The sequence below is a fragment of the Candidatus Accumulibacter necessarius genome, from assembly GCF_036625085.1.
The window spans coordinates 568,958-625,560 of record NZ_JAZKUM010000001.1; the positions used below are offsets into that span (position 1 = coordinate 568,958).

Below are 56,603 nucleotides of genomic sequence, written 5' to 3' on the forward strand. Positions count from 1 at the left end.
TCACCGCCCGGCGGGGCGAAGTGCAGGATATCGGCCGCCCAGGCATCGAGCAGGCGGCGGTCGATCTGGTCCCAGGGCCGGCCCTCCCAGGCGCCGAAATCGATCTCCAGCAGCCGGCGGTCGCATCGCGCCTGCGGCTGCAAGGCCTCGGCCAGGCCGCGTGCGCGTTGCAGGGGGCTGGCAATCACCGGCGTGTCGGCGGGCAACAGCGGCCTCAGACGCTCGGCGATCGGCTGTGGATCTTCGGCTTCGACGTCGAGCTGGCCATAGCAGATACCGGCGGCCAGCAGCGGGCGCGGGTGGCGGATCAGGAAAAGTTGCACAGCAGTCCGCAGTAGAACGCCACTTCGGAGAGCTGCTGCGTGGCGCCGAGGCAATCGCCGGTATAGCCGCCGATCTGCTGCCGGAACAGACGCGCCAGCCAGAGTGTGGCCAGTGCGGCAAACAGGCTGCCGAGCAGCGCCGCGAGCGGCGGCAGCAGCAGCAGCGGCAGCAGGGCGGTCAACCCGGCAAAGCCGAGTTCGCCCCAACTGATGCGCGTCGCCAGCGGCTTCGCCTTGCCTTCGTCGCGCACATAGTCCAGGCCGCGCAATAGCGTCGTCGCCGCGAAGCGGGAGAGCGTGTGACCGGCCAGCAGGGCCAGCGGAATCGCCAGCCGGTCGAGCTCGATCAGTGCGCAGAAGCGGGCGAGCAGCAGCATGACCAGCGCGACGGCGCCGAAGCTGCCGATGCGCGAGTCCTTCATGATCGTCAGGATCTGCGCCTTGTCCCAGCCACCGCCGAAACCGTCGACCATGTCGCTCCAGCCGTCTTCGTGAAATGCACCGGTCAGATAGAGCGAGCTGGCCATTGCCGCCAGCACTGCCAGCGTCGTCGGCCAGACGCAGGAAGCGAGGACGAAGACCAGCGCGGCGATGGCGCCGATCAGCAGTCCGACGGCGGGAAAGTAGCGCGTCGCCCGATCGAGCGCCTCGCTGCTGTGACCCACCCAGGCCGGGACCGGCAGCCGCGTGAAAAAGCGCAGCGCGCCGAAGAAGTATTCGAGTTCGCGTTTAAGCATCGGCTGGCCGCTGGCAGGAAAAGCCCAGGCCCAACACGCTTGGCCGGCCTAGCGGTGGCCGGGGCAGGCGGTGCCGCCGAAAAGCGGACTGACCTGTCGCAGCTGTGGCGAAAGTCGCTCCGGCTGGTGGCGGGCAGGACCTGAATGGCGACTGGCGGCGGCTTGCGCTGGCGGTGGGCATCTCTCGGCGTATGTCTGGAATTGAGTGCGATGGTATCCCGATATGCCGCCTGCCGGCCATAGCCGCTTGTTTGGCACTGCCCACCGGCGCGGTTGACGTTATCATCCGGCGTGGCGGCGGGCGGGAAACGCTCCGTCCGTCGCCCCGTGCAGCAGCCACTTCCTTTGCCCTGAAGATTGAAAACAATGATCCAGCATTTTCCCGAGGCCGGCGCCGCCCTGCTCCGACGCGTCGGTGGGCAAAAATTCCACACCGTCCTCGTGGATCCGCCGTGGCAGTTCCAGAACCGCACTGGCAAGATGGCGCCCGAGCACAAGCGCCTGAATCGCTACGCGACGATGACGCTGGACGACATCCTGGCGCTGCCGGTGGCACAGGTTGTCGAAGATCCGGCACACCTCTACCTGTGGGTGCCGAACGCGCTGCTGCCGGAAGGGCTGCGGGTCCTCGCCGCTTGGGGTTTCGAATACAAGAGCAACATCGTCTGGCACAAGATCCGCAAGGACGGCGGGCCGGACGGGCGCGGGGTCGGCTTCTATTTCCGCAACACGACCGAACTGGTCCTTTTCGGTGTCCGGGGAAAGAACGCCCGCACGCTCGCTCCCGGCCGCCGCCAGGTCAATATCATCAAGAGCCGCAAACGCGAGCATTCTCGCAAGCCCGACGATGCCTACGATTTGATCGAGTCGTGCTCGTCCGGCCCTTTTCTCGAGATGTTCGCCCGCGGCTCGCGTGCTGGCTGGATGAGCTGGGGCCACCAGGCCGACGACTACTCGCCCGACTGGCCAACCTATGCCCACCACTCGCAGGCTGAAACCGACGATGCTCCGACCACGGGGTGAGGCGGCGGCCGCCGGCCCGGTAGCCTGGCCTGGCTCGATTGCCCTCACCATTCGGTACGGACATCCAGGCCTGGTCTCGCTCGGCAATCTGCGTGTGTGAGTGGCGCTTGCCGGGCGTCAAAAGCGAGATCTTGGCAAAACCATTCGACTCCGGCGCTTCCGGTTGCTATTCTGATCGACGCAACGCCTTTCACATCCTTACACTGGAGCACTCAAATTGGGCAAGAAGCTTTACATTGGCAACCTCGCTTACACCGTCGGCAAGAGCGAGCTCGAACAGATGTTCGCCGCGCACGGTACCGTCGTCTCCGCGCAAGTGATCACCGACCGCGAAACCGGACGCTCGAAGGGCTTCGGTTTTGTCGAAATGGGCTCCGATCAGGAGGCGCAAGCGGCCATTGGCGCACTTGCCGGCAAGAGCCTGGATGGCCGCAGCCTGACCGTGAACGAAGCCCGGCCGCAGGAAGGCCGAAGTGGTGGTGGTGGTGGTGGCGGCTTTGGCGGTCCCCGTCGTAGTGGCCCTGGTGGCGGTGGCGGTGGTGGTGGTGGCGGTCGCGGCCGCTATTGATGTGAGCGGTGGCCGGCATCCCGCGACGCTTGCCTGAATGATGCGACCCCTGCGAACCCCCAACCGGTTTGGCCGCTGCTGCGGCAATGAGAGGACATAACTTGGTAAAACCAAACTATCAGTTCGAAAAGCGTCAGCGAGAGCTTGAGAAAAAAAGGAAGCAGGAGGAGAAGCGCCTGCGCGACCTCGCGGCGAAGAATGCGCCGGACAGTGGTTCGGCAGACTCGGTTGGCGGCCCGGAGTTACCTGAAGCGGAAAACCCGGGCACGAACAGCTGAGTGAGACGACAGATCGGGCGTCGTGCCGGTGGGTACGACGCCCGAGATGTAAGGTCATCGACTTCCTGCAACAAAAAGCCCCCTTGCGGGGGCTTTTTCAGTTCTCCAGGTGACGCGCCTGCCTACATGCGGGCGATCATTGCGTCGCCGAACTCGGAGCAGGACACCTCGGTCGCGCCTTCCATCAGACGCGCGAAGTCGTAGGTCACGACCTTGTCACCGATCGCCGCTTCCATGGACGAGACGATCAGGTCGGCGGCTTCGATCCAGCCCAGGTGACGCAGCATCATCTCGGCCGAGAGGATCAGCGAACCGGGATTGACCTTGTCGAGGCCGGCGTACTTCGGTGCGGTTCCGTGGGTCGCTTCGAAGCAGGCGTAGAGGTCCGAGATGTTGGCGCCGGGCGCGATCCCGATACCACCGACCTGTGCTGCCAGCGCGTCGGAGATGTAGTCGCCGTTGAGGTTGGTCGTGCAGATCACGTCGTATTCCGCGGGACGCAGCAGGATCTGCTGCAGGAAGGCGTCGGCGATCGAGTCCTTGATGACGATGCCGTTCGGCAGCTTGAGCCACGGTCCGCCGTCGATCTCGACGCCACCAAATTCGTTCTTGGCCAGCGCGTAGGACCAGTCACGGAAGGCACCCTCGGTGAACTTCATGATGTTGCCCTTGTGCACGATGGTCACCGAGCGGCGCTTGTTGGCGATTGCGTACTTGATCGCGGCCCGCACCAGGCGCTCGGTGCCGTCCTTCGAAATCGGCTTGATGCCGATGCCGGAGGTGGCCGGGAAACGAATCTTCTTGACCCCCATTTCGTCCTGCAGGAACTTGATGACCTTGTTGCAACCGTCGGAACCAGCTTCCCACTCGATGCCGGCGTAGATGTCCTCGGTGTTCTCGCGGAAGATCACCATGTTGGTTTTTGACGGGTCCTTGAGCGGCGAGGGTACGCCACGGAAGTACTGGATCGGACGGACGCACTGGTAGAGATCGAGTTCCTGACGCAGGGCGACATTCAACGAACGGATGCCACCACCGACCGGCGTCGTCATTGGCCCTTTGATCGAAACCGAGTATTCCTTCAGCGTGTCGAGCGTTTCGGCCGACAGCCACACGTCTGAACCGTACATCTGCGTGGATTTTTCGCCGGCATAGACTTCCATCCAGTGAATCTTCCTGGCGCCTCCGTAGGCCTTGGCAACCGCGGCGTCGACGACCTTGATCATCACCGGTGTAATGTCGATACCGATACCGTCACCTTCGATGAACGGGATGATCGGGTTATCCGGGATGGTTTGCCCCGGAACGATTTTCTGGCCGCCTTGCGGGACTTTGATCAGACTTGCGCTCATGCCAACTCCATATAGTGTGGTTTGGTGGTATCCGATTCGGGTGCCAGCACCGGTGCCTTGCCGCTCACGGCGGTCGCTCGGAAGCTGCAGATCGGACGATGCTGCATTCGTGGGCACGAGGGATCTGTCTGAAGCAAATTCGCCTGCGGCACCACGCGTAATTATGTCGCAAATACAGGCGGGCTGCCAGCACATTCAGTACCGCGCAAGGGTCTCGAATGGCTGCCTGGAAAAGGCCGCTGTGGCTTGCTGCGGTGCGGCAGGCCGAATGCTACAATCCTGCCACCCCAGACCATCAGGCTTGCTCCATGGATATTTCGACTGTTGCAAACGTGCTTGCCCAACGCATTGCCGAGGCGATGATCGATGGCTTCAATCGGCACTATCGACTGATTCGGTCCTATGGCCAGCAAGCGAAGCTGCTGTTCGAGGCGGCTGACTGGAGGGGTGTCCATGACGCCGTGCGTGAGCGCATCCGTTCCTACGACGAAAGGGTCAGCGAAACCGCCGAGCTGTTGTGCGCCAACTTCGCTGCCGCTTCGCTCGACGATGCGACCTGGCAGCAGCTCAAGCTGTTCTACATCGGGCAACTGATCAACCACAAGCAGCCTGAACTCGCCGAGACCTTTTTCAACTCGGTTTGCTCGAAGATCCTGCACCGGACGTACTTCAACAACGACTATATCTTTGCCCGTCCAGCCGTATCGACCGCCTACATCCAGTCTTACCCGCCGACCTACCGCAGCTACTACCCAGCGCAGCGCGGCCTGCGCAACACGATCCGGCAGATCGTCGTCGATTTCGACTGGCAACGCCGCTTCGAGGATCTCGACCGGGACGTGGATTACGTCATGCGCACGGCGGAAAGGCGGGTTGGCAAGTGGCCAGCAGCCGAGGCCAACGCCCAGATCCAGGTTCTGCACTCGGCTTTCTACCGCAACAAGGGGGCCTACGTTTTTGGCAAGGCGATCAACGGCCACGACGAAGTTCCCTTTGCCATCGCCGTGCTGCACACGCCGGAAGGCAAGCTGGTGCTCGACACGATCCTGCTCGACCGCTGGCTGATCAGCGTGCTGTTCTCGCTGTCGCGTGCCTACTTCATGGTCGATATGGAAGTGCCTTCGGGCTACGTCGACTTCCTGCGCAGCATCATGCCGAACAAGCCGACATCAGAGCTGTACACCATGCTGGGTCTTGGCAAGCAGGGCAAGACGCTGTTCTTCCGTGACCTCAAGCAGCACCTTCGCCATTCCGAGGATCAGTTCATCATTGCCCCGGGGATCGCCGGTCTGGTCATGCTGGTATTCACGCTGCCATCCTATCCCTACGTTTTCAAGCTGATCAAGGATGTCTTCGGTGCTTCGAAGGAAATGGACCGGGCAACGGTCAAGCGGAAATACCTGCTGGTGAAGCAGGTCGACCGGGTCGGCCGCATGGCGGACACGCTTGAGTTCTCGCAGGTGGCGCTGCCCCGCAAGCGCTTCTCGGCTGAACTCCTTGAAGCGCTGCATACCCTGGCGCCATCGCTGCTTGAGGAAGAGGGGGACGATCTGGTGATCAAGCACCTCTACATCGAACGTCGCCTGACGCCACTCAACCTCTATCTCGACTCGGCGACGCCGGAGCAGATCGACCACGCCGTGCTCGAATACGGCAACGCCATCAAGGAACTGGCCTGCGCCAACATTTTTCCGGGCGACATGCTGTGGAAGAACTTCGGCGTCACCCGCTACAACCGGGTCGTGTTCTATGACTACGACGAAATCGAGTACATGACGGACACCCACTTTCGCGTCATCCCGGAAGCGCCGTACCCGGAAATGGAGATGTCGGGCGAGCCCTGGTATTCGGTGGGCCGGCACGATGTCTTTCCGGAGGAGTTTGCCAGCTTCCTGCTGGGCTCGCCGAAGGTGCGCTCGGCCTTCCTCAAGTACCATCGGGCGCTGCTCAACGTGAAGTTCTGGCAGACCGCGCAGGACAATATCCGCGCCGGACACGTCGAGGATTTCTTTCCCTACCCCGAAGATCTGCGTTTCTGCAGGGCGTTTGCCGGCAGCTGAGGTGGCGGCCTTGCCAGGGCTCTTTCTTCAGCTCACCAGAATGGTGTGGAAGTCATTGACGTTGGTCAGCGTCGGTCCGGTGACCAGCAGGCTGTCGATCGCCGAGAAGAAACCGTAGGCGTCGTTGTCGAGCAGTGCGGCGCGCGCATTCAGCCCCAGCGCGGCCGCCCGCGGCAGCGTCTGCGGACCGATCACGGCGCCGGCGTTGTCTTCCGAGCCGTCGATGCCGCCGATGCCTTGCCAGCGCCGACGACCAGCATCCGCCCGGTGCGCTCGCCGGGCAGGTGAGGCGGACGGTAACGGGCCGGGCAGCAGCGGCCGTCGCGGCCGCGCACAGGCTCTTCAGGAAGCGGACTTCCGCGTCGTCAGGCGAGGACCCTCTCCTTCGCGTTGCGAATTGTTGATCGATATCAAAACGTCACGCTGCCGTCTGCGTACGCTTGAGTGTCCAAGATAACCAGTTCCTGAGGACAGCTCATGAGTGCAGCAGATCTGATCCAGTGGTCCGATGAGTTCAGCGTCAACATCCAGGAAATCGACGAGCAGCACAAGGTGCTCGTCGGCCTGCTCAACGAGTTGCACCAGGCGATTCGCGAGCACCACGGCAAGGCGACCTCAAGGGAAATCCTCAACCGTCTGGCGGAATATACACGGACGCACTTTCTGCTCGAAGAGAGCCTGATGCGTCTGACGCACTACCCAGGTCTCGAGATCCACAAGCAACAGCATCAGGACTTGATGCACCAGGTCGAGGCGCTGCAGCACAAGCTCACCAAGGAAGACGTTGCGATCAGTTTTGAGTTGCTGCATTTCCTTCGCAACTGGCTCATCCAGCACATCAACGACAGCGACAAGCGTTTTGGCGCGCACTTCGACAAGGTGGGCCTGGCCGCGTACGCGCACTGGAGCAAGGACGTTGAACGTACGATGAAGAAGAAAAAATGGTGGTGGAAGTTCTGGTAAGCCCGGGCTCAGCGGGCCGTTCCTGGCCGGCTGCTTAGCGCTTCAGCCAGTCCCTCGCCCAGCCCAGGCCGCTCTCGGTATCGGCCAGCGACGGTCGGTACTCACACCCCAGCCAGCCATGGTAACCCAGACGGGCGAGCAGGGCGAACAGGAAGGGGTAGTTGATCTCGCCTGTTCCCGGTTCATGCCGTCCCGGATTGTCGGCCAGCTGGAAGTGCGCAATGCGGGCGATGTGGGTCTCGATGGTGCGCGCCAGATCGCCTTCCATGATCTGCGCATGGTAGATGTCGTACTGCAGCCAGAGGTTGGTCTCGGCCATCTCGGCCAGCAGGGACAGGGCCTTCGCCGGCGTATCCAGCCAGAAGCCGGGGACGTCGACCCGGCTGTTGATCGGCTCGATCAGCAGCCGGATGCCGTTGGCTGCCAGGCGCTGAGCCGCATGCCGGAGGTTGGCCTTGAAGGTCGCCCGGATTTCGCCCTCCGGGACGCCCGCAGGGCGTACGCCGGCAAGGCAGTTCAGTTGCCTGCAGCCGAGCGTGCGGGCGTAGTCGATGGCCTGTTCGACGCCCTCGCGGAACTCGGCCTCTCGCCCGGGCAGGCAGGCGATGCCGCGCTCGCCACCTTCCCAGTCGCCTGCCGGCAGGTTATGCAGAACCTGCACCAAACGGTTCTCACGCAGCAGCCGGACCAGATCGTCGCGGTCGCAGGCGTAGGGAAACATGCACTCGACGCCGCGGAAACCCGCGCCGGCCGCGCGCGCGAAGCGATCCGGAAAGGCGACGTCGGTGAACAGGAAGCTCAGGTTGGCGCTCAGATTCAGAGGCGGGGCGGGCATGCGCAATCCTTCAGCTGGGCCGTCTTCGTGTTCTTCAGTCGCAGCATGTAATCCCTTCAGCGGGCAACCGTCTGCTCGGTCAGTGCTATCAGGCAGTCCCGCGCATCCAGGACCATGATACATCCAGAACGTCGAACCGGTCCTTCATCCCCGCCTTAATGTGTGCGCTTGATGGCAGGAATCCGGGGTACGAGTTGGTTCAGCGGGTCACGTTAGCTTGCGGGGTCGAACCGCCAAAATATTGCGCGACCCCTACCCGCCGCTTCCCAACCCGCATCTTCTTTCATCATCCGGGGCGGCCGCCACTGCAATGACCGTTAGCACCGATCAGAAACAGGGAGTTCGCTCCCTTGAGAGCGAACGGACGCGCACTGAGGCTCAGGCTTTGCTATTTCAGGGGCAATCCACTACGTCCTGCAATCAGCCAGGCTGCATATTCCTTTGGCAATGCTCCGAGTTTTTTCTCAAACAGTTCCAGGTCTTCTTGCTTGAACAAGCCTCTCCACTCCCCGATTCGACCTTTGTAAAACAGCCTCTCGGCTTCCCCCCGGAACAGTTTGGCGGTCCGTGGAATCAATGCCATGCCCTCTTCGCGCATTTTCTCAAAGCTGGCGCTATCAGCCAGTTTCGCAAGAATTGCACGGTCAACCAACACCTCCATGAAATCGGCTATTCTGGCCATTTCCTCAATGAGGTTCTGCTTTAGGTCAGCATAATGAATAAACAGCAAGTTATCCCGGTGCGAAGCTGACGCATAAGTTTTTTCGAAAGCAAAATATGAGAGAAAAGGGGAACCGTCTTCCTGGCCATCAATAGCACCACGCGTAAGCCAGTTATGGAAGAACTCGGCTGGATCCTTCGGAATCTCAGGATAAGGGCGTTGCAGCGTCAAGTCCTGAGCGCCGACTCTGTTCATCGCATCGAGTGACCGATCTGTGTGCGCCAAACAATGGTTATGGTAGGAGAGGCAGACATCCCTGCCATCCCTTGCGACATGGATGTACTTTACCTCGTCAAAAATCGGCAACCCATCTAGTGGCAGATGTGTCTTGATAGATCGCCGATGGGACTGGCGGGCGATCTCGATAGCCAAGGACTCCACTGAGGGACCTGTCCGGCACTCCCACCATGGGAAAACCCCGTCAAGCTCAATCGGCCGTGACGACTGGAATATCAGCAGGCTAACTATGCGCTGAAGCCATGTGGTACCGCTTTTTGGGTAGGTGGCAACTATGACGTCCCCTTTCTTCGGGACATAGCCTGCCCAGCGTCGGCTATCGACAAGCCAAGTTCTATATTCTTTGTTGAGGAGGGAAGGATTTGACATCACGTTGTACACCATACACTTCGGCCAGGATAATAAATCATTACATGCACATGCATGGCGAATTTCTGGCCATGTGGGCGTCAATCAAAACGGCAAAGCACTTTGCAATTGTCTTGGGTAACCAGATCGGGGGTTTTCAGGTGTTCGGCCAATTCGGAAAGACCGCTAATCACTTTGGTAACAATCTCGTCTATTGGCAAGCGGCCATTTTCATATAGCGCGGCGAGTCGCTCATATATACCCCCCAAGTGCCCCCGAGAACCCATTATGGAAATGTTACTTGAAATAATGTGGTCGACACTGTCGACAACCAATGCACGCCCGCTACGCGCGAGCAAGCAGACCCTCCCGTTATGCCGAAGGCGTGTAATCGAGGCTGAAACGAGATCAAGGTCGCCAGATGTATCGATTAGGACATCAAAGACACCATGATCGCTTTTGAACTGATCCGGTGTCAGGCTCTCATCCGCCCATTTCCGGGCAAGATTCTTGCGGTATTCAGACGGCTCAACCACACACACGAAGGACGCCCCAAAGGCCAGTCTGCACAGCATGACCGTGAGCAAACCAATGGGCCCGGCACCAAGAATGGCGACACGATCAGACGCAGAAACTGCTGCGTTAGCACAGGCCAGGAATGCAACGCCTGCGGGTTCCAGGCAGGCAGCGGCCTGGAGCGATCGATCAGAATTCCCAAACCGCGAAACATCGAATGCCAATATCGCAGGGATATCCACAACCGTACCAAAAATCCCGTTTACCTCCATCCCGATCAGTTTGGAATTGAGGCACTGATTAAATTGGCCCTGGCGACACGCTTCACAAGCGTGACAAGATTGGATCGACTCGAACGCGACGAATTGGCAAACTGTCAATCCGGTAACATCGCTGGCGACTTCCAATATCTTCCCCACCCCCTCGTGACCAATTAATCTCCCCTCATCGGGAAGATAAGCTGGTGCCGAAGACTGGACATAACCCGTGATCAGGTCCGGGTTAACGAGATGAATGTCCGTCCCGCATATGCCCGCATAGATCATCTGGACGCGTATATGCCCCGGGAAGATTGGGCCAAGCTGCCGGGATCTGATGTCCAGTTGCGGGTTGCGGTAAAGTTGATGCGGCTGCGGATTTGCGATCCCGGGAAAGGGGCTGCGCTCAGCTTGCAAATACAGGGCAGACTGTTGGTATTCGTTCAGCATCTTTGTCAAAACATCTACCTCGCCATTGGTGCTGGCTTACTGCCCTGAGTCAGCAATGCCTTAAGCCTGGAACGTTGGTTTTTGCCAGTCTCGGTATGGGCGATCGAGACTACGTGGAGAATACGCACAGCGGCGGTCACTGGAGCGAAATGCTCAACGCCCTTCTGGTGAAGTTCATCAAGGACGCAAGCAAAACTAACTTGAACGATACGAGTTGCACGCCTTGCTCCCCGGCTGACACCGGCGCATTCAGTTCACTCAAACCCGCATGAATCGTGGTGCGCGACAGCCCAGTCGCTTTGGCGACCAAGCTGACGCCACCACGCCCCAGGCTCCGTGCCTCTGTCGCCGCCCAAAGGCGAAGCGCGGCCTCATCCAGCCTCCCACACAGCGCTTGATACCTGGCTTCTAAGGCTAACTGTTGCTCCATGCCGAAACCATAGGCCAGTCACCCTAAATGTTCAAGTCTCTTATGGCTCAGATCTTTACATTTTCTGAGATTCCGGAGGAGCTGTGGTCGCAAGCGACCGAGCTCGCCGAGCGCCTGCTCCGTCACCAGAAGGAAAGTGGCCCACGGCCGAACTCCACAAGATCGAGCCGTTTCACTACCTCGTTTCCCTGCTGCGCCACTCGGCCAAGGTGGCGCTGGATCCGGCGGCCGGGATGCCCTGGAACTACACCGCAGCCCCCGCGCAGCCAGTGCTCACTTTTACCGCCAGCACCCAGCGATCTGGCTGCCCCAGTGGCGAAAGCGCGGGCTTCCGGCAAACTGGTCCGATTCGGTACGGTCATGCGTCAGGGCTGCGAGCCCAGGTGCCAGATTGACGCTGTTTGGCCGGGGCTCATATACTCGGTGTGGCGGTGTTGGAATCTCTCTCCGTCAAATCCTTCAAAGAACCGCACTTGCGCCATCATACTTGCGCCAGTTTCTGGGCAAGTTCTTGCCAAATTCTTGTTTTCACCTTTTCTAGGAGATCAACCGTGGCTGACCAGAAGTGCCGACCGATTGCATCCCTGCTGCTGATGTTCACCTTGGCTGCCTCGACAAGCGCCATCGCCCAGGAGCGGGTGTTGCGCGTCATCTCTGACCGCACCGACCAGGGCGTCGTACGCCCCATTCTGGAAGCCTTCGAGGCCCGCAGCGGCGCCAAGGTGGAAGGCGTGTTCATGGACCAGGGGCTGGTGAACAGGCTGGAATCCAGACCCACCGAGGCCGACGTGGTGATCACCAAGGACGCCGAATTGCTTGACATTGCGGCACAGCGAGGCCTGCTTGATCCGCTCAAGTCGGCCAAGATTCGTGCCGCCGTGCCGTCGGAGTTCATGGACCCAGCCGACCGGTACTTCGTCGATGCCTACCGGGCGCGAATCATTTTCTACTCGAAGGCGCGGGTCAAACCCAGCGATCTGTCAACTTACGAAGATCTGGCAAGCCCCAAGTGGAAAGGCCGCATTTGCCTGCGCTCGGGTAGCCACGACTACAACCTGGCGCTGTTTGGGCAGTTCTTTGCCTCGTTCGGCGAGGCCAAGGCCAAGGCCGTGATCTCGGGCATTGGCAGCAATCTGGCCCGCGCACCCAAGGGCAATGACCGCGAGCAGGCCAGGGCGATCTACGAGGGCAAGTGCGACATCGCCCTGATGAACACCTACTATCACCCAATGATGGCCGCCGAGCCCACCCAGAAGGCCTGGGCCGATGCCGTTGGCGTGTACTTCCCCAGTCAGGCCGGCAAGGGGACTTTCATCATGCGATCCGCGGCCGGCGTCACCAAGGCCACTGCCAACCGCGACCTGGCGCTCGCCTTGCTGGAGTTCATCGTCTCCAAGGAAGGCCAGCAGTTGATCGTCGACCGTACCAAGCAGTACTCGGTGCGGCCCGACGTCGCGGTGCACCCGCTCATGGTCAAGCTGGGCGCCGAGCAAGGGCTGGTGGACGGTCGGTTCAAGATCGACTTTGTGCCGCTCGACTTGATGGCCGGCAAGCGGGAAGAGGTCATCAGGTTCGTCAACGAGATCCGCTTTGACGCCGAACGCTAACGCGACCTGCCTGCCGATGCCCGGGAGGTTGAGCAGGCTGTGGGCCGACATCAGCGCTGCCGGCCTGGCACGGCTGGTCTTTACGCTGGTGCTGGCTGGCTGTGCGCTGCTGCCGGCGGGCTACCTGCTGTTGGCGGCGCTGCCCGTACTCTTCGATGGCGGGTGGCTGGCCCACTTTGCCAGCACGACACTGCCCCACCAGGCGCGCACCAGCCTGTGGGTGGGGCTGGAGGCCGCTGTGGTGGCTTTTGCCGTTGGCGCGCTGCCGGCGGTGGCGGTGTCGCGCTTCGATTTTCGCGGCCGCCGGCTGGTCACCGTGCTGGCCTTGTTGCCGCTGCTGTTTGCGCCCTACGTGACCGCCGGAACGTGGACCGTGATGTTCTCGTCGGCGTTCTTTGAAGGACGGCATGCGCTCGCCATTCAGCACGGGCTAGCCTGTTCGCCCTACCTGTTCATCATCTTTCGAGTCGCTGCAGCACGCATCCCCAGCGCTTTTTCCGAACTGGCGGCAGCGCTGGGTCTCGGCCCATGGCAGCGGCTGCTGCGCGTGCACGTGCCGACCCATGCGGTGCCGGTTGCGGCCGGGCTGATGATCGTTCTTGCCCAGACCATCGGTGACTATGCGGCGGCCGAGCGCCTGGGCATCGACACCTTGAGCGTCGGCGTGCATAACCTCTGGCTGGCCAGTCAGAGTTCCTCGGTGGCAGCGATCGTCTCGGTCGTGATGATCGTGCCGGCGCTGTTCGCGGTGGCTGTGGCGGCCTGGGCAGCCACTTCGATCATCAGCCAGAATCCCATTCCGCCGGCCGCCGCCGCCGCATGTCGCAAGCCGCTCGCCCGGCCTTTGGCCTGGGGGTTGGTGGGCTTCAGCCTGCTGTGCTCGCTGCCTGCCTTCTGGATCCCCGAGGCCCTCACCGTGCGCTGGGCCTGGATCAAGTGGGACCGTACCCGCTTTGCCGCCATTCCGGGCGACATGCTCAACGCGGCCGGCACGTCGCTGAGTACCGCGCTGGTGGTGGCGGCAGTCTGCGCCCTCACCGCCCTGCTGCTGCGCTCGGGTGGCCGCTCACGCCTGGCCGAGCGTGTGCCCTGGCTGTTCCTGAGCAACTACTTTCTGCCTTCACTGGTGTTGGCGTTGGCTTTCGTGATGATGAGTGCGGACGGATCGCTGGGCGCGCAGTGGCTCGGTTCGTGGCGCGACAGCCGCCTTCTGGTCGTCGTCTCGGAGGCGTTGCGCTTCATGCCGTTCGCCATGCTGCCGGTGCTCGACGCTCTGAGGCGCACACCGCAGGCTACCATCGAGGTCGCACGCACGTTTGGTGCCGGGCCGGTGCGTGCGCGAATGGTGGCCTTTGCCGGGCATCTGTGGCCGGCTCTCCTGCTGGGCTGCGCGCTGGTGTTCATGGAGTCGCTCAAGGAACTGGACATGAGCCTGATGCTGCAGCCTTTCGGCTATACGTCGCCAGCGCTGAAGATCTACGCCTTCTCACGGAACCAGAATATGGACCGCGCGGCGGTCTGGGTATTGATCACCCAGGTTCTCATGCTGCTGCCACTGCTTCTTCTGTGCTGGCGCATGGACCGGCTCGGGGCTCCCGGGCGTGCCGGCAGCGGGCAGTCAGCCGGGGCGTGATGGCTTTGGCACGGTTGTATCGAACTTTTTGCGGAGCACTCGCGACATGCTTTCAGTCAGATCTCTATCGCGGGTGATCGCCGCTCGGGCGGTGGTGTCGGAGGTGTCCTTCAATATGGCGCCAGGGGAGATTCTCGCCATCCTGGGTCCGTCGGGCAGCGGCAAGACGTCCCTGCTGCGCATGATCGCCGGCTTCGATGCGCCCACCCGTGGCAGCGTGCGCCTGCATGGCCAGGAGGTTTCAACCGCCGGCAAAGTGCGCGTGGCGCCCGAGCACCGGGAGGTGGCACTCGCGTTCCAGGATGCCACCCTGTTTTCACACCTCGATGCGGTGGGCAATGCCGCTTTTGCCATCCGGGCGGTCGACAAGGCGACGCGGCAGGCACGGGCCCGCGAGGTGTTGCGCGACATGGGATTGACGGCGATGGACGGCCGCGATGTAGCCACCCTGTCCGGCGGCGAGGCGCAGCGTGTTTCGCTGGCCCGGGCGCTCGCCGCAGATGCCAGGCTGCTGCTGCTCGACGAGCCCTTCGGCAATGTCGATCGCCTCACCCGCGCTGATCTGCTGGTACGTCTGAAGGCCCGCCTGGCCACCGGCCTGGGGGCGATCATCATCACCCACGATCCGGCAGATGCCGTCGAACTGGGTGCCCGCGTGCTGCTGATGCGTGATGGAGCGGTGACGGCAGACGGCTCGCACGAGGCCATCGCCACCGGCCAGATGGGCGAATGGGAGCGGTCATTCCTGCTGGCGGGCAGCAACTGATCACGCGTGTTTCGAGCAGACAGCAAGCCAGGAAAGAAATTGCCAACAGCCCGGCTGGTTAGCCAAAGAGGCTCTGTTTCTACCGGACCCTCTTCCCGGCGGTTAATGCTGTGCCGCAACAATTCCCCGCCAGGGAGTTTTGCCGGACGCTCAGCTATAATCCTGTTTTTTTGATCAGGAATTGCGGCATGGGCAATCGTCTCTCGAAAATCGTGACCCGCACCGGCGACGCCGGTACCACCGGCCTGGGTGACGGCACCAGGGTCGCCAAGGACAGCTTGCGGGTCGAGACGATGGGGCAGGTTGACGAGCTGAACTCGACGATCGGGCTGTTGCTGACTGAAGACATGCCGGATCAGATCCGGCAGGCACTTATCGGCGTTCAGCACGACCTCTTTGACCTCGGCGGTGAGTTGTGCATTCCGGGAATGAGCATGATCAACGAGGCGCAGGTCAACCGGCTCGAAGACCTGGTCGAGCAGTTCAATGCTGATCTCTCGCCGCTCAAGGACTTCATCCTGCCCGGCGGTACCCGTGCCGCCGCCGTCGCGCACCTCGCCCGGACCGTCTGCCGCCGGGCCGAGCGCTGCATCGTGCACCTGGCGAGTACCGAAACGGTTTCCGATTTTGCCCGCAAGTATCTGAATCGCCTGTCTGATCTGTTGTTTGTTCTGGGCCGTGCGCTGAATCAGGCGGCCGGCTGCGGCGACGTGCTGTGGGTGCAAGGGAAGAATCGTGGCAGCGCGTGACTGCGCATTTGCAGAGAGCAATCACCCTCTTTGATGGAGTGTCACCATGGCGACCAGCATTACAGTCATTACCACTGCCAACCGCGCGCGGCGTTTTGCGCAGAGCGACGACGCCAGCATGGATCAGATAGTCGACAGCCTCAAGCGCAGCGGCCAGCTTTTCTCGGGCAAGCCGCTGATCATTGGGTCGGCAGCTCAGACGGAGGTGTTCTCGGCGTCGGCGATTGCCTGCGTGGAAATCGAAACCGATCGCGATCTGAGTGACTACGTACCCAGCCCGCTGAACCTGACGCTGACCGCCCTGACCCCCGAGCAGCGGACCGAGCCCTTCGCAGGCGGCCTCGAAGGAGACAACTTCAAGGTGCGGATAGAGTTCTTCTTCGTCGGCGGCTATTCCCTGTACACCACCGCCGAGGGTGTCCGTAAGGCCGCCCTGGCTGAGCGGCTGATGAACCTGACCGGTCTCTTTGAACGCCCGGTGATCAACTATCGGCTTGCACAAGGCGGGATCGGCCTGATGAATCCGCATGCCATGACCCGTTTTGTCATCAATCCGGGGGTACCCGACCTGCCGCGAGATGCCTGGCTGGCAGAATCAGCCTGAGCCCCGGCGGCTGCACTCTTCTGGCTCGGCGGTCCTACAGATTGCGTGCCGCCCACGCTGCCAGCTGCATCAGGATGAGCAGCATCGCGGCCCACAAGACGGTCGCCAGAGTCGCCTTGACGCGGCCGCAGCCGAAACTGTTGCGAAAGGCTCCCCAGGCGACGATGGTCCAGACGACAGCAGAACCCCACACCAGACAGGCGAAAACGAAGAGCGCCGCGGCCGGGCCATGCAGGGCATTCTCGAGCAGGGTCCGCGCCTCGGCCATTCTTTGTGCCAAGGGTGCGCCGGTACGAACAATCGCCAGGTAATCCGTGAACACCTGTGGCGCCACCAGTTGCACGCCGGTCGCTGCGAGCAAGGCGCCGGCGCAAAAGCCGATCCAGCTTCCCGAATAGATGTAGGCGAAAATCAGCGTCACCTGGCGAAACTCGATGCGCGTGCCGACCAGTCGCCAGGCGAGCGTCAGCAGGGCGGTGAGCAGTGTCAGGGTGAGGACGCCGAGGATCACCCCGACAGCGATCCATTCAGCCAGTGAAGTGACGCCGATGCCGAGCAGGAAAGCGAGGTTTCCCAGAACCAGTACCGACAGCAGAAACATGAAGGCGCGCACGTGGTCAAGCGCGTGCCCGGTCTGCTGTCTGGCGATCAGGCGCGTCGGGTGGGCCGTCAGCTCGAGCAGATCGAGCGCCAGCCTGGCAAAGAAGTTGATCCGGCCATCGCTGGCGCCGCTGGAGCCGGGAATCGCCTGTTCTGATTCGATTGCAAAACGTGCCTGCAACGTGGCAATCAAACGGTCGACGTCATAGTTCCAGCGTGTTTCCGACAGTTCCATCGCCTGACAGCGGGTGAACCGGGCGAGCGTTGGCGGCAGCGCCGCCGCCGTGGGCATCACGGCGCCCTCGACCAGCACCGGGATGACCGGCACGCCACCGAGCAAGGCCGATTCGATCTCCAGTCTGACGAAGTCCGCCTCGTCGTCCAGGCGGCGTTTGCCGTTCACGTCGCAAGCGGTCAGCCAGTCCGGTCCGACGATGGCGAGCAGGACGACCGAGGTGCCGACAGCACGTCGGATCGCTTCAGCGAAATCGTCGCCGGCGGCAATCGACTCGTGGTCGAGAAACACTCGGGCGGGTCCGAAGTGCGCCGCCAGGCGATCGCTGAGCCGCCCCGTGGCACTCTGGCTATCGTGCCGGCGGTAGGAAAGAAAGATGTCGGCCATGCCTTGCCTCGCGTCAGATGTGCGGCAACCGGGTCGTTGCGCCGGGAAAGCGCGATATCGGTTGCCGGCCGAACGGTTGGCCAACTGGCCAGACCGTGGCCGGTTGACGAGAGCGAAGATTAACCGGAAAGTCTCGCGCAGGCGACAGAAGCCATGTCGGGAGCTAGGCAGGCCTTGTCAACGGGGCCAGAGTAAGATAGTTTTACTAAAGTTCACACGGATGAGGCGGCAAAACCGTGTTCGCGCAAGGCCATGCCGAACGGCCAGCCTGGTAAGCTGGCGCGGCGAGACGTCTTGCGCTTGATCGACGAGGACGCTGTTTTCCGGCCGGTCCTCGTCACCAGAAGGGGGGAAAGAAATGCTGATTCGGCGGAATGGCACTGTAGCCAGACCAGTCACCCTGCTGCTCGCCGTGCTACTGGCGTCGGGGTTTGCCAGTGCCGTCCGGGCTGACGCTGCGGCAGAGACCGCTGGCGTCGCCGCCGAGGCGCCCGCCTGGCCGGAATCCACGCTCAGCGGCGACTGGGGCGGCGCCCGTCAGCGCCTCTTCGACGCCGGTGTCCAGGTGGACCTGGCGTACACCGCCGACTACCTGCGCAACCACAGCGGCGGGTTGCAGCGCGGCGGGGCCTACATGGGCAACCTCAACCTCGCCGTGCAGCTCGATGGCGAGAAGCTGATCGGCTGGCAGGGCGGTTCGGCGTATCTCGCGCTGATCAGCAACAGCGGCGGCAGATTCAACCTGAACAAGGTCGGCAGCTTCATGGGCGTCGACAACCTGGAGGCGCCGGTTAACCGCAGCGGCGTCTTCGAGGCCTGGCTGCAGCAATCGTTCCTGGATGACCGGGCGTCGCTGCGTGCCGGTCTCTACCCGATCGACAGCGAGTTCTACGTCACCGATTCGTCGGCTGTCTTTGTCCATCCGTCGTTCGGGATGGCGGCCGAAGCCGCCGACTTCGGCAGTCTCGCCGGCCCATCGATCTATGCGACCAGCAGCTATGGCGCACGTCTGCGCCTCGATCCCGATCCCGCCTGGTATGCGATGCTGGCGGTCACGCGTGGCATCGCGAGCGAGCGCATCGACACGGCCGGCCCGAACATGAGTTGGCAGCGCGGCGTTGGCAGCATGCTGATTGGCGAAGTCGGCTTCAGTCCGCTCAAGTCCGGACTGCTCGTCGACCCGCCCGGCGGCGCTGACGACGATGGCGACTATTCGCCGATCAGCAAGCTGGCCGTCGGGCTCTGGCGTTTCTCGCCACGTTTCCCGCAACTGTCAGTCGTCGATGCTGCCGGCGAACCCCTCTCCTCGACCCATTGGGGTGCCTATCTGCTGGCGGAACAGACGGTCTATCGCGTGCCGGAAACGCAACGCGACCTGACAGTCTTCGCCCGCTACGGATTCACCGACGGCCGGACCAGCACACTCGGCTATTCGGTCAGCGCCGGTCTCAGCTTCCGCGGGCCCTTCGCCGGCCGCGAGAACGACACTTTTGGTCTCGCCGCGACACGCGCCCATGCCGACCCTCAAGGGCGGCTGCAGCTGTCGAGCGACGCCGGTGTTCCGCTGTCGTCGAACAACGAAACGGTCGTCGAGCTGACCTACCAGGCGCAGGTTCTGCCCGGCGTGGCGGTGCAGCCGCTCATCCAGCGCATCTTCAACCCGGGTTTTTACCTGCCGGATTCGACCGTCGCAGGCGTCCGCCTGCAACTGACCCTGTGAGTATCGGCGAGCCAAGTTCGCCGGGGCGTGCAAGCTCGCAAGCGCTCGAGGGCGGCAAGAAACCGCTGCAGATTCGTTCCGCTACGACCATACCACCAATGTATCAAGGGAGGCTTGTCTCATGCATATGGCAGACGCGCTGATTTCTCCGCTCGTCGGTGGCGCGATGTGGGCGGCCACTGCCGGTCTCACGGCCTATGGCGCCAGGAAGCTCAAGGAGAAAGCGGACGACAGCATGGTGCCGCTCATGGGGGTCCTCGGGGCATTCATCTTTGCCGTACAGATGATCAACTTCACGATTCCCGGTACCGGTTCGAGTGGTCACCTCGGCGGCGGCATGATCCTCAGCATCTTGCTGGGTCCCTACGCTGCCTTCCTCACCATGGCGTCCGTCCTCACGGTCCAGGCGCTGTTTTTTGCCGATGGCGGTCTGCTGGCGCTGGGCTGCAACATCTTCAATCTCGCGTTCTTTCCCTGTTTCATCGCTTACCCGTTCATCTACAGAAAGATTGCCGGCGAGCGCCCGACCCGGCGGCGGCTCGCGGTGGGGGCGGTCGCATCGTCGATTCTGGCTCTGCAGATGGGAGCCTTGGGCGTCGTTCTCCAGACCCTGTTCTCGGGTATCTCGGAACTCCCCTTCAGCACTTTCCTGTTCTTGATGCTGTCCATCCACCTCGCCATCGGGGTCGTTGAGGGACTGGTCACCGCCGCCGTTGTGACTTTCGTTTGCAAGGCGCGTCCCGAGATCCTGGAGATGGCTGCCGTACCCCGGCCGCCAGCGCGCCCTGCGATGAACAATGTTCTTGCCGGGTTGCTTGTGGTGACCGTCGTGACCGGTGGCGCACTGTCCTGGTTTGCGTCAGCCAACCCGGATGGCCTCGAGTGGTCGATGTTCCACACAAGCGGCAAGGAGGCGCTGGAAGCCGCCGACCAGGGTCCCTACGCGCTGGCTGCCAGGCTACAGGAAAAGACCGCCTTCCTGCCGGATTACGGTTTCAGGCCGGTGGAGCAAGAAACCGCGACGTCAGGCGAGGGAGGGGCGGCGGCCGAAGCCGGCAAGGGCAAGGCGGAGGAATGGCCTGATGTCAGCGCCGGGAAATCCCTTTCGGGTCTGCTCGGCGCAGCGATGACCATGCTCCTGGCCGGGCTGATCGGCCTCGGGCTGAGAAAGTCCCAGCAGAAGCGATAAGCCGGCAACTCATGGAGAAAACCGGGTCGTCCCTGCTTGACGTCACTTACCTGGACACCCTTTCGTATCAGGATACGCCTGTCCATCGGCTCGACCCACGGGTCAAAGTGCTCACCACGCTGCTCTTCATCGTCTGCGTCGTCTCGTTCAACAAGTACGAGCTGTCGGCGCTGCTTCCCTTTGTCATCTACCCTGTTGTTCTGGTGGCTCTCGGCAACCTGCCGCTCGGCTACCTCGTGAAAAAGGTCCTGCTGGCCGCTCCGTTCGCCCTCCTGATCGGCATCTTCAACCCGCTTCTCGATCGTGCCGTTCTCATCCATCTCGGTTCTGTCGAGATCTCCGGCGGCTGGGTTTCCTTTGCTTCGATCATGCTCCGTTTCGTCCTGACGGTCAGCGCCGCCCTCATTCTCGTCGCCAGCACCGGCTTCAACGCAGTCTGCGTGGCCCTGGAAAAACTGGGAGCGCCAATCGCCTTCACCGTGCAACTGCTCTTCCTGTACCGCTACATTTTCGTTCTGGCCGATGAGGCCTGGCGCATGGTCAGGGCTCGGTCGCTTCGATCCTTTGGCGGGCGTGGGACGGAGCTGAAGGTGTCCTCGCTCATGATCGGACAGTTGCTGTTGCGCACGCTGGATCGTGCGCAACGCATCCACCTCGCGATGCGCTGTCGAGGCTTCGACGGGGAAATCCGGATCGCGCGCCGGCTCAGGCTCGGCTACCGAGACCTCCTCTTCCTCGTCGGCTGCTCGGCACTCTTTCTCTTCATGCGGCTGCATGATGTACCTCGATGGCTGGGCGATACGACGATGGTGTTGATGCGGTGAGCCAACCCGTCGTCGAAGTCAGGGATCTGCAGTACGCCTATCCCGACGGCCACCCGGCTCTGCGCGGTCTTTCGTTCAGCATCGCTGACGGGGAGACCGTGGCCATTGTCGGCGCCAACGGAGCGGGGAAATCGACGATTCTCCTGCATCTCAATGGCTGCCTGATGCCGCAGGCCGGCACAGTGCGGATTCGTGATCTCCCCGTGAGCAAGAGGACCCTGCCGGATGTGCGACGAACTGTCGGGATGGTCTTCCAGGATCCGGACGATCAGCTGTTCATGCCGACGGTGTATGAGGATGTCGCCTTTGGCCCTCTGAACCTGGGGCTGCCGGCCGAGGAAGTGGATCGCCGGGTCATGCATGCGTTGTCCATCGTCGGCGCAGTTCATCTGAAGGATCGCCCGCCGTACAGGCTCTCCGGCGGAGAGAAGCGGGCGGTGGCCATCGCCTCGGTTCTCTCGATGTCGCCGACGATCCTGGTCATGGATGAACCGACGTCCAATCTGGATCCCCAGGCCCGGCGGCGACTCATCGAGCTGCTGAAGACCTTCGAACAGACGATCATCGTTGCCACGCACGATCTCGACATGGCCTTCGATCTCTGTGCCCGGACGATTGTCGTCAAGGAAGGGGGAATCCTCGCTGATGGCCCCAGTCGGGAAATCCTGCAGGATGCGGCGCTGCTTGCTGCCGGCCAGCTGGAAAGGCCGTTGGGCTTGCAGGGCTGTCCGGTGTGCAGCCCGCCGGGCTAGCCGGCGCCGGGCGCAACGCCGTCGCGTCAGGTCTTCGGCCGGCTGTGGACGTGCGCTTGGCGCATGTCGCCGGTGGTTGCCGAATGCGGGTGGTGGCCGTGCTCGATGTCTGCCGGTATCAGATTGAGCATGCCGTGGCGCACGCCTCGCTCGGCCAGCAGCAAGTTGGCGAAGTCGCGTACGGCAGGAGTCGGGCCACGCAGGAATACCGTTTCGATGCAATCGTCGTGGTCAAGATGCGCGTGCATGGTCGACAGCGTGAGGTCGTGATGCCGGTGCTGTAGCGTCGTCAGGCGCTCCGCCAGTTCGCGTTCATGATGGTTGTAGATATACGAGAGGGCGGCAATGCAGTTTGGCGCCTCGTCGCGCTGCAGTTGATGCTCGCCCAGCTGCTGCCGCAGCAGGTCGCGTACCGCCTCCGAACGATTGCGATAGCCCTTGGTGCGGGTCAGCTCATCGAAGGCTGCGGCGAGCTGGGTGTCGAGCGAGATGGTGAAACGTTCCATGCGTGGTGACCTCCAGGCTGGCGCCAAAACGAACGGGCGGGGGAGCCCGCCGCATTCGCATGCCGTACGTCGTAGCTGCCATTGTCCTTCTTTTTGCCGCTTGGCCGCCAGACGCGGCGCTTGCTGCCCGATGCTGCGGGCAGGTCGCAGCGGTCAGCGGGTGGCGCTCGGAGGGGCCATCTTTCTCACTGCGAGGTCCGACGAGGTGGACCGAATCGTCGGTCTGGAACTCGGTGCCGACGATTACGTCGGCAAAGCCTTGCCAGACCAGCGTCAGGACTGGACAGAGCTGCTCGCAGAAGGCACCGGCACTCACGGATTGGTGATCGCGAAAACCATGTCGCCGACGAAGCGCTTGAACGACTCGTTCTCGACGAACTGCTTGTAGAACTGGGTGAAGTCCTTGACCGAACCCTGCGCGGCCTTGCCGAGAGCCTGATCGTGGGCCAGGCGGGCGGTATGCGGGGTATTTGCCTTCGCGTTCTGAAAGGCGCCATCGGCCGCGACCTTGGGGGCGATGTCGTCGCGGATGTGTTTGAAGATGCGGTCCGAGTCCACGAAGGTCGTGCCGAACTGTTCATTGAAGGTCTTGAGGATGTTGCTGAGCCGATCCATCTCGGGTTCCGGCTTGTGGCCGCGCGCAGCGGTCGGCACCGGCTCGATCTCGGCGTCCGTGTCCGCGAGGGCGATGTGCATGGCCGCCTTCTTCTCGACGCGGTAGCTGTCCATGTCGATCGCTTCGAGGATGCCCCGAGCAAGGTCTTCCTCCTGCGGCGCCGGCAGCTTGGGCGTCAACAGGTCGAGGAAGATCGAGAGCTTCTCCCACGCCGCGTTGGTGTACGGAATCACCGACGAGAGGAAGGCGTAGGTGCGGCAGAACACCCGCGCCTTGCCCTTGAAGTCGACCTGGCCATCCTCGTCGAGCGCGTCCACATAAACGGCGACGCAGGCATCGAGGATCGGGTCCAGCTGGTCGCGGTCGGCGCCATCGAGAAACATCGCCACCACCTTCTCGACCTGCTCCGGTGAGTAAACCTGCGCCGCGTCCAGCGCCGCCTTCAGGTCGTGCAGCTTGTTCGGGTCGGTCTCGTCGGCCAGCAGCGTCGTGCGGTAGTAGTCCTGGAAGGCGTAAGTGATCGCCTCGCTGTTGTTCTGGAAATCGAGCACGAAACAGTCGTGTTTCTGCGGGTGCCCGCGGTTGAGCCGCGACAGCGTCTGCACGGCTTTGATGCCGGCCAGCAGTTTGTCCACGTACATCGTGTGCAGCAGCGGCTCGTCGTAACCGGTCTGGAACTTGTCGGCGCATATCAGGAAGCGGTAGGGGTCGGTCTGGATCTTCCGCGCAATCTCGCTGCTCGCGAAGCCGTTGAGCGACGCCTCGCTCACCTTCGCGCCGCCGTACTCGTGCTCGCCCGAGAACGCGACGATCGCCCGGTACGGGCTCTTACGCTCCACCAGATACGCCTTGAAGGCGTGGAAGTACTGGATCGCCCGCTCGATGCCACTGGTGATCACCATCGCCCGCGCCTGCCCGCCGATCTTCCCCGCCGCCAGCACCTGCGCGTGGAAGTGGTCGACCATGATCTCGGCCTTCAGGCGGATCGCGTGCTCGTGGCTCTCGACGTAGCGGCGTAGCTTCTTGTTCGCCTTGCGGGTATCGAACTCCGGGTCGTCCTCACTCTTCCTGACCAGCCTGTAGTAGCTGTCCACCGGCGTGTAGGCCTTGAGCACGTCGAGGATGAAACCTTCCTCGACCGCCTGCTTCATCGTGTAGCTGTGGAAGGGCCGATGCCTGACGCGCCCTTCCGGGTCGGGCGGCAGCGGCTCGCCGAACATCTCCAGCGTCTTGTTCTTCGGCGTCGCGGTGAACGCGAAGTAGCTGGCATTGGCCAGCATCCTGCGCGCCGCCATGCGTTTTTCGAGCGCCGCGTTCACCGTGTCCTCAGGGTCGGGCCCCGCGTCGTCGTCGTCTTCCCCCGGCGCGCCGAGTGCCTGGCTCATCGCCGCCGAGGTCTTGCCGCCCTGGCTCGAATGCGCCTCGTCGATGATGATGGCAAAGGTCCTGCCGCTCTCGGTGGCGAGCTCGTCGAGGATGAAGGGGAATTTCTGCACCGTCGAGACGATGATCTTCTTGCCTTGTTCGATGAACCGGCGCAGGTCGCCCGAGCGCTCGGCGTGCCCCACGGTCGCGCCCACCTGCATGAACTGCCTGATCGTGGTCTGGATCTGGTCGTCGAGCAGGCGCCGGTCGGTGACCACGATCACCGAGTCGAAGACCTCCCTGTTCGCCTGATCCGCCGGATCGCCGTCGCGCTGCAGGCCGATGAGCTGGTGCGCCAGCCAGGCGATCGAATTTGACTTGCCGCTGCCCGCCGAGTGCTGGATCAGGTAACGCTTGCCCACCCCATGGGCGCGCACATCGGCCAACGCCTGGCGCACGACGCCGAGCTGGTGATAGCGCGGCCAGACCTGCCGGCGCTTCTTCCTGCCCGTGCGCGGATCCTTCTCCTCAACGATCTGCGCGTAGTTCTCGAGGATGTTAGTCAGACCCGCCGGGGTCAGCACCTCCTTCCAGAGGTAGTCGGTCTTCAGGCCGTGCGGGTTGGGCGGGTTGCCGGCGCCGTCGTGGTGACCCTTGTTGAACGGCAGGAACCACGAGCCCCGGCCGCGCAACTCGGTGCACATCCGCACCTCGCTCTCGTCGACCGCGAAGTGCACCACGCAGCGGCCGAACTCGAACAGCCGTTCGCGCGGGTTGCGGTCGCGCCGGTACTGCTCGACGGCATCCTCGACCGTCTGTTTGGTGAGGCTGTTCTTCAGCTCGAAAGTGGCGATCGGCAGGCCGTTGATGAACAGGCACAGGTCGAGCGCGCGGCGCGTCTCGTCGATGCTGTAGGCGAGCTGGCGCGTGATCGAGAAGCGGTTCTGCGCGTGCCGCGCCTCGGCGCTGGCGTTGCCCTGCGAGGCCGTACCGTAGAACAGGTCGAAGTGCAGCGGCCCATGCGCCACGCCCTTGCGCAGGACGTCGATGACGCCGCGCTTGCCGATCTCGGCAGAAAGGCGGGCGAGGAACTTGAGGCGGTTGATGTCCCTGGCGTCGTTGGCATTGGCAAAGGCCAGCTTCCTGAAGGCATCGGGCTGGGTGGCGCGCAGGAAGGCGAAGAGCTGCGGCACGTCGAGCGCGTGCGCGCGGTCGTAGTCCTGCGCGCTGCCGGCGATGTATCCGGTGCCGCCGTAGGGCGCGCGCACCTCGGCAGCCGTGTTCGGCGCGACGGCCAGGCCGTCCACCCCGGTCATGTGGCGCATGATCAGGCTCTCCAGGCCCTTCTCGCTGGTGTCTGTAGCGGTCATGACTGCGCCTCTTGTTTCAATGGCACCTCAAGCGATCTAACCAGCGGGATGAACGGCACCCCGTTGACGGACCAACGGCGGCCCCAGACTTCGCTTGGAAACAACGACGCACTGTGCGAACTCACCAAGGTGCTCCAAGCGTCCGCATGTGCGAACGGCACCTCTCCGGGCTTGGACATGTCGTTCGCCTTTAGGAACCCGAGGTAGACCAGGACCACCGGGATGCCAAGCTCCGCGAGCTTCCAGCTCCAGGCGAAGCGGTTGGACATCTGGTAGTCCCAGTCTCGGGACAATGCCCATGGGAGCCCGGTGTCTTCGGACAGGGCAATACTGGCGTCTCGAATGGCCCAGTCGATCCGCAGGAGATTGCGACGCGCGCTTCCAGAGACCGGCGGCTGGATGTTCTTACGGCCGGTCTCTTCCTTGATGAGTTCCTGGGCGTGCGCTTTGGCCTCGATCAGGAGGATACCGGGTTGACCCTCAATGGTGCAGGTGCTGGCCATGTCCCAGTTGGGCGTACGCGTAGTGCTCGAAGCAACGGCAAGCCACCACCGTTTGAGTTCGATGCGCACCTCCTCCGGCAAGAGTCGAGCCGCTTCCGGCAGCGTCGCTTCGTCGGTCTGGTCGAATCCCTGCGGCATCCAGTGATCAATTGGCGCGATGCTCGCAAATGGGGCCACAAGATCGGTCAGGCGTGTCGCGACGATCTCCGGGGTTCCGTGTGTCAGTAGGTGACAGCGCGGCTTGCTCCCGCGCTGTTGGTTCCGCTTGAGTTTTGGATACGCGAGGCTCACGCTGCAGTTTCCCCTTCAGCGGCTTCGGGATCGAGGCTGGGGTCGGTGTCGTCCTCGGCGGCGTCGAGCGGTGCTTCGTCGGGCAGCCGCGCCGCTGCTTCGCGCACATCGAGCTTGCCGGTCACGACATCGGCAACCAGGCGGGTGCGGTATTCGCGGAGGAGTTCGATCTCGCGTTCGAGGCGGGAGGTGGCGGTATCCAGTTCAGTAGTTTCCTCCCGAATCGTTTCAACGATCAGCCGCTGCTCGTTAGCCGGAGGCTGGATGATTGGGAGCCGGAAGAATTCCTCGGGATACAAACGGAGGCGCGAAGCGCGTAGTCCTGTCGAACGGCAGATAATGTTGGACACATACGGCCTGCTTCTGAGCAGGCCATCCATGTAGATACCGATAATGCCACCGGGTCGACGTGGTCGGTAAACAGCGTACGCGGGGCTGATGATTCCCGCATGCTTTGAGACGCCAAGCGCACCCATCCACGCCCACATAGTGTTGACAACAAGATCCCCCGGCCGACATAACTTGTGCCCCGTATAAGAGGCGGCCTTGAACATCGTGATGTTCTTTTGGCTGCGTGGCGTGACTCCAGTGAGGTGAGACACGGACAAAAGTTCTTCACTGCCATCCGTGGAACGTTCATCGACTTCGCGATAGAGGTACTTTGCACGCCGCACCTCCCAATGATGCGGAATGTCACCGAGCCAGGGGATGCCGGAGGGTTTCAGGGGGGCGGAGGGGTCGAGGCCGCGGGTGACGGCGCGGTGGATGATGGCCTGCTTCTGCTCGTTGAGCAGCGCGACCACCTTCCGCTTCGCCCGGATCGCCCCCTCCAGCCGCCCGTTCGCCCAGTCTAGGAAGCGCCCGATCGCAGCCTGTTCCGTATGCGGTATCAGTGGAAGGTCGACATCGCAGAAATTGCTGTAGTTCAGATCTTGGCCGTCCCTGATGAAGTCCGCCGTGGCGCGCAAAGCGCCGACGTAGGGTGCCGACTTGAAAAGATGCCTGAAATAAGTCGCATCGACCTGGGCATCAGGCTTCAAGACAACGTAAGAAGAGCGGATGGCACCTGTTGTCCATGCGCGCTCAAGCCCGCCCTGAAAGCTCCTCATGCTGATCACGAAGTCGTTTGCCTCGACATGGCGGCGCTTGTCAAGGTGCATCGAAATCTTAACTACGCGGTAACCAGTACGCTCCTCGTAGAGCGACTGCGCGATGACGCCATAGGCCTGTGTCGCCGAAAGCTGCAGGTCATCGGGCCGTGCCAGCTCCTGTCTCGGCGTGAGCAGCCGTTTGCTACGTGCGATCTGCCAGTGCGCTGGTACCTGGCAAAGCCACGGCAACCCCGACTCCTTGTACTCCGCATACGGTTTGAGGTCGTCAATCATGGCTGTTCCTCATCCACCGCTCGCCGGGCGGTGCTCTCTCGGGCGTGCTCGATCGCCTGATGCAGCCGCTCGCGCAGCAGCGGCAGCGGCAGTAACTCCGTGAGGTACTCGCTGACGCGGATGGATTTGGCATCGAGCTGGAGCAGCTCGACCTGCTCGGCGTCGGCGGACGCGCAGAGGATGAGTCCGATCGGGGCTTCCTCGCCGGGAGCGCGTTCGTGCTTGTCCAGCCAGCGCAGGTACAGCTCCATCTGCCCGACATGGCCTGGCTGGAAGGATTCCAGCTTCAGTTCGACGGCAATCAGCCGGCGCAGGTGGCGGTGGAAGAAAAGCAGGTCGAGATGAAAATCGTCCTTGCCGACGCTGATGCGCTTTTGCCGGGCGACGAAGGCGAAGCCGGTGCCCAGTTCCAGCAACACGCCCTCGATCTCGCGCAGGATGGCGCTCTCGAGGTCGCGTTCGCTGTAGGCGCCTTTGAGTCCCAGCAGGTCGAGCAGGTAGGGATCGCGAAAGACGATGTCGGGGCTTATCTGCCCGTCGCGAAGTCTGTCGATCTCAGCCGCGATGACCGCTTGCGGTTTCTTCGACAGCGCGGTGCGCTCGAACAGCATGCCGCCGATCTTCTGCCGCAGCGTGCGCACGTCCCAACGCTCGATGCGGCACATCTCGGCGTAGAAGTCTCGGGCCAGCGGATCCTTGATCGGCAGCAGCGCATGAATATGCGACCAGCTCAATTGTTGTGACAGCGTCACGACAATCGCCTCATCGGGGAACAACTGTGCGAACTGGATCATGCGGGCAATCTCGGCATAGCTGAACCCGCGCCCGTACTCCGCCGTCAATTCTCGTGACACGGTCACGAGAATCTGCTTTCCATAGGCAGCCCGAGCGCCCTGTAGACTCTCGTTCAAGAGCCGTCGTCCCACATGCCAACAGAGCAATGTCTGGGTGGAATAGGCGACGGTGGCAATCCGCTGGCGTACGGACTGGATGAGGCTGCGCAAGTCCGAGAGAAGGCCCGCCGCATCAACGACTGCGGGCGTTTCCGTCTCGGCGGTCAAGCCGCGGCGCTGCTCGGACTGTAGCGCGGAGGGTCCGGGCTTTCTGGCTGAAGGGTCGGCCTTCTTCTTCATGGCTTGGCGCCCACCTTGAGCAGACCATCCAGCAAGCCTTCGGCCTCCTTCTCGATCGCCAGGATGTCGGCGCTGATCTCTTCGAGCGTGCGCAGCGGCTGCGGCTTGTAGAAGTGGCGCGTGAAGCTGATCTCGTAGCCGATCCGGGTCGCGTCGTCCCTGATCCACGCGTCGGGCGTGTACGGCAGCACCTCGCGGCGGATGAAGGCCTCGATGCCGCCGTCTTCGAGCAGCGGCACCTGCTCGGTATCGCGCAGGTCGGCGTCGGGCTCATACTCGACGGTGGCGGACCTGCCGTCCACCGCCGCCTCGTAGAGCCCGCGCAAGGGGTCGGCCTTGGTCTTGCCCGGCTTGTGCACCCTGGCGATGACCGGGGCTGCGGTGTCGACGCGCCAGCTCACGGCCTTGAGGATCTGCTTGAGGTCGGCGGCGGCGAGTTTGATCCCGACCGCCTTCAGCGCGGCGTCCACGCGGTCGCGGAAGACGTTGTGATCGTCGAAGAGCGTCTCGCCGAGCAACGCGCGCAGCCGGGTGGCCACGTCGACCAGGCGGCCGTCGCGCTCCCAGGTCCGGGCGTCGAGCAGCTTTTTCTTCTGCCGCTCGGGCAGGCCCTTCTTCGGGTTGCCACCCTCTTCGTCTTCGCCTTTGCCTTCGCCTTCGTCGTCGCTGCTGCCCCAGTCGGCGAGGCGCTTCTCGAGCGTGGCGGAAACCGCGGAGAAACGGGTAAACAGGTCGTCACCGAACTCCTCGTAGAGCGTGGCGCGCAGGTCCTCGTCACCGGAGTTGAAGCGCAGCGTTTCGATGGCCTTGAGCGAAAGCTGACTGTGCAGGCGCAATGGGCGTTCGACGGTGACCTTCCAGTAGCCGAAAGCGGCATTCGGGAAGATTTTCGACTCGGGCGTTTCCTGGAAGTCGAGGAAGCTGCGGCTGATGCGCTCGATGTCTTCGGGCGAGAGTTCGCAGTTCTTCTTGCCGAGGTTCTTGCGCAGCGGCTTGAACCACTGGCTGGCGTCGATGAGCTGCACCTGGCCCTGGCGGTGCGCGGGCTTCCGGTTGGACAGCACCCAGATGTAGGTGGCGATGCCGGTGTTGTAGAAGAGGTTGAGCGGCAGCGCGACAATGGCTTCGAGCCAGTCGTTCTCGATCAGCCAGCGGCGGATGTTGCTCTCGCCCTGGCCGGCGTCGCCGGTGAACAGCGAACTGCCGTTGTGCACCTCGGCGATGCGGCTGCCGAGCGCCGAGTTTCCGTTCATCTTCGACGCCATGTTGGCGAGGAAGAGCATTTGCCCGTCGCTCGAACGCGTGACGAGCGAAAGCTCCTCGCCCTGGTGCATCACCCTGAACCGCGGGTCGCGCATGCCGTCCTTGCCGCCCATGGCTTCCAGATCCTTCTTCCAGCTCTTGCCGTAGGGCGGGTTGGCGAGCATGAAGTCGAACTCGCGGGCGGGGAAGGCGTCGTGCGCCAGCGTGGACCACTCGGCACCGCCGACGATGTGGTCGGCGCTCTCGCCTTCGCCCTTCAGCAGCATGTCGGCCTTGCAGACGGCGTAGGTCTCGGGGTTGATCTCCTGGCCGTAGAGGAGGCACCTGACCTGCTGGCCGCGCTCGGCGGCGATCGCCGTCAGCGTCTCCTCAGCGACGGTGAGCATGCCGCCGGTGCCGCAGGCGCAGTCGTAGAGCAGGTAGGTGCCGGACCGGATCGTGGACTCGATCGGCCGGAACACCAGGTTCGCCATCAGGCGCACCGCGTCTCGCGGCGTCCAGTGCTCGCCCGCTTCTTCGTTGTTCTCCTCGTTGAACTTGCGCACCAGTTCCTCGAAAACGGTGCCCATCGAATGGTTGTCGATGCCAGCCGGCGAGAGGTCGATGTCGGGGTCGAGGAACTTGTTGATCAGCGTGCCGATGGCGTCGGCCCGGGACAGCGTCTGCAACTGGTTGCGGAATTTGAAGTTGTCGAGGATGTCCTGGACGTTGGCCGAGAAGCCGTTGAGATAGTCCTCGAAGTCGGCCAGCAGTCGCTGCTGGCTGCCGCGCGACTTGAGGTCGCGCAGGGTGAAACGCGAGGTGTTGTAGAAGGCCTGGCCAGCGGCATCGCAGAGCGCGGCGCGCTGCTCGGTGATGCTCGCCTCGTCGAGCATCTTGCGGGTGTCGAGTACCTGCTGCTTGGTCGGCTCCAGCACCGCGTCCATGCGCCGGATGACGCACATGGGCAGGATCACGTCGGGGTACTTGCCGCGCTTGAAGAGATCGCGCAGGACGTCATCGGCGATGCCCCAGATGAAGGAGACAATCTTGTTGTGGGTCGCCTGGTCCATGCTCAGGCAACGCTCGATGCACGCGCGACCGCTGCATCGAAAGTGCCGTAGCCGGCAGCGTGATGCACGCTGTGCTGTACCCCGGCACAGATGGCAGTGCGTGGCATGTGGTGTTCCCCCGGTGGAAGTTCTCGATCCTGGCCGTGGCCGACGCAGGTGAGTGGTCCAGTCATTCGCAGCGGCCAAGTATCCGGGCGAGCATAGCGCCCGCCCGCCTCCAAGGTCAATCGCAATGCCCGTATTGCAGCCCTGACGCATACCCTGCCGAATCGGACCCGTTGGCCGGTAACGCCCGCTTTCGCCGCCGAGGCGGTCAGATGGGGGTTGGCTAGCGACAAAGGCGCGCTTGCGGCGCGAGTGGTGTGGGGTTGGTCAGGGGGATGCGAGAGGTCGTCGGCGCTCCGGTGCGATCGTCAGGCGGGCTTGTTTCCCGGCTCGGTGCGCCCGCGTGCGCCAGACGGTGGCGAGCGTGGGTTGGCGGCTTCGCCCTTGCTGAGAATCTCGTCTTGGAGGGCACGGACATGGGCAATACGTTCCAGGTTCGGATTGCACCCGATCGAGGTCAGTGTGACGGTGGCCGGAACATGCATCCAGTTGAGCTTCCTCACCACAAGCATCCTGGTTTCATCGCCGCGGGCGACGGGTGCCTTGCCACCTCAAGGCCCCGTCGCCTTTTCCTTGCAGCGCCTGGGCCAGGCTTGTCGCCTAGCCCGCTTGCTCAAACGAAGCTATCCGCGAAAAGTCCTTCGGCCCAGGTGAACATGTCCTGGTAGTTGTCGCCGTTGGTCCGGGGTGCTTCGCCGAGATCGACGCGGTGCATCCCCTTGCCCTTTACCTTGCCAGCGGCATCGTAGATGTCGCCGTAGTTGAAGTTGGCCGACAGCCAGGAGCCGATTGTGGCGGTAATCGGGCTGAAGCAGGCCGAGTTGGTGGTGATGTTCTTATCGGGTGACTCCCCGTTCAAGGAGCGCAGGATGGCATCGGCGCAGACCTTGGCTTCGGCGTTGGCCATGTGGCCGGACTTGGGCACTGCCTTGCCCTCACTGGCGGGTACCGCGCAGGCATCGCCGATCACGTGGACATTCGGGTAGCCGCTGATGCCGTAGGTCAGCGGGTCGACTGGCACAAATCCCTGTGCGTTCAAGACCGGCCATCCGCGATTGAGACTGCTGGCCGGGCCAATGGCGGCAGCCCTCTGGTTGGGGATGTAGTTCAGGACGCGGACGTTAGACCAGTCGCCAGCGCTGGTTTGAATGCTGCGCGTCGTCGAATTCACCGCTGTCACCGCGGCATTGGGAACGTACTCTATCATCCCCTTGTAGATGAAGTTGAAGGCTTCGCCAAAGGCCACGGGCTCCGCCTGAATGCTGGGGTTCGCGTCAAGAACGACGACTTTGGCAAAAATGAGTTTTTTTCTTTTCAGATAATCGGCGACCACGCAGGCGCGCTCATAGGGGCCGGGTGGGCAGCGGTAGGGCGATTTGGGTACGGTCATGACAAAGGTGTCGCGATCGCGCATGCTTGCCAGCTGCTGCTTCAGCAAGAGAGTCTGTGGGCCGGCCTGCCAGGCATGCGGGGTGACGTTCGGATCCCAGGGCCCCTCCGGTGGAGGAACGAAGTCAATGCCGGGAGACAGGACCAGATGGTCATAGGCCAAAGCCGTTCCGTCACTAAGGCTGACGGTACCGCTCCCGTAGTTGATCGCGATGACTCGACCCTGCTGCACCTTGACACCACGCTTTTCTTTCAGGGCATTGTAACCCAGCGTGATACGGTCCATGGTCAGGGCGCCGGTGACCACGAGGTTGGAAAGAATGCAGGCGATGTGGCTGGGATTAGGGTCCACCAGGGTAACCGCGACCTTGTCGCCGCCCCACATGCGAAGGTACTTGGCGACCGTAGCGCCACCGAAGCCCCCGCCAACGACGACCACGCGCGCCGGGGACGCAGCGCCAAATGCTCGGGGCAAAACGGAAACCGCTGAGGCCATGCCGGCCAGCTGCAGGAATCGTCTTCTACTGAAGGTGTGCATCATGTTGACGTCTCCTGTTGGTTAGTTGTCGTGGCCGCTACCGCTGTGTGCAGCGAGGTAGTCGGCGATGAGTTTGATCTGGGCATCGGTGTAGCCACGGGCCTGGCGGTCCATGATGCCCTCGACTGGTCGGCGCTTCATTTCCAGGAGGTCTTTTTGCAGTTCGCTGGCGCTTTTGCCCGCCACTTCGTCAAACCCCGGGCCGTTCCCGTTGGTGCCGTGACATTGGGCGCATTGGGAAGCCAGAACCTGACCTGCCGGTGGTGCTGCCTGCGCGCCCTGGGAGACCGCCAGCGCCAGAGCGACAGGTATCAGGAATCGTGGTGAAATCGTCTTCAATGACATCGTTTACTCCCCATAGAAGAAAAAGCGCCTACCTCGTTTGTTCGATCGAGCATGGCGAGCAAGTTCGAACATCAATCAGGTCGGTGAGACTGACGGTCAGGGATACCCCAGACGCCCGCATGACTATCACGGTCAAAGCTTACGGCAGTCTTAAGGCGGCGAATGGCCTCGCACGCAGTTACGCGCCCAGCTCCGAGGAGGCCTCTCCGTCGCAGAAGTCGGCACGGACTGTGAAGCGCGCAGCAGTCGGAAATCGGCGTTGCTCCGGGGTAGAATCAGCAGGAGGGCGAGATCAGGTGGGCATTTCTACCCATTGGATGCTGGATAAATGGATATATCAAGCAGGTCGATTGTATCTCACCGGACTTATGCACGGTCCGGGCCAGTTGCAGGGTGGCATCAAGCGTGCCGCGACGTGCTGTTCTGACCGCTGACCTCCATACCGTGAGCACTGGCATGAAAAACCACACAAATCGCTTTGCCATCACCCTGGTTTGCCTCGGCATGGTCTTGGGCTCCGAGGCTGTCCGTGCCCAGGCGGACCACCGCATCGAACCTCACTGGCGCATCACGCACACGGTCACGGCGCCTTGGGCGCCTGCGGCTGCAAGCCCGAACATGGCACAGCCCGCCTGGGTGGGCCATGCGCTGACGTTTCAGACCAACGCGGTGCGCGGCCCCGGCGTGCTGACCTGCGGCCATGCCGTCATCGAACCGACGCACTATCCGGCCGAAGGCCTGTTTCAGGGCAGCTTGCCGGCCCCGGCCGCAACGGCGGCGCGGGCCTTGGGCATCATGCTGCTGCCCCTGGCCGGAGTGCGTCTGACCTGCGACACCGGCATGTTCGAGTTCCACCGCGTTGATGCCGACACCCTGTTACTCGGCCTGGACAACCAGGTGTTCATCTTGAGCAAGGCACCGGGCGCGCTGGCAGAGGCCAACTCGCCGGAAGGCCGGGTGCAGCGGCTGCTCGAGGCTCATTTCAAGGGCGACATGGGGTTTACCCCCGCCAGCACCGAGCGCAAGCGGGAGTGGCTGTCGAAGCGGCTCAAGCACCGCGTTGCGCACTACTTCGCCAAGCCCGTATCGGCTGATGAAGCCCCCGTCATCAACGGCGACCCGTTCACCGATAGCCAGGAATATCCCACCCGTTTCGCCGTTAACAAGGCCAGCGTAAGGGGCAGTTCAGCCGAAGTGCCGGTGCGTTTCGCCGATGCCTACCGTAACCGCAATGTGACGTACCGTCTGGTGCGAGAGCGTGGCGTCTGGCGGCTGGATGACCTGGTCTACGAACAAGGCGAAGCCCTGCAAGGTTTGCTGAAGTGAAACGTCAGTGCTTGTGGCTTTGCCTGACAGCGCTGCACATGGCAGCAAACGCTGCCAATGCGGCGAGCTTTGACTGCGCCCAGGCGGCCTCGAAGATTGACAAGCAGATTTGCGCCAGCCCAAGGCTCAACCGGCTCGACAGCCGCATGGGCGAGGCCTTTGCAAAGGCCAAACGCATGTGCCCGGCAGCCGATGTTGTGAACGCACAGCGCCACTGGCTGCGCGAACAGCGCAATCGCTGCACCGACGAACCCTGCCTGATCGCCGCCTACGAAAATCGTCTCCAGCAACTCGCGCAACCCGCTTGTGGTCTACCCCCCGGCGTGCAGACGGGCGCGTGCCCGGCTGGCAGGGAGGCACTGCTCGGCGCCTGGAAACTGGTCTCGGACGGTGGCCCTTTTGAAGAAATGGCCTTCACGGCAAACCGCTTTGATTCCTGGCTCCACCAGCGCCCGGAGCTCTCCGGCGCGCAGTGGCGAGTCGCCGGCTGCGAACTGCATGTTGAGGACGCAAACAGCGGCTTCGATGGTCGATACACCCTGTTGAAGATGACTGGAAACCGCCTGTTCTTGCGCGAGTCCGGCGAGCGGGAAATTGCCGTTTACCAGCAGATCAAAACCAGGAAATAAGCACTTCGACGAAAGGACGCGGCCTTGCCACAGCTTGCAACCTTGCCGATAAGCCGCAGCTGCCTGTTCATGGCCTTGCTGGCGATGGGGTGCCACGCGCCTGCCAGCCATGCCGGCCCCGACTTTTCCCGCTTTCTGGCGGATTTTCGCCATGCTCTGGCCGAGAACGACGGCGCCCGGGTGGCCGCATTGACCCGGTTACCGTTCCTGTATGAAGGTCGGGGACGTGACCATGCCGCCTTTCTGGCCATCTACCCCCAGCTTTTCAAGGCCCCTGTCCGCCGCTGTCTGGCGCGGGCGCAACCCATTGCCGAAGACGGGGCCCAGGTGATCTTCTGCTCTCCCTACACGTTCTACTTTCGACCGGTGCAGGGCAGCTGGCGGCTGGTGGAATTCGCTGCCGACGGCGAGGCAGTGCGATGAGCCGCAGCTTGGCCATCGTGGTGGGCCAGGCCTTGGCTGCCCCGATGGCCATGCTCCCACCGGCAACACCCTGCCGGCAGCCCGTTTCGCCGACTTTGCGCCCACCCCATGGGCACAAGCGGCATGATCCGCGATGACGACATCCGGGATGCGCTGCTGGCGACGCTGTAGTCTGCTGCTCCTTCTGGCCGGATGCCAGGGGGAGCCGCCGCCGGATACCGCGCAACATTTCCGCGCAGAACTGCATGGGGTATCGATGCATCTGGCGCTCGATGATTGCGAGGTGTTCCGGGTGCTACCGGATGGCCGGCGGGAGCGGGTGCTGACGACGGATTTCTACCCAATGCTGAGCGTTTGCCAGCGGCAGGAGGTCTCTGCCGATTCCGAATACGTCCTCGTCCAGCTTGGCCGTCAGGCGTTGGGCGCGGGCGGCTGCTGCGCCACCGACGGCACCTGGCGGAGCCGGGATGGACAACACTGGCAGCGACGCGTGCAGGGACGCTGGGTCGAAGCCGGGGCCACCCCCCAATGAAAGGAGAAGGCATGCCTGGGGTTCACCGTTTCTGGCGTGTTTTTGGCTTCGCGGCTGGCCTGCTTGCGCTGCCGTTCCAGGCAGGGGCTGATGACGTTGTCGCACTGGGTCGGGCCGGTGCGCTGCTGTGGGAAATGAGCGAACTGCACCACGAGTTCGGCGACCGTCACATTGCGCGTGGCGTAACGCCGGAGAAAGCGCGAAAGATGGCCGTATCGACGGCTGGCAGGCTGGCTGACAAGCGTGACGAACTGGCTGAACTATTGCCGCAACTCCCTACCGACACGCGCTTCGTCGCCGATCTGCTGCGCTTTCTGCAGAAGTGGCCGGACCGCCAGACCTTCCTCGATGATCTGCTGATCTTCTACAACGGCGCGCAATCCGGCTTGGACATCACCTCGCTGGCCATGCAGGTGCCCGACACGCGGCGCGGCTGGAAGACCCCGTTCCCGATATTCCGGCCATGACGCCAGGACGCCGCCTGTTTCTTGCCACCAGTCTGGCATTGGTGTGGCGGACCGCCCATGCCGACAAGGCCGCTGCCACCCATACGCCACCACCCGGGACACCGGAACGTATCGCCCTGCTGAGTGCCGTGCGCAGCGCGCTCCGGCTGAACACAGGCGCCAGCCGCTTCAACGTCTTCCACCTGCGTCGCGCTGGAAACTGGGCCTATTTTGAAGGCAACGAGGTCATCCTCCTGGATGACCACAGCTGGCAGGAAACCGACTTGACCGTCAAAGCCTTGCTGGTCCACAGTGGATCAGCCTGGCGGGTCGAAGTCCTGTGGACCCTGCCCGGAAACGACCACTTTTCACTGGCGGCTTTTGAGCAGCGGCTTGCCACCCTGCGCCAGACGCACCACCTGCCTGGAGAACTCTTTCCATGACTGTGCCTGTCCCCCGTTGTGTCGCCGCTGTCGCCATCCTGTGCCTTGCCGCATCTGTCTGGGCGGGCGGCAGCGCCGGACCGTTACGCGGCGAATACCGCTTTCATGGCAAGACGCTGATCGACCCGCCGCCCGGTGAGGCACGCGACAGCCACTTGGGACTGGTGCTTGAAGGTGGGGCCGCGCGTGACCTGTACCGTCGTTTGAAAGGCCGTGGCGAGCGCGACATCTGCCTCGACGACGGCTCGCGCAGCAAGACACAAGGCCCGCTGCGCTGCACCGAACTGGCCGAAAAACGCGGCTGGCGCTGCGAATTCGCGATTCAACTGGATACCCTCACGCTGGTGCCTGACGGCGCCTGTTGATCGCAGGGACTCAACACGTTACGTGGCGGACTGGGCCGGCAGCGGCCTATGCGCGCGACTTCCTCAATGTCAGGCGCTCGCCGCGCAACCGTGGTGGGTACTCGCTGCCGGCCTGCGCCGCCGCGCCCATGCCCCCGTTTCTTGCCGGCGACTGCGCGAGGGTGGATTGCCTGGGAGCCCTCGACGGCGCGGTGCGCAGCGGCATCCGTGCTGCCAGGTTGCTGGCAAAAACCATGACAACCCGCGGCAAGCAAGCGTCGCCAGAATGACAGAGCCCCGCCGCGGCGGGGCTTCGCGCTGGGTCGCGCCGGATGGCTAAGTCTTGCGCCTGCGCGCAAAACCCAGGCCGAGAAGGCCGACGCCGAACAGCGCGTAGGTGGCGGGTTCGGGAACTTCCGCCAGGCCATCGGTCGAACTGAAGCTCGTGAATTGCTTTGTCCCTGGCGCCCGGAACTGGACCTGTTGGCCGCCGTCGCAGCAACCTTCCAGACCGTAAATGCTGAGGACATGGTTGCCGCTGGCCAGTATTGATGTGTAATCGAAATGCTGGCTGGGGTTTCCGTAAGAGCCAGCCCACCACATGTCATTGGACTTGAAACCCAGGGCAACGCCATCGAGGAACACCGCGCCGCCGTGACCGAAATCGGTGCCGGCACGGAATTCCCATTCGCCTGCCTGCACTGCGGTCACGCCAAAAGCGATCGTGAACTCGAAGGCGATGTTCGTGGTGGGTCCAGCAAATAGACCGTGGTTCGAAACAGTGTTGAACGCCGTTGGATGGGTCACGCCATAGCCAGCCGTCGCCACGGCGACCGCAGCTTCGACCACGCTCCGGTAATCGTTTGCGCTGGCCTGTGACCCTGCCGTCGAGTAGCCGGTCTCGACGGTGATCGTGCTGGCGCAGGCGTTGCCCACCGACGCAGCCAGGGCCGCTGCTACGATGGCGGTCAGGATTTTTCCGTTGAGTGGTTCAGTCATGTTTCTCACTATCGTTCCTTGATTCTGTCCGTTGGGACAATTTCGGTCATCCGGTCCGTGGTAACGGCGTGCCGTGCGGTCATTCAACGAAGCGCACTGTCTTTCATCAGCATGCACAGATTGGAACATTGATTCGTCGCGGCCCCCGTGCGATTCCGCACATCCGGCGGCAAGTCGCTGCAGGCGAGGGTACGCGCGTGGAGTGGCGCCCGCTGTCAGGCCGCTGACCAGCTGTTTGATGGTGCCGGCGGTGGCCATCTACGGCCTGGCGGCGTCGCAGTTTCCCCGGGAAGACTGATCCGCCGCTTGCACGGCCCCGCCGCTGGCCCGTGGCCGTCGCCAGCGCCTCGATGATCTCGACGCTATAGACCTGGCGCACCAGTTCGGCCAGCACGGCGGCCTGATAACCCGAGCCGGTGCCGATTTCGAGAATGCTGTCCTGCAGACGCGGCGCACCGCCGCCATGGCGGCCATGACCCGCGGCGCGAAGGTGTCCCTGCCGATTTCGTGCCGGGTATACGCGATCTCGCGCTTGATGTCGCGCGGCATGTCCTTCTGTCCGGAGTTTGCAAAGATGGCGGACCGGCTCGCGCCCTCAGCAGCTAGATGACCTCGGCTTCCGCCAGCGAGATGACGTGCGAAGTGCTGTAGACGGACTTGGATAGTCTCTTCTGGCGCTTGCTCACCGTGCCGTCGATGTCTGGTTTCATGGTGGTGATCCTCGCTGTAGCCGAAGAAATTGACGCCGCGTGCCCGGAAATGCGGCGCCGGTGCCAAGGACTGAATCGCGCAGCGCAAGGAGGAAGCAGAGGGGGCAGAGGAAGCGATTCACCGTCGCATCGCCCGCTACGGCTGGGCGCTGCTGCTCGCGCGCATCCGTGAGGTCATGCCGCTCCCGTGCCCACGCGGTGGTGGCGAGGTGCGGCCCAAGGCACTGAGGGGGGCGGGAATCGGATGACTTTCAGGGGCTCCCGGGTCCAAATGCGAGATTGACGCCTTTTGTTGAAGGTCCATATACTTTTGTCCATAAAGGCTTGCCAATCCTAGCTTTCGGCCACTTCGGCCGGGGCTCGACAAAGGAATTCTGGATGAACGATCTCGGAATACCCGCGCTGCTACTTCTCTTCGCGGGCGCTGCAGTAGCCACGTGGATCGCTGGTGTCTGGCTGGCGAAGGCCACCGACGTGCTGGACGATCGCTTCGGTCTTGGCGAGACCATCGGCGGAATGGTCCTGCTGTCGATCACCGGAGCCCTGCCCGAACTGGCGATCACGGTCAGCGCAGTCAGCAGCGGGCATCTCGATATCGCGGCGGGCAACCTGATCGGCGGAGTGGCGATGCAGACACTGGTGCTCGTCATCGCCGACCGCTTCATGTGCGGTTCGCGCCCCCTATCGACAGCATCGGCATCGCTCGTGCCAGCCCTCGAGGGGACGCTCGTCATCTGCGTGGTCGGGATTACCGTCATGAGCGGCCTGCTTCCCGCCACCGCCGCGGTCGGTCCGCTCGGCGTCGGGAGCATCGCGATCTTCGTGGTCTGGCTGGTCGGCATGCTGGCCCTGGGTCGCTACCGCGACCGGAAGGACATGGACCTTGCCGTGCCCGCCGACACCGGCGCACTGTCCGCGGCATCGGCTGCGGACAGCCCTGGGAGGAGCGACGGCCTGCACAATGCCAGCACCGCCCAGAACGTCACGATCTTTCTCGCCGCGTCGGTGGTCACGCTGGTCGCCGGTGTCGTGCTCGAGCAGAGCGGCGACCGCCTTGCCGACCTGATGGGCATCAACGGCGTCTTGTTCGGCGCGACGGTCCTGGCGCTGGCGTCGGCCCTGCCGGAGATCAGTACCGCCATCACCGGCGTGAAGATGAAGGCCTACACGCTGGTCTTCGGCGACATCTTTGGCGGCAACGCCTTCCAGCTCATCCTGTTCGTGCTCGCCGACCTGCTTGCGGGGCAACCGGTCCTGCCGCACGAGGGGCGCGCCAATGCGTGGATCGGCATGATCGGGCTGGTGATGACCGCGGTGTACGTGGCCGGCATCCTGCTGCGCAAACCGCGGCGCTACTGGGGGCTAGGCGCGGATTCCTGGGCGGCGCTGCTGATCTACATCCTGGGAACCTGGGGGTTCATGCTGGTGTCGGGCTAGGCTCGCCGGTTGCCGCGGCGTGGTTTAGCCAGGCAGCGGCGAATTCTTCCGCCGGCTGCGGGCGATCGAACAGAAAGCCCTGAGCGAGATCACAGCCTTGCTCCAGCAGGATGCGGCGCTGCTCATCGGTCTCCACCCCCTCGGCCACCACGACGAGGCCCAGGTGGTGGCCGAGGGCGACGATGGTCGCAGCGATGGCGCGATCGTCAGGGTCGGCAACCAGATCGCGCACGAAGCTGCGGTCAATCTTGAGTGCGGCCAGCGGCAGGCGCTTGAGGTAGCTCAGGCTGGAATAACCGGTGCCGAAGTCGTCCAGCGCCAGTTTCACCCCGAGCCGCTGCAACTGCGCCAGGTTCGTTGCCGTATCCGGGCCGGCTTCCAGCAGCGTCGACTCGGTCAGCTCCAGCTCGATCGCCTGGGCCGGCAGGTCGTGGTTTGCCAGCACCGCGGCGATCCGGTCGGCCAGCCCAGGCTGGCGGAAGTGGCGGGCTGCGAGGTTGATCGCCACCGTCAGCCTGGGCAAGCCCTGGCGGCGCCACGTGGCGAGTTGCCGGCAGACTTCGTCGAGCATCCAGTCGCCAAGCGCCACGATCAGATCGCTGGTCTCCGCCACCGGGACGAATTCCGCCGGCGGCACCAGGCCGCGCGCCGGATGCTGCCAGCGCACGAGTGCCTCGGCGCCGGTCAGGGTGGCATCCGCCAGCCGGACCTTGGGCTGGTAGTGCGCGCGCAGGTGCCCGGCGGCGATGGCCTGACGCAGCTCTGCCTCCAGTACCAGCCGCGCCAGTGTCGCGGCATTCATCTCCCGGTCGTAGAACACCCGGGTGTTGCGGCCGTCCTGCTTGGCGCGGTACAGCGCGGTGTCGGCGTTCTTCAGCAGATCGGCGAAACTGGTGCCGTCGTGCGGGTAGAGCGCGATGCCAATCGAGACGCTGGCTCCCAGGTGATGGCTGACTAAGGCGAACGGTTCGCGGAGCGCTGCCAGCACCTTGTCCGCGACCCGTAGCGCACCCTGCTGGTCAGCTTCCGGCAACAGCAGGACGAACTCGTCGCCGCCCAAACGGCACACCGTGTCCTCAAGGCGGAGGAGCGCCTGCAGTCTGCCTGCCACCTGGACCAGCAACGCGTCGCCCGCGGCGTGGCCCAGCGAATCGTTGACGTCCTTGAAGCGGTCCAGGTCGAGGAACAGCAACGCCAGCGTCTCACTCCGGCGGGCAGCCAGCGCCAGCGCCAGTTCGGCCCGCTGGGCGAGCAGCGCCCGGTTGGGCAGCGCGGTCAGTGCGTCATAGTGGGCCAGACGCTCGATTCGCCGCTCGGCGGACTTGAGTTCGGTGATGTCAGTCGCGATCCCGACGTAATGGGTGACCTGACCGGTGCCGTCCCGAACTGTACTCAGGTTGGCCAGCGTCGCGCGGCGTTCGGCATCCTTGCGTCGGGCCCAGAACTCGCCCTGCCATACTCCCTCGTCCGCGACGGTCTGCCAGATTGCCTCGAAGTATGCCTCGGGCTGACGCTCTGCCCACAGCAGGCGCGGACTTCTTCCGCGCACCTCGGCCTCGGGGTAGCCGGTCAGCGTGCTGAACGCCGGATTCACGGCGATGATCCTTCCTTGGCCGTCGGTGACCATGATCGCATCATGTGTCGCCTCGAAGACCGCCGCCGCCAGCCTCTGGCGCGCTTCGGCCTCCCGGCGCGCGGTGACGTCTTCGAGGACGCCGTCGAGCCATTTGACGTCGCCCTGGTCGTCGTAGGCGACGCGCGCGGTCACGGCGCCCCAGAAGGTCGTGCCGTCCTTGCGGCGCAGGTGGAGCGCCCTGTTGGTGACCTGGCCCTGGCTCAGAATCTCCGTCATGAAGCGAAGTCTTTCCTGCGGGTCGGCGTAGAGATCGGAGACCTGTGCCTGCAGGAAGTCTGCGTCGGTGGCAAAACCGAACATCTGAACAATCGCCGGGTTGGCCTGCAGGAATCGGCCCTGGGCCCCGCCGGTGTTGCGATAGACGCCGATGTTCAGGTTATCCACCAGCGTTCGATGCTGTTCCTCGCTGACCCGTAGTGCCGCCTCGGCTCGTAGCCGGACGTAGGCGTGACCAATGGCCGCGGCGGCGGTACGCAGGATGTTCTCCTCGACCGGAGTCCAGACCCTGTCGGTATGGCAGTCGTCGAAACCGATCAACCCCCAGAAGTCGCTGTCCACCTGGATCGGCAGCAGCAGGATCGAGCGGATCTCCTGCGCCGCCAGCAAGGCGCGTTGGGCTTCGGGAAGATCCCGGACCAAGCCAGCAATCGCTGCGCCGGTGCGCAAGACAGCGTACCAGCCGGGCAGGGTAGCGTCGTAGGAGAGATTCTGCATCTCGGGATTGTCGATCTGCGGAGTGGCCGTGTCGGCGCACCATTCGTAGCGCTGGCTGAGGAGCGGCGCGCCGCTGGCCGGGTCGGTGTGGTTCTCGAAGATGTACGACCGATCGGCGGACACCGTCTGGCCCAGCGTCGCCAGAGCTGCCCCGACGGTGTCGCGCAGGTCGCGCCCGGATAGCAGCAACGCCAGCGCGTCGGCGGTGGCCTGCTGCAGCCAATCGCGCTGGCGTAACGCCTCTTCGGCCTGCTGACGCTCGGTGATGTCCTGCATGAGGAACAGCAGGCAGGACTGGTGGTCGATGGCGAGGGGACGCGCGCAATATTGGCCGGCGCGCACGGCGCCGTCCTTGCGCCGGAAAGTGAAGTCGCGGTACAAGACTTCGCCGTACCGACCCAGGTCGCTTACCAGCCGGTCCCGGTCGGCTGGATCAGCCCACAGCTTCAATTCCAGGGTGGACCGACCGACCGCCTCGACCCGAGAATAGCCGGTGATCTCCTCGAAGCCCGGGTTGACGTCCAGCAAAACGCCGTCGTGCACGCGCGAAATGACCACCACGTTCGGCGTCGTCTGAAAAATCCTGGCGAACTTCTCCTCGGATTGCCGTAACTGTTGCTCGGCGTACTGGCGGTCGCTGATGTCGCGGCCGACCACCAGCAGGCTCTGGCGCTGCCGCCGATCGTCGAACTGAGGGATCCTGATGACGTCAAAGACTTTCTCGGACCCGTCTGGCTGCGGGAGGCGCTCGTCGCTCCGGCTGGGTTCACCCCGCTGCCAGGCGACTTCGTCGCGGTCTTCGAGCCGCTGGAACGTCTGCCGGTCAAGCGGGCTGTACGCTGCAAGTTCGGCCTCGGTCTTGTCCCGATAAGCGACGCCGTCCAGGCCGAACAACCGCAGGGCGAAAGTGTTGGCTTCCCGCCAGCGCCCGGCGCCGTCCTTGAAGCAGACGATATCGGGCATGGCGTCGATCAGCGTGCGCAATTGTGCTTCGCGCGCCTCGAGTGCCGCCGCCACCTGCTTACGTTCGCTGACATCCTTCATCGTGCCGAGCATTCGCCGCGCGGTTCCCCGTTCGTCGAGCAGAAACGCGCCCCGGTCTTCGACCCAGCAGTACGCGCCGTCGCTGCGCGCGAAACGATAGTCGAACATGTACGGAGCGCCGGCCGCCATCGCCTGGCGCAGCCGGTCGAGAGCTTGCGGCCGGTCTTCCGGGTGGATCAGCGCTGCCCAGGCGTCGATGTCCACTCTGGCGAAGTCCGCGGGGTCGTGCCCGGTAAGGGTCATGATCGCGCCTTCCCATTGGATCCGTCCAGTCAGGCAGTCGTAGTCGTAGATCATCTGGCCGGTCAGCAGCGCGACGATCCGGTACCGTTCCTCGCTGGCCTGCAATTCGGCCGTACGCGTCGCCGCCAACATTTCTGCCCGCTGCCGACGGGCGACCAGGACGAACAGGTACAGCGCCAGCAGCAGTGTGATCGTGGCGCCAATCGCCAGCGGGAGCCAGAAATCCTGCGCAGTGGACGCGCTGTGCCGATGCAGTTCCCAGCCCATGCCGACAGTCAGCGTCAGGCCGATGACGAAGGTCAGTGTGGCGATTCTCCAGGCCGCCGCCGTCGCTTCCGAGGCACTGCGCTGCGCCCGGTTCTCCCACACCGCCTGACCAAGCAGCAGCGCCAGAGCCGCCAGCGCCAGAACTCCCGCCAGCGTTCGACTGGTCTGCTGTGCCGTCGCGGAGATCGTCTGCCGGATCGGGGTGCGCAGCAGGACCGCCGGTTGACCGGCCAAATCTACCAGTACTTGAGAGACGAACCCGGCACCGGCCGGGTCCGCTCGCAGTTCGGGCTCGTCCGCGCGCAGAGTCTTCAGATCTTCGCGCTCCGCCGCCGTCAGACTGGGATCGTTTGCGGCGAGCAGATGGAAAGCGACCTGCGTCTGCTCAACCAGCGCCCACCGCAACGGTTCGTCGAGAAACCGGCCGAAGAGCAGGGCGCCGCGCGCTGGTCCCTTTCCCTGAGTGGTCAGGATGGGACGGGCCGCGAGCAGCAGTACCCCGTACTCGGTCAGCAGGAGGCCGGCGCGCGCCTGTTCCCGTTCCAGTGCGGCGTGGAGCAGGGCGCCGATCGCCGGCCGAGCGCCGGCGAACTCTGCCGGGAGGAGGTCTCCGCCGAGGTCCGAGTCGTAGCCGCCGGCGTACAGCCGTTGCCCCTGGCGGTCGAGAATCAGGCAGAGATTGACATGGGTGCTTTTCTCGAGCACGCGCCAGTCGCCGAGGTTGGAGTGAACGAAAGCCGGATTGCGGTCCTCGGCAAACGCGTAAGCGTCGTCCCACGCCGCCCAGTCACCCAGTTTCTGGTCCAGTTGTCGCAACTCGCCCTGGATTGCCGCCCGCGCCCGCGTGCTATCCTCGAGCGCCTGCACACGCTCCAACTCAACGAAGGCAGGCTGGACGATCTGGTGGTTGACCCCCCAGATCATGAGCAGCACGACAGCAAACCCGGCAATGGCGCTGAGGACGGCGCGAATGCTGGTGCCAGTGTTGGTGCGAGAGTCGCCGCTCATGGGGAAAGGCCTAATGCAACAAGAATAGCTCCAAAAACGGACAATTCAACCTCCGCTGCAGAGATATTCCTCGTCGCGACGGCTGCAGTCAATGAGCGACCCGTTGTGGCACGGTTTGGCGCTTCCTGAGCAACCGTCTGTCGTCGTTCACTGCCGCATTCAGGCCAGAGCAGCCAGTGCGCACCAGACGGATCTTGTCATGGTGGCGCCTTGGCGCAACTCCCAGTAGCGCGGCCGCCCGTACGTTTCCTTGAGCAGATCGACCAACCGGTCGCTCAAAAGTGATCGTCAACTTGCGTGGCACGCAGCAGCCACCTGCCGCAAGGCGTGCAAGCTACCGGTCCGATCAATCCGGGTGTGGTGCAGTTCCTGCCGGATGGTGTCGCGCACCACGTCGGCCAGGGTCAGCCCTTCCGCATACTGGCGCAGGGCCTCGTTCATCATGGTCTGGTAATTGCCGCCGGTCATCTCGGCGCGGGCCTTGAACACCGCCAGGGTAGTGTTGTCCAATTGTATGGTGATGCGCGACTTGCCGCCATGGGCGGCTTGCAGTTTGGCCAAGGCGGGCACCTCGGCGACTGGCTTGGCGTCGGTAAAATCCAGGTCGGCGTAGCGGTCAAAGATGGGGTTAGAACGGTTGTTCATAGCGCCTCCGTTGGGGTAGCTTGGCCTTCCAGGCCGAAATCAGACGTACGGTCTCACCCAGCAACGTCCACACCACAATCCGATCCATGACGCCCATGCCCAAGTTGACGAACCGCTGCTCGCCCACGACATCGCGGTCTTCCGGTGTCAACGCGTAAGGGTCGAGCAGCACGGTCTTGGCCTCGTCAAAGGTCACGCCGTCATGGTTCAACGGATTGGCGGCGGCCTTGTCTGGATCGAACTCAATCTCCATGGCGTCATTGCATGCACAAATCGATGCACGCTCAACGTGGATGCATGGGTCATCCGGGCGCTCACGAGGACGTGAGCGGACGTGGCGACCGCCGTCAGCCCGCTCACCGGACCTCGATCTCAGGTCACGCTTCTGCAGCCAGTGCGTCGCGCACGCTCTGGCGCTCGCCGACGCGTTGCTGGAAGGCGAGCAGCGACGGCCAGCGGGCGATGTCGATGCCGACCCAGCGGCCCCAACCGAGGACCGTGAACAGGTAACCGTCGGCGACGGTGAACTGGTCGCCCATCAGGTAGTCGTTACTGGCCAGATGGTCGGCGACATAGCCCAGGCGGCCGGCGAGGTTTTCCCGCACGACCTGCTTGTATTCATCGGGCGTAGCGGGCCGGAACAGCGGGCTGAAACCCTTGTGCAACTCGGAGTTGATGAAGCCCAGCCACTCCTGCAGCTGGTAACGTTCGATCGTGTCGGGACGCGGCGCGAGACCACTCGCGGGCTTGCGGTCGGCGATGTACTGGACGATCGCCGGGCCTTCGGTCAGGCGCAGGCCATTGTCGAGTTCGAGCACCGGCACGTAACCCTTGCGGTTGATCGCCGTGAAGTCACTGCCGTCAGCCAGCTTGCGCTGGCGGATGTCGACGCGAATGAGTTCGAAGTCGAGACCGGCTTCGCGCAGCGCGATGTGTGGCGAGAGAGAGCAGGTTCCCGGGGAAAAGTAGAGTTTCATGCCGTTGCTCCTTTGTGGTGGAATGGGGTGCCGGCAATCGAGCGGCCGCGCAGCGCAGACTATAGGGCCTTTCGGCACGACCGCAAGGGTCGCGGCACCGTCGCGGCGAATGGCTTTGCACGAGCGGCATTTGCTGCCACGATAGTGGCCATGGACACTTCCCCGCCGCTTGCCGATACCCGCGCCGCCTGGCTGCTGGCCGGCGTCGAACTCTTCTTCTCGCTGAGCTGGGTGGTCTACGTCATCTTCCTGCCCGACTTGCTGGCGCGCGGCGGGGTGGATAAGCGCTACCTGCCGTGGCTGCTGGCCGCCGACCAGTTGCTGTTCGCGCTCGCCGACTGGTCGGTGGGAGTCGCAGTGGACCGCGCGCGTGCGGCGCTGCGCCGGATCGGGCCGCTGCTGGTACTGCTGTCGGCGGTATCGGCTGTGGCGATGCTGCTGCTGCCCTGGCTGGCTGCGACGCCGGCCCTGTTCCTGCCGATGACGGCTTTGTGGGTGGTCACTTCGGCTGCTCTGCGCGCGCCGCCTTACGTGCTGCTGTCGCGTTACGCTGCGCGGGCGGCGATGCCACGGTTGGCCGGCATCCAGTTGCTGGGACTGGCGGTTGCGGCGGCACTGGCGCCGTATCTGGCGATCGTCCTCAAGGGCGTTGACCCGGCGTTGCCCTTTGCGCTCAGCGCGCTGGCGGTCGGCGTTTCGGCACTGGCGCTGGTCCGGGTCGAGCGCTCGGTACCCGCGGCGCAGCCGCTTGCCCCGGTGGCAACGGCAGTGCCCGTACACCGCGCGAGCGGGCCGACCTGGGGCTCCTTGTTGCTGATCGCCCTGCTGCTCGCCTTCGGCCAGCAGTTGCACACGGCGATCAATTCGGCGCCGCAGTTCAGGCGTCTCGCCGACCCCGTGCTGCTGCCCTGGCTGCTGCCGGTTTTCTGGGTTGGCTTCAGCTTCGGGCTACTGCTGGTCGATCGCTTGGTGCGCGGGCGCGGGCCGTTGCCGGTGTTGCAACTGGCGTCTGCAGCGGGTGCGCTGGTTCTGAGCATCACCGCCATCGCGGGCTCGCTGCCGCTGCTGGTGGCCAGCCAGTTCGCCGCCGGGGGTTTCTGGGGCTTCATTCTCTGCGCGTCGATCGGCGTCGCGGCCGAGCGCGGCTATCCGCTGCAGACCGGCCGCAATACCGGCGCGCTGATGGCGACGCTGGCGGTCGCGGCAATGTCGCGCCTGGGACTGGCGGCCTCGGGCGCGGCTGACTTCGGATCGCTGCTCGAGTGGCTGCCGGTGGCGATGTGGGGCGCGGCGTTGGTCCTGCTGCTGCGCCTGCGATCCGTTTAACGCTGACGGGGTAGGGATCTGCGCGGCGGCGGGCGACGTCCCGTCCGTCGCTAGCGGCCGGCGCAGTTCGCCTCGATTTCCTGCTTTCGCCGCTGGACCTCGGCGGCGCGTGCCTTGTCGTCGAGATAAACGCGCTCGCCCCGGTCGTCGAGGCGAGCGACGGTGTTCGCGTTCTGCATGTCCTCGAGGCGTTTCCTGGCGATGAGGCAGTCGCGCTGCAGGCGCTTTGCCGCTGCCTCGTCTTGCTCCTGTTTGCGGGCAGCCGCGTCACGGTCGATCTGGCGCTGGCGAAACTCCGCCTCCTTCTCCTGCCAGCTCTTGCCTGCCGGTCTGCCGGCATCGCTGCTGGCTGGCGAAGCAGGCTGCGGTTGGCTTGGCACCTCGGGCGGCTTCCGTGGCTTCGGTGCCTGTTGCCCCGGCGGCGGCAACTCCGAGAAGTGGGTGACCCCCTTCTCGTCGACCCATCGGTAGACCCCCGCGCCCGATGCCGCCGTGGCAACGGCGAGCAGGGCGAAGAGCAGGGCTGGCGGACGCATTCTTGACCTCTCTGGCGATTCTGAAAGCAAAAAGGGTTGGCAGCACAGCCGCCGGCTGCGCGCCGAATTGCCGGCGTCACTCGCGTTCTACGGCGTGGCTTCCCGGCTGCAGCGCTCCCACGGCAGCCGGGAAGCATCGCGACTGGCGGTGCCAGTGCCGATGCCCGGAAAACCCGGCGATGTCAGAAGCAGCATAGAGCCACCACCCGGCGGCGTCAATCACGCCGCGTGCCCCGATCAGCCGCTGTCGTTTGCGGAGGCATCGGCGCGGGCGGAAGCGTCTATGGTCGGGGCTGGCCGCCGCTATGGCATAATGTGCCGGACACCATGTTGGCAGCCAGGGGATTGCAGGGTGACTACCGACAGCGCGTCGATGCAGGCTTCCCGCATTTTCATCAGCTACCGCCGGGAGGATAGCGAACTTGCGGCGAGCCGGCTGGCCGACGACCTCTGCCGGCAGTTCACCCGCGAGCAGGTGTTCCAGGATTTCGCCAGTATCGACCCCGGCGCGGATTTCGTCGAAGCCGTGCAGCGCGGGCTCGACACCTGCGCGGCGGTGCTCGTGGTCATCGGGCCGAAGTGGCTCAACATCGTTGACCGGAAGGGGCGCCGCCGCCTCGACGTTCCCGGAGACTGGGTCAGGCACGAGGTCGGCGAGAGCCTGCGCCGTCGCGGTGTACGCGTCTTCCCGGTGCTGTTTGGCGATACGCAGATGCCTGACGTCGAGGACCTGCCCGAGGATCTGCAGGCCTTGACCCGCCGGCAGGCGTTTCCGCTGACTGTCCGGCACTGGACCAAGGACGTCGCGGAACTCATCGGGCACTTGCAGCGGGTTCCCGGTCTCGATCGCACGAGTAGCCCGGTCGATCCGGATCACCCCCCGGTTCCTTCGCCGTCAACAACGCCCCCGACAGCGTCGCCTCAACGTGCCGCCGCGACCGACACCTGTCAGGTCCTGCGCGGCGACACCTGGGTCAAATCGAAGGTCGTCGCGGCAGAACTGCCCGCGGGTACGGGCTTTCGCGACGCAGCCGATCTGCCCGAAATGGTGGTCATCCCGGCAGGCCGCTTTCTGATGGGCTCGCCGGAGAGCGAGCCAGGGCGAAGCGGTGACAAAGGGCCGCAGCATGAGGTCACGATCGCCCGCCCTTTCGCCGTCGGCAGATACGCCGTTACCTTCGACGAGTGGGATGCTTGCGTCGCTGCCGGGGGCTGCAAGCAGAAGCCCGGTGACGAAGGCTGGGGTCGCGGCCGGCGGCCGGTGATCAACGTCAGCTGGGTCGACGCGCAGGCCTATGTCGCCTGGCTGGCGCAGAAGACCGGTAAGGGCTACCGGCTGCTCTCCGAAGCCGAATGGGAGTATGCCGCCCGCGCCGGAAGCACGACGGCGTATCCCTGGGGCCAGGAGCCGGGAACAAACCGCGCCAACTTCGATGGTTCGGGAAGCCAGTGGAGCGGCAAGCAGACGGCGCCGGTAGGCAGCTTTGCGCCCAACGCCTTCGGTCTGTGCGACATGATCGGCAACGTCTGGGAATGGACACAGGACTGCTGGAACGACAGCTATACCGGTGCGCCGAAGGACGGCTTGCCGTGGCTCAAGGGCGACTGTGGCCGGCGGGTGGTGCGCGGCGGCTCCTGGTACAGCAGTCCGGGGGGCGCGCGGGCGGCCTCCCGCTTCAGGCACGGGCCCGGGCTCCAGAACAGCCACCGGGGTTTCCGCCTCGCCAGGACGCTCTGACCTCTTGCTTCTTTGACTCTTTACCTCTTGCGGCGATTGTGCGGAGAAACGGGGCGGGTACGCCGGCTCGCGCGATCGATGCGACGCATGATCGGGCCGATGACTTCATTGCCGGGGTGAGGCAGCCGCTCACCGGGAAAACTCCAGGTCACGCAGCGGGGGTCTGCCGCCTTGGCAGATCGGACAGTGCGGCTTCGCTGCCGCCGAGCAATACCAGGCGACGGGCGCTTTCACGTTCGACAAGCGCCTTCCGCGCTTCCTCGACCAAGGCGGACTTTTCGGAAATGCCGGTCAGCGCCTGCACTTTGGCGATCAACAAGTCATGAAGGGCTAGGGTTGTGCGCATGCGATTGCTCGCGGGGTCGCTGGTGCCCATCTTTGCCTCGCATGATGTCAGGCCACGTGCAGCGACTTCGTCCCCGTGCCGGCGGCTCCGTGATCGCCGGCCCGCTGGCCGCTGCCATGGCATAATCCGCTTCACACCATGGCTTCGACCGGGGGGATCGCAGGGTGACGACCGACAGCGTGTCAATGCAGGCTTCCCGCATCTTCATCAGCTACCGCCGCGAGGATAGCGAACTCGCGGCGAGCCGGCTGGCAGAGGACGTGCGCCGGCACTTCGCCTCCGAGCAGGTGTTCCAGGACTTTGCCAGCATCGATCCCGGCGCCGATTTTGTCGACGCCGTGCAGCGCGGGCTCGATACCTGTGCAGCGGTCCTGGTGGTGATCGGGTCGAAGTGGCTCAACGTCGTCGACAGGAAGGGGCGACGACGCCTCGATGTTACCGGCGACTGGGTCCGGCACGAGGTCGCCGAGAGCCTGCGCCGCCCGGGCGTGCGCGTTTTCCCCGTGCTGTTGGACCATGCCGAGATGCCCGGCCTGGAGGACCTGCCCGAGGACCTGCATGCCTTGACGCGGCGGCAGGCGTTTCCGCTGACCGTCCGCCACTGGGGCAAGGACGTCGCGGAATTGGTCGAACATCTGCAGCGGGTGCCGGGCCTCGACAGTCGCACCGAGGTCAGACCGTCGCCAGACGAGACAATCCAGCGCGAGGGCGGAGTGCCATCGGCTGCTGTTTTCAGCGCGGTTGAGCGAAAGACGCCGGCTGTCCGGGAGCCGGCGCTCGAGGCTCAGCCGTCCCCCCATCGAAGTGTGACTCAAAGTGTGCCGCGCACTGCACTCGGTAGCCAGGATGAGGGACCACGGGACGAGCCACGGCAGCGTGCCACCGGCGCAGGCGAGCCGGAAACGGGCGGGGGAGCCGCGGCGGGGTGGAAGCCGGTCGCGGCGATCGGCGCGGCGGTAGCCATTGCGCTCGTCGTTTTCGTCCAGTATGCAGGGCAGGAGAGCCAACCCGAGCCTGTGCCGGTACCGGCCAAGTCGCCGGTTGAAGGCGAAAAACCGGTGGCGAGATTGCCGACGAACGTGACCGCAGGCCAGGTCTTTCGCGACTGCGACCAGTGCCCGGAGATGGTGGTTGTTCCTGCGGGCAGTTTCATGATGGGCTCACCGGATACCGAGACGGGGCGATCTTCCGCCGAAGGACCGCAACACAGGGTGACCTTGGCACAGCCCTTCGCCGTCGGGAAACACGAGCTCACCTTCGACGAGTGGGATGCCTGCGTGGCTGCCGGCGGCTGTCAGCAAAAGCCCGACGACGAAGGCTGGGGACGCGGCAGGCAGCCGGTGATCAATGTGAGCTGGGATGACGCGCAGGCCTACGTCAGTTGGCTGGCAAAGAAGACCGGCAAGGGCTACCGCTTGCTCTCCGAGGCTGAATGGGAGTACGCCGCCCGCGCTGGAAGTACGACGGCGTATCCCTGGGGCCAGGAGCCGGGGACCAACCGGGCCAACTTCTCTAATTCAGGCAGCGAGTGGAGCGGCAAGCAGATGGCGCCGGTTGGCCGCTTCAAGCCGAACGACTTCGGTCTGTACGACATGATCGGCAACGTCGAGGAATGGACACAGGACTGCGGGAGCGAAAGCTATTTCGGTGCACCAGCCGATGGATCGCCATGGATCAAGGGCGACTGTGGCCAGCGGGCGATGCGCGGCGGCTCCTGGTACAGCACTCCGGTGGACGCGCGGGCGGCTTACCGCAATGGGGACGTGCCCGGAGGCCGGAGCCACTACCTGGGTTTCCGTCTCGCCAGGACGCTTTGACCTCCTGAGTCTTTGACTCTTTACCTCTTGCATCCACCACATGACCACTTCTCTGCCAGGTGAAGAACCTCGCCAGTCCAGCGACGCGGCGCGCAGATCGGGACCGGCGCTCGAAGCGATGTTCCGCTTCATCGTCTGGCTGATCCCGACGCTCGACAAGCTGCCGCGCAGCCAGAAGTTCCTGCTCGGCGACCGCATGCAGGCGACGGCGCTCGACGTCTTCGAGCGCCTGATCGAAGCGACGTACAGCAAGGCGCGTGAGCGCCCATTGAGCGACGCCAACCTCGGTCTCGAAAAACTGCGCTTCCTGTTCCGTGTCTGCGCCGAGCTGCATTACCTCGACTACTCGGGCTGCGGCACCTTTCGCGGTGGTTGGCTGGTCGGTCAGGGCGCCGCCGGTGCCGATGCTGGCATAATGTCGCAGGTGGCGGGGCTCGATGCCCGTGCAGCGTGGGGGAGGGGGAGTTGGGCAGCATTTTCATCAGTTACCGTCGCCAGGATGCAGCCGGCTGGGCAGGCCGGCTGGCGGCCGATTTGCGGCGTGAGTTCCCGCAGACTGAGGTTTTCCAGGACATCGCGTCGATCGGCATCGGTGAGGATTTCGTTGACGCGATGCGCCGCGCGCTGGAAAGCTGTGCCGTCGCGATCGTCTTGATCGGCCCGCGCTGGCTGGACGTGCGCGATGACCACGGCCAGCGGCGGCTCGACGACCCAGAGGACTGGGTGCGGCTGGAGATCGAGGAGAGTCTGAAACGCCCCCGGCTGCGCGTCGTGCCGCTGCTGGTCGGCAATGCGACGATGCCGAAGGCGGCTGATCTGCCTGCCTCGCTGCGGCTGCTGGCCCGGCGCAACGCGCACGAGATCAGCGACAAGCGCTGGGATTACGATCTCTCCCAGCTCGTCAAGGCGTTGAAGCCAGTCGCTGCGCTGGCCGGTGGGTCGAAGCCTGACCCGGAGCCGCCTGCTGTCCGAGCCGCTGAATGGCCGTCGGGCAAGGTGTTCAGAGACGGCGATGCGGGTCCGGAGATGGTCGTCATCCCGGCCGGCGAGTTCGTCATGGGTTCGCCGAAATCCGAAGCGGGCCGCACGGACGACGAAGGGCCACAGCACCGGGTGCGGATCGCCAAGCCCTTTGCCCTCGGTCGCTATCCGGTGACGGTCGGCGAGTTCGGTCGCTTCGTCCACGTGAGCGGCTACCAGACCGAAGCCGAGCGGAATCCCGAGCAGGGAATCCAAGCTTGGGACGACAGCAAGGGTGAGTGGAACTGGTCGAAGGGCAAGAGCTGGCGGAACCCGGGCTTTGCTCAGGACGATCGCCATCCGGTCGTCGGGGTGAGCTGGAACGACGCGCTGGCCTACGTCAAATGGCTGGGTGAGAAGACCGCCAGGGCTTACCGGCTGCCGAGCGAAGCCGAGTGGGAATACGCCGCGCGGGCGGGAACGACCACTGCCCGCTTCTGGGGTGACGACCCGAACCAGGCCTTCCGTTACGCCAACGTCGCCGACCGCAGCCTGAAGGCAGCGCATCCGAAATGGCCGTGGCCGATCCACGAGTGTGACGATGGTTACGCCGAGACGGCCCTGGTGGGCAGCTTCGAGGCCAACGCTTTCGGCCTGTGCGACATGATCGGCAACGTCTGGGAGTGGCTGCAGGACTGCTGGAACGAGACTTACACGGGTGCACCGGATGACGGGCGGTCATGGGAGCGCGGCGACTGCGGCCGGCGGGTGGTGCGCGGCGGCTCCTGGAGCGTCCCTCCGGTGCTCGCGCGGGCGGCCTTCCGCTTCAGGGATGGGCCCGGTATCCGGAACGACAGCCAGGGTTTCCGTCTCGCCAGGACGCTCTGACCTTCTGTCTCCTGGCTTCCTGACCTCTTGCGGCGATCCCGCGGCGACATGGCGCGGGCCAGTCGTCGACTGCGCGCGGGTCACCCGAGTTCGACAAAAATACGGCCAAGTGATTGTTTGTGCTCAATTCACGGGTTCGAAATTGGCACTACAAGCGTCTGGCGGAGGGCTCGGGCAGGGCGACGGTTTCGAACAGCTCCTTCTGTTGGGGGGTGATGGCGGACAAGCCGGAGGCCGACTGGCGTTGGTGCAGCGTGACCTGGTGGTACTGGATCCGGCGGGCGATCTCCAGAGCGCGTTCCGGGGAGAGGGGACTGGCCTTCGCTTTCAGGCGCAGGCGCAGCACCCGATAAAGCAGCAGCGCCAGGAAGCAGATCAAGGCATGCGCCCGGATTCGGTTCGGCAGGCGATGGAAGACCGGCGCGATCTCGATCTCGGACTTCAGGACACGGAATCCCCGTTCGATGTCGGCCAGCGCCTTGTAGCGCGCCACGATCTCGGCCGGGGGAGAATCCGGAACGTTGGCAACGAGGATCAGCTTGCCATCCATCAGCCGCGCGCGCTTCAGCGCACGTTCGTCGATCTCGTAGGTGAATACCTCGGAGGCGAGATTGACCCTGATGATGTGCGCCAGATGCGCGTCAGCGACCGCCTTGTAGAAACGGGCGATCGTACCGGCGTCTGACAGCTTCTTGCCCGGATGGGTCTGACCGGCCTCCTGCGCATCGAGTTTCTCCGCCCACTGCGCGGCATCGGCCTCCAGCGCCGCAATGCGCTCATCGCGTACGCGACTCTGTTCGCTGGCCCTGTCGGGGCGATGGGCAACGATCAGACGAAACCCTTGCCACTTCAGCTCACCGAACACCTCTGCCGTCGCCGACTGGCAGCTCTTCTCGTGGAAAGGGGTGAGCAGGCTGTCAAAATCCCCGTAGCGCCGCGCCGGGACGGCCAGAATGAACTCCAGCGGCTGATCGCCGACCCGTAGCGCCCGGATGGCGTCGAGATTGTCGAGACTCAGCAGACCGCGATCGGCGACCAGCACCACCCGCTTGATCGGATAGCGTGCCAGCACTTTCTCGATGGTCGGCACCAGCGTCGTCGTCTCGCCGGTATTGCCGGCAAAGACCTCGTGATGGATCGGCAG

50 protein-coding genes and 4 pseudogenes (2 of these 54 running past the window's edge) are annotated in these 56,603 nt (G+C 63.9%); 27 read left to right on the plus strand and 27 right to left on the minus strand.

Annotated features, from left to right (window positions below):
* On the minus strand, window positions 1-323 hold the 5' portion of the coding sequence (cobC, locus tag V5B44_RS02885; protein WP_332357596.1) for an alpha-ribazole phosphatase family protein. The gene continues 262 nt to the left of window position 1, outside the view; the window shows 323 of its 585 coding nt (coding positions 1-323); the start codon lies at window positions 321-323; its stop codon lies off the left edge, out of view.
* Window positions 308-1,060 carry an adenosylcobinamide-GDP ribazoletransferase gene (locus tag V5B44_RS02890; RefSeq protein ID WP_332357597.1) on the minus strand — a complete coding sequence of 251 codons (753 nt, stop codon included), beginning with the start codon at window positions 1,058-1,060 and terminating at the stop codon, window positions 308-310. The genes cobC and V5B44_RS02890 overlap by 16 nt, the downstream gene beginning before the upstream one ends.
* 366 nt (window positions 1,061-1,426) lie before the next feature.
* Here V5B44_RS02890 and V5B44_RS02895 point away from each other — a divergent pair, with 366 nt between their 5' ends.
* From V5B44_RS02895 to V5B44_RS02905, 3 genes are all read left to right on the plus strand, one after another.
* Entirely contained in the window at window positions 1,427-2,083 is a 657-nt protein-coding gene (locus tag V5B44_RS02895; RefSeq protein WP_332357598.1) for an MT-A70 family methyltransferase, read from the plus strand.
* Window positions 2,084-2,300: 217 nt separating this feature from the next.
* Window positions 2,301-2,651, plus strand: coding sequence for an RNA recognition motif domain-containing protein (locus V5B44_RS02900; protein WP_332357599.1), 351 nt, complete (start codon window positions 2,301-2,303; stop codon window positions 2,649-2,651).
* Between the two features lie 101 nt (window positions 2,652-2,752).
* Window positions 2,753-2,929: a hypothetical protein gene (locus V5B44_RS02905; RefSeq protein WP_332357600.1), complete on the plus strand. Its 177-nt coding sequence runs from the start codon at window positions 2,753-2,755 to the stop codon at window positions 2,927-2,929.
* Window positions 2,930-3,051: 122 nt separating this feature from the next.
* Here the strand turns inward: V5B44_RS02905 and icd are convergent, their stop codons facing one another.
* The gene (icd, locus tag V5B44_RS02910; RefSeq protein WP_332357601.1) at window positions 3,052-4,281 is read right to left on the minus strand and encodes an NADP-dependent isocitrate dehydrogenase; all 1,230 of its coding nucleotides are present in this window, start codon (window positions 4,279-4,281) and stop codon (window positions 3,052-3,054) included.
* Between the two features lie 308 nt (window positions 4,282-4,589).
* On the opposite strand from icd, the gene aceK reads away from it, so the two are divergent.
* Window positions 4,590-6,341 carry a bifunctional isocitrate dehydrogenase kinase/phosphatase gene (gene aceK / locus V5B44_RS02915; RefSeq protein ID WP_332357602.1) on the plus strand — a complete coding sequence of 584 codons (1,752 nt, stop codon included), beginning with the start codon at window positions 4,590-4,592 and terminating at the stop codon, window positions 6,339-6,341.
* Between the two features lie 27 nt (window positions 6,342-6,368).
* Here the strand turns inward: aceK and V5B44_RS02920 are convergent.
* A pseudogene (locus V5B44_RS02920) lies at window positions 6,369-6,569 on the minus strand (MOFRL family protein); the annotation flags it as partial.
* Between the two features lie 249 nt (window positions 6,570-6,818).
* Here V5B44_RS02920 and V5B44_RS02925 point away from each other — a divergent pair.
* Window positions 6,819-7,304 (plus strand): bacteriohemerythrin, encoded by a 486-nt coding sequence (locus V5B44_RS02925; protein ID WP_287693851.1) that lies wholly within the window; start codon window positions 6,819-6,821, stop codon window positions 7,302-7,304.
* Window positions 7,305-7,338: 34 nt separating this feature from the next.
* Here V5B44_RS02925 and hyi read toward each other — a convergent pair whose 3' ends face one another.
* The 4 genes and pseudogenes from hyi to V5B44_RS02945 all read right to left on the minus strand — a co-directional run.
* Complete coding sequence (gene hyi / locus V5B44_RS02930) at window positions 7,339-8,139, minus strand: hydroxypyruvate isomerase (protein ID WP_332357603.1); 801 nt, start codon at window positions 8,137-8,139, stop codon at window positions 7,339-7,341.
* Between the two features lie 388 nt (window positions 8,140-8,527).
* Window positions 8,528-9,481, minus strand: coding sequence for a sulfotransferase domain-containing protein (locus V5B44_RS02935; protein WP_332357604.1), 954 nt, complete (start codon window positions 9,479-9,481; stop codon window positions 8,528-8,530).
* Window positions 9,482-9,546: 65 nt separating this feature from the next.
* The gene (locus V5B44_RS02940; protein ID WP_332357882.1) at window positions 9,547-10,668 is read right to left on the minus strand and encodes a zinc-dependent alcohol dehydrogenase; all 1,122 of its coding nucleotides are present in this window, start codon (window positions 10,666-10,668) and stop codon (window positions 9,547-9,549) included.
* A 250-nt stretch (window positions 10,669-10,918) separates the two neighbouring features.
* Window positions 10,919-11,098 (minus strand): annotated as a pseudogene (locus V5B44_RS02945) (ISAzo13 family transposase); the annotation flags it as partial.
* 551 nt (window positions 11,099-11,649) lie between these two features.
* Between V5B44_RS02945 and V5B44_RS02950 the strand changes: the two are divergent.
* The 5 genes from V5B44_RS02950 to V5B44_RS02970 all read left to right on the plus strand — a co-directional run bounded on the left by V5B44_RS02950 (window position 11,650) and on the right by V5B44_RS02970 (window position 16,457).
* Complete coding sequence (locus V5B44_RS02950; RefSeq protein WP_332357605.1) at window positions 11,650-12,705, plus strand: extracellular solute-binding protein; 1,056 nt, start codon at window positions 11,650-11,652, stop codon at window positions 12,703-12,705.
* Window positions 12,689-14,338, plus strand: coding sequence for an ABC transporter permease (locus V5B44_RS02955; RefSeq protein WP_332357607.1), 1,650 nt, complete (start codon window positions 12,689-12,691; stop codon window positions 14,336-14,338). Before V5B44_RS02950 ends, V5B44_RS02955 begins: the two co-directional genes overlap by 17 nt.
* 46 nt (window positions 14,339-14,384) lie before the next feature.
* The gene (locus V5B44_RS02960) at window positions 14,385-15,104 is read left to right on the plus strand and encodes an ATP-binding cassette domain-containing protein (protein ID WP_332357608.1); all 720 of its coding nucleotides are present in this window, start codon (window positions 14,385-14,387) and stop codon (window positions 15,102-15,104) included.
* 188 nt (window positions 15,105-15,292) lie between these two features.
* Complete coding sequence (locus V5B44_RS02965) at window positions 15,293-15,853, plus strand: cob(I)yrinic acid a,c-diamide adenosyltransferase (protein ID WP_332357609.1); 561 nt, start codon at window positions 15,293-15,295, stop codon at window positions 15,851-15,853.
* 46 nt (window positions 15,854-15,899) lie between these two features.
* Complete coding sequence (locus V5B44_RS02970) at window positions 15,900-16,457, plus strand: hypothetical protein (RefSeq protein WP_332357610.1); 558 nt, start codon at window positions 15,900-15,902, stop codon at window positions 16,455-16,457.
* Window positions 16,458-16,491: 34 nt separating this feature from the next.
* On the opposite strand, the gene V5B44_RS02975 is transcribed toward V5B44_RS02970, so the two are convergent.
* Window positions 16,492-17,679 carry a toll/interleukin-1 receptor domain-containing protein gene (locus V5B44_RS02975; protein WP_332357611.1) on the minus strand — a complete coding sequence of 396 codons (1,188 nt, stop codon included), beginning with the start codon at window positions 17,677-17,679 and terminating at the stop codon, window positions 16,492-16,494.
* 358 nt (window positions 17,680-18,037) lie between these two features.
* On the opposite strand from V5B44_RS02975, the gene V5B44_RS02980 reads away from it, so the two are divergent.
* From V5B44_RS02980 to V5B44_RS02995, 4 genes are all read left to right on the plus strand, one after another.
* The gene (locus V5B44_RS02980; RefSeq protein WP_332357612.1) at window positions 18,038-19,399 is read left to right on the plus strand and encodes a carbohydrate porin; all 1,362 of its coding nucleotides are present in this window, start codon (window positions 18,038-18,040) and stop codon (window positions 19,397-19,399) included.
* 121 nt (window positions 19,400-19,520) lie between these two features.
* The gene (locus tag V5B44_RS02985) at window positions 19,521-20,588 is read left to right on the plus strand and encodes an energy-coupling factor ABC transporter permease (protein ID WP_332357613.1); all 1,068 of its coding nucleotides are present in this window, start codon (window positions 19,521-19,523) and stop codon (window positions 20,586-20,588) included.
* 11 nt (window positions 20,589-20,599) lie between these two features.
* Window positions 20,600-21,412 (plus strand): cobalt ECF transporter T component CbiQ, encoded by an 813-nt coding sequence (gene cbiQ / locus V5B44_RS02990; RefSeq protein ID WP_332357614.1) that lies wholly within the window; start codon window positions 20,600-20,602, stop codon window positions 21,410-21,412.
* The gene (locus V5B44_RS02995; protein ID WP_332357615.1) at window positions 21,409-22,164 is read left to right on the plus strand and encodes an energy-coupling factor ABC transporter ATP-binding protein; all 756 of its coding nucleotides are present in this window, start codon (window positions 21,409-21,411) and stop codon (window positions 22,162-22,164) included. The genes cbiQ and V5B44_RS02995 overlap by 4 nt, the downstream gene beginning before the upstream one ends.
* Window positions 22,165-22,190: 26 nt before the next feature.
* On the opposite strand, the gene nikR is transcribed toward V5B44_RS02995, so the two are convergent.
* Window positions 22,191-22,670 (minus strand): nickel-responsive transcriptional regulator NikR, encoded by a 480-nt coding sequence (gene nikR, locus V5B44_RS03000; RefSeq protein WP_332357616.1) that lies wholly within the window; start codon window positions 22,668-22,670, stop codon window positions 22,191-22,193.
* 178 nt (window positions 22,671-22,848) lie between these two features.
* Here nikR and V5B44_RS03005 point away from each other — a divergent pair.
* Window positions 22,849-22,926, plus strand: a pseudogene (locus tag V5B44_RS03005) (two-component system response regulator CreB); the annotation flags it as partial.
* A gap of 56 nt (window positions 22,927-22,982) precedes the next feature.
* Here the strand turns inward: V5B44_RS03005 and V5B44_RS03010 are convergent.
* From V5B44_RS03010 to V5B44_RS03045, 8 genes are all read right to left on the minus strand, one after another.
* Window positions 22,983-26,021 carry a type I restriction endonuclease subunit R gene (locus V5B44_RS03010; RefSeq protein ID WP_332357617.1) on the minus strand — a complete coding sequence of 1,013 codons (3,039 nt, stop codon included), beginning with the start codon at window positions 26,019-26,021 and terminating at the stop codon, window positions 22,983-22,985.
* Window positions 26,018-26,815: a hypothetical protein gene (locus tag V5B44_RS03015; protein ID WP_332357618.1), complete on the minus strand. Its 798-nt coding sequence runs from the start codon at window positions 26,813-26,815 to the stop codon at window positions 26,018-26,020. Before V5B44_RS03015 ends, V5B44_RS03010 begins: the two co-directional genes overlap by 4 nt.
* Window positions 26,812-28,200, minus strand: a complete 1,389-nt coding sequence (locus V5B44_RS03020; RefSeq protein ID WP_332357619.1) for a hypothetical protein — start codon at window positions 28,198-28,200, stop codon at window positions 26,812-26,814. Before V5B44_RS03020 ends, V5B44_RS03015 begins: the two co-directional genes overlap by 4 nt.
* On the minus strand, window positions 28,197-29,333 hold the full coding sequence (locus V5B44_RS03025; RefSeq protein ID WP_332357620.1) for a PDDEXK nuclease domain-containing protein: 1,137 nt from the start codon (window positions 29,331-29,333) through the stop codon (window positions 28,197-28,199). The genes V5B44_RS03020 and V5B44_RS03025 overlap by 4 nt, the downstream gene beginning before the upstream one ends.
* Window positions 29,330-31,648, minus strand: a complete 2,319-nt coding sequence (locus tag V5B44_RS03030; RefSeq protein WP_332357621.1) for a type I restriction-modification system subunit M — start codon at window positions 31,646-31,648, stop codon at window positions 29,330-29,332. The genes V5B44_RS03025 and V5B44_RS03030 overlap by 4 nt, the downstream gene beginning before the upstream one ends.
* 413 nt (window positions 31,649-32,061) lie before the next feature.
* Window positions 32,062-32,265, minus strand: coding sequence for a hypothetical protein (locus V5B44_RS03035; protein WP_332357622.1), 204 nt, complete (start codon window positions 32,263-32,265; stop codon window positions 32,062-32,064).
* A 101-nt stretch (window positions 32,266-32,366) separates the two neighbouring features.
* On the minus strand, window positions 32,367-33,683 hold the full coding sequence (locus tag V5B44_RS03040) for an FAD/NAD(P)-binding oxidoreductase (protein ID WP_332357623.1): 1,317 nt from the start codon (window positions 33,681-33,683) through the stop codon (window positions 32,367-32,369).
* Window positions 33,684-33,701: 18 nt separating this feature from the next.
* Window positions 33,702-34,025: a c-type cytochrome gene (locus tag V5B44_RS03045; RefSeq protein ID WP_332357624.1), complete on the minus strand. Its 324-nt coding sequence runs from the start codon at window positions 34,023-34,025 to the stop codon at window positions 33,702-33,704.
* A gap of 456 nt (window positions 34,026-34,481) precedes the next feature.
* Between V5B44_RS03045 and V5B44_RS03050 the strand changes: the two genes are divergently transcribed.
* From V5B44_RS03050 to V5B44_RS03080, 7 genes are all read left to right on the plus strand, one after another.
* Entirely contained in the window at window positions 34,482-35,351 is an 870-nt protein-coding gene (locus V5B44_RS03050; RefSeq protein WP_332357625.1) for a DUF3828 domain-containing protein, read from the plus strand.
* A complete protein-coding gene (locus tag V5B44_RS03055; protein ID WP_332357626.1) occupies window positions 35,348-35,980 on the plus strand; it encodes a lysozyme inhibitor LprI family protein in 633 nt (210 codons plus the stop codon). The genes V5B44_RS03050 and V5B44_RS03055 overlap by 4 nt, the downstream gene beginning before the upstream one ends.
* A 24-nt stretch (window positions 35,981-36,004) precedes the next feature.
* On the plus strand, window positions 36,005-36,403 hold the full coding sequence (locus V5B44_RS03060; RefSeq protein ID WP_332357627.1) for a hypothetical protein: 399 nt from the start codon (window positions 36,005-36,007) through the stop codon (window positions 36,401-36,403).
* A 133-nt stretch (window positions 36,404-36,536) separates the two neighbouring features.
* Complete coding sequence (locus tag V5B44_RS03065) at window positions 36,537-36,935, plus strand: hypothetical protein (RefSeq protein ID WP_332357629.1); 399 nt, start codon at window positions 36,537-36,539, stop codon at window positions 36,933-36,935.
* Between the two features lie 11 nt (window positions 36,936-36,946).
* Window positions 36,947-37,402: a hypothetical protein gene (locus tag V5B44_RS03070; RefSeq protein WP_332357630.1), complete on the plus strand. Its 456-nt coding sequence runs from the start codon at window positions 36,947-36,949 to the stop codon at window positions 37,400-37,402.
* A complete protein-coding gene (locus tag V5B44_RS03075; RefSeq protein WP_332357632.1) occupies window positions 37,399-37,824 on the plus strand; it encodes a hypothetical protein in 426 nt (141 codons plus the stop codon). Before V5B44_RS03070 ends, V5B44_RS03075 begins: the two co-directional genes overlap by 4 nt.
* Window positions 37,821-38,189 carry a hypothetical protein gene (locus V5B44_RS03080; RefSeq protein WP_332357633.1) on the plus strand — a complete coding sequence of 123 codons (369 nt, stop codon included), beginning with the start codon at window positions 37,821-37,823 and terminating at the stop codon, window positions 38,187-38,189. The genes V5B44_RS03075 and V5B44_RS03080 overlap by 4 nt, the downstream gene beginning before the upstream one ends.
* A gap of 315 nt (window positions 38,190-38,504) precedes the next feature.
* Here V5B44_RS03080 and V5B44_RS03085 read toward each other — a convergent pair whose 3' ends face one another.
* On the minus strand, window positions 38,505-39,425 hold the full coding sequence (locus V5B44_RS03085; RefSeq protein WP_332357634.1) for a CCXG family PEP-CTERM protein: 921 nt from the start codon (window positions 39,423-39,425) through the stop codon (window positions 38,505-38,507).
* Window positions 39,426-39,486: 61 nt separating this feature from the next.
* A pseudogene (locus V5B44_RS03090) lies at window positions 39,487-39,606 on the minus strand (protein-L-isoaspartate(D-aspartate) O-methyltransferase); the annotation flags it as partial.
* Between the two features lie 649 nt (window positions 39,607-40,255).
* Between V5B44_RS03090 and V5B44_RS03095 the strand changes: the two are divergent.
* The gene (locus tag V5B44_RS03095; RefSeq protein WP_332357635.1) at window positions 40,256-41,314 is read left to right on the plus strand and encodes a sodium:calcium antiporter; all 1,059 of its coding nucleotides are present in this window, start codon (window positions 40,256-40,258) and stop codon (window positions 41,312-41,314) included.
* Here V5B44_RS03095 and V5B44_RS03100 read toward each other — a convergent pair.
* The 4 genes from V5B44_RS03100 to gstA form a co-directional block, all read right to left on the minus strand.
* On the minus strand, window positions 41,295-46,226 hold the full coding sequence (locus V5B44_RS03100; RefSeq protein WP_332357636.1) for a PAS domain S-box protein: 4,932 nt from the start codon (window positions 46,224-46,226) through the stop codon (window positions 41,295-41,297). The genes V5B44_RS03095 and V5B44_RS03100 overlap by 20 nt on opposite strands.
* 288 nt (window positions 46,227-46,514) lie before the next feature.
* Window positions 46,515-46,871, minus strand: a complete 357-nt coding sequence (locus tag V5B44_RS03105) for a BrnA antitoxin family protein (RefSeq protein WP_332357637.1) — start codon at window positions 46,869-46,871, stop codon at window positions 46,515-46,517.
* Window positions 46,855-47,124 carry a BrnT family toxin gene (locus tag V5B44_RS03110; RefSeq protein WP_332357638.1) on the minus strand — a complete coding sequence of 90 codons (270 nt, stop codon included), beginning with the start codon at window positions 47,122-47,124 and terminating at the stop codon, window positions 46,855-46,857. Before V5B44_RS03110 ends, V5B44_RS03105 begins: the two co-directional genes overlap by 17 nt.
* Before the next feature lie 124 nt (window positions 47,125-47,248).
* A complete protein-coding gene (gene gstA / locus V5B44_RS03115) occupies window positions 47,249-47,848 on the minus strand; it encodes a glutathione transferase GstA (RefSeq protein ID WP_332357640.1) in 600 nt (199 codons plus the stop codon).
* A 150-nt stretch (window positions 47,849-47,998) separates the two neighbouring features.
* On the opposite strand from gstA, the gene V5B44_RS03120 reads away from it, so the two are divergent.
* Window positions 47,999-49,174 (plus strand): MFS transporter, encoded by a 1,176-nt coding sequence (locus V5B44_RS03120; protein WP_332357642.1) that lies wholly within the window; start codon window positions 47,999-48,001, stop codon window positions 49,172-49,174.
* Between the two features lie 50 nt (window positions 49,175-49,224).
* Here V5B44_RS03120 and V5B44_RS03125 read toward each other — a convergent pair whose 3' ends face one another.
* Entirely contained in the window at window positions 49,225-49,710 is a 486-nt protein-coding gene (locus tag V5B44_RS03125) for a DUF4124 domain-containing protein (RefSeq protein WP_332357643.1), read from the minus strand.
* 352 nt (window positions 49,711-50,062) lie between these two features.
* Between V5B44_RS03125 and V5B44_RS03130 the strand changes: the two genes are divergently transcribed.
* The gene (locus V5B44_RS03130; protein ID WP_332357645.1) at window positions 50,063-51,448 is read left to right on the plus strand and encodes an SUMF1/EgtB/PvdO family nonheme iron enzyme; all 1,386 of its coding nucleotides are present in this window, start codon (window positions 50,063-50,065) and stop codon (window positions 51,446-51,448) included.
* A gap of 148 nt (window positions 51,449-51,596) precedes the next feature.
* Here the strand turns inward: V5B44_RS03130 and V5B44_RS03135 are convergent, their stop codons facing one another.
* Window positions 51,597-51,794, minus strand: coding sequence for a type II toxin-antitoxin system VapB family antitoxin (locus tag V5B44_RS03135; RefSeq protein ID WP_332357647.1), 198 nt, complete (start codon window positions 51,792-51,794; stop codon window positions 51,597-51,599).
* Between the two features lie 164 nt (window positions 51,795-51,958).
* On the opposite strand from V5B44_RS03135, the gene V5B44_RS03140 reads away from it, so the two are divergent.
* The gene (locus V5B44_RS03140; protein WP_332357649.1) at window positions 51,959-53,611 is read left to right on the plus strand and encodes an SUMF1/EgtB/PvdO family nonheme iron enzyme; all 1,653 of its coding nucleotides are present in this window, start codon (window positions 51,959-51,961) and stop codon (window positions 53,609-53,611) included.
* Window positions 53,612-54,061: 450 nt separating this feature from the next.
* Entirely contained in the window at window positions 54,062-55,459 is a 1,398-nt protein-coding gene (locus V5B44_RS03145; RefSeq protein ID WP_332357651.1) for an SUMF1/EgtB/PvdO family nonheme iron enzyme, read from the plus strand.
* Window positions 55,460-55,607: 148 nt separating this feature from the next.
* On the opposite strand, the gene V5B44_RS03150 is transcribed toward V5B44_RS03145, so the two are convergent.
* On the minus strand, window positions 55,608-56,603 hold the 3' portion of the coding sequence (locus V5B44_RS03150) for an IS1634 family transposase (protein WP_332357653.1). Its footprint extends 684 nt past the window's final position; 996 of the gene's 1,680 nt are visible here — the last part of the coding sequence; its start codon lies off the right edge, out of view; the stop codon is at window positions 55,608-55,610.

Bases quoted from the DNA above. Each gene is read 5' to 3' on its own strand.
- V5B44_RS02890 (WP_332357597.1), bottom strand. From the start codon at position 1,060: ATGCTTAAACGCGAACTCGAATACTTCTTCGGCGCGCTGCGCTTTTTC.
- V5B44_RS02895 (WP_332357598.1), top strand. From the start codon at position 1,427: ATGATCCAGCATTTTCCCGAGGCCGGCGCCGCCCTGCTCCGACGCGTC.
- icd (WP_332357601.1), bottom strand. From the start codon at position 4,281: ATGAGCGCAAGTCTGATCAAAGTCCCGCAAGGCGGCCAGAAAATCGTT.
- aceK (WP_332357602.1), top strand. From the start codon at position 4,590: ATGGATATTTCGACTGTTGCAAACGTGCTTGCCCAACGCATTGCCGAG.
- V5B44_RS02925 (WP_287693851.1), top strand. From the start codon at position 6,819: ATGAGTGCAGCAGATCTGATCCAGTGGTCCGATGAGTTCAGCGTCAAC.
- hyi (WP_332357603.1), bottom strand. From the start codon at position 8,139: ATGCCCGCCCCGCCTCTGAATCTGAGCGCCAACCTGAGCTTCCTGTTC.
- V5B44_RS02935 (WP_332357604.1), bottom strand. From the start codon at position 9,481: ATGGTGTACAACGTGATGTCAAATCCTTCCCTCCTCAACAAAGAATAT.
- V5B44_RS02940 (WP_332357882.1), bottom strand. From the start codon at position 10,668: ATGCTGAACGAATACCAACAGTCTGCCCTGTATTTGCAAGCTGAGCGC.
- V5B44_RS02960 (WP_332357608.1), top strand. From the start codon at position 14,385: ATGCTTTCAGTCAGATCTCTATCGCGGGTGATCGCCGCTCGGGCGGTG.
- V5B44_RS02965 (WP_332357609.1), top strand. From the start codon at position 15,293: ATGGGCAATCGTCTCTCGAAAATCGTGACCCGCACCGGCGACGCCGGT.
- V5B44_RS02970 (WP_332357610.1), top strand. From the start codon at position 15,900: ATGGCGACCAGCATTACAGTCATTACCACTGCCAACCGCGCGCGGCGT.
- V5B44_RS02975 (WP_332357611.1), bottom strand. From the start codon at position 17,679: ATGGCCGACATCTTTCTTTCCTACCGCCGGCACGATAGCCAGAGTGCC.
- V5B44_RS02980 (WP_332357612.1), top strand. From the start codon at position 18,038: ATGCTGATTCGGCGGAATGGCACTGTAGCCAGACCAGTCACCCTGCTG.
- V5B44_RS02985 (WP_332357613.1), top strand. From the start codon at position 19,521: ATGCATATGGCAGACGCGCTGATTTCTCCGCTCGTCGGTGGCGCGATG.
- cbiQ (WP_332357614.1), top strand. From the start codon at position 20,600: ATGGAGAAAACCGGGTCGTCCCTGCTTGACGTCACTTACCTGGACACC.
- nikR (WP_332357616.1), bottom strand. From the start codon at position 22,670: ATGGAACGTTTCACCATCTCGCTCGACACCCAGCTCGCCGCAGCCTTC.
- V5B44_RS03010 (WP_332357617.1), bottom strand. From the start codon at position 26,021: ATGACCGCTACAGACACCAGCGAGAAGGGCCTGGAGAGCCTGATCATG.
- V5B44_RS03020 (WP_332357619.1), bottom strand. From the start codon at position 28,200: ATGATTGACGACCTCAAACCGTATGCGGAGTACAAGGAGTCGGGGTTG.
- V5B44_RS03025 (WP_332357620.1), bottom strand. From the start codon at position 29,333: ATGAAGAAGAAGGCCGACCCTTCAGCCAGAAAGCCCGGACCCTCCGCG.
- V5B44_RS03030 (WP_332357621.1), bottom strand. From the start codon at position 31,648: ATGGACCAGGCGACCCACAACAAGATTGTCTCCTTCATCTGGGGCATC.
- V5B44_RS03035 (WP_332357622.1), bottom strand. From the start codon at position 32,265: ATGCTTGTGGTGAGGAAGCTCAACTGGATGCATGTTCCGGCCACCGTC.
- V5B44_RS03040 (WP_332357623.1), bottom strand. From the start codon at position 33,683: ATGATGCACACCTTCAGTAGAAGACGATTCCTGCAGCTGGCCGGCATG.
- V5B44_RS03045 (WP_332357624.1), bottom strand. From the start codon at position 34,025: ATGTCATTGAAGACGATTTCACCACGATTCCTGATACCTGTCGCTCTG.
- V5B44_RS03050 (WP_332357625.1), top strand. From the start codon at position 34,482: ATGAAAAACCACACAAATCGCTTTGCCATCACCCTGGTTTGCCTCGGC.
- V5B44_RS03065 (WP_332357629.1), top strand. From the start codon at position 36,537: ATGACGACATCCGGGATGCGCTGCTGGCGACGCTGTAGTCTGCTGCTC.
- V5B44_RS03070 (WP_332357630.1), top strand. From the start codon at position 36,947: ATGCCTGGGGTTCACCGTTTCTGGCGTGTTTTTGGCTTCGCGGCTGGC.
- V5B44_RS03075 (WP_332357632.1), top strand. From the start codon at position 37,399: ATGACGCCAGGACGCCGCCTGTTTCTTGCCACCAGTCTGGCATTGGTG.
- V5B44_RS03080 (WP_332357633.1), top strand. From the start codon at position 37,821: ATGACTGTGCCTGTCCCCCGTTGTGTCGCCGCTGTCGCCATCCTGTGC.
- V5B44_RS03085 (WP_332357634.1), bottom strand. From the start codon at position 39,425: ATGGCCACCGCCGGCACCATCAAACAGCTGGTCAGCGGCCTGACAGCG.
- V5B44_RS03095 (WP_332357635.1), top strand. From the start codon at position 40,256: ATGAACGATCTCGGAATACCCGCGCTGCTACTTCTCTTCGCGGGCGCT.
- V5B44_RS03100 (WP_332357636.1), bottom strand. From the start codon at position 46,226: ATGAGCGGCGACTCTCGCACCAACACTGGCACCAGCATTCGCGCCGTC.
- V5B44_RS03105 (WP_332357637.1), bottom strand. From the start codon at position 46,871: ATGAACAACCGTTCTAACCCCATCTTTGACCGCTACGCCGACCTGGAT.
- V5B44_RS03110 (WP_332357638.1), bottom strand. From the start codon at position 47,124: ATGGAGATTGAGTTCGATCCAGACAAGGCCGCCGCCAATCCGTTGAAC.
- gstA (WP_332357640.1), bottom strand. From the start codon at position 47,848: ATGAAACTCTACTTTTCCCCGGGAACCTGCTCTCTCTCGCCACACATC.
- V5B44_RS03120 (WP_332357642.1), top strand. From the start codon at position 47,999: ATGGACACTTCCCCGCCGCTTGCCGATACCCGCGCCGCCTGGCTGCTG.
- V5B44_RS03125 (WP_332357643.1), bottom strand. From the start codon at position 49,710: ATGCGTCCGCCAGCCCTGCTCTTCGCCCTGCTCGCCGTTGCCACGGCG.
- V5B44_RS03135 (WP_332357647.1), bottom strand. From the start codon at position 51,794: ATGCGCACAACCCTAGCCCTTCATGACTTGTTGATCGCCAAAGTGCAG.